The organism is Pseudomonas trivialis (assembly GCF_036864995.1).
GTDB lineage: Bacteria > Pseudomonadota > Gammaproteobacteria > Pseudomonadales > Pseudomonadaceae > Aquipseudomonas > Aquipseudomonas trivialis.
Window position 1 is genome coordinate 574036 of record NZ_CP142151.1, and the last position, 57671, is coordinate 631706.

Here is a 57671-nt window from a genome sequence, read left to right on the forward strand (position 1 = left end):
GCTGAACGTTGAATGCACCGGCAAGGCCCTGGCCGAGTTGGAAGACAACTTCCGCTACAACGATGCAGTGATCCGTAACCTGGTCATCCGTCGCGAAGAAGCCGTTACCGGCCAATCCGAGATGCTCAAGGCTGAAGAAAACCGCAGTGAGCGCCGTGAGCGTCGCGACCGTCCTGAGCACGAAGGCGCTGATAGCGCTGACAGTGATGACAGCGACAACAGCGATAACGCTGACGAGTAATCCACGGACCTTTTAAGGAGCCTATCAAATGGCACGTTTCTTCCGTCGTCGTAAATTCTGCCGCTTCACCGCTGAAGACGTGAAAGAGATCGATTACAAAGATCTCAACACTCTGAAAGCCTACGTATCCGAGACCGGCAAAATCGTTCCAAGCCGTATCACCGGTACAAAAGCACGTTATCAGCGTCAGCTGGCCACCGCTATCAAGCGCGCCCGCTTCCTGGCCCTGCTGGCCTACACCGACAGCCACGGCCGCTGAGACCGGGCAGTCGACAAGTAGTAAGGGATTGAATGCATGCGCGCCTTAGCTGAGTTCATCATGCGCGGTCGTATGCAGGCCACTCTGGTAGTGGCCGGCTGTGCGGCATTGCCGTTGTTGTATTGGTTGGGTGCTGCCGCCGGATGCCTTGTGCTCCTGCGGCGCGGTTTGCAGGATGCCATTGGCGTCCTGGCCCTGGGATTGTTGGCCGGCCTTGTCTGGTGGCTGCAATTGGGCGAACCCAAGGTGCTTATGGTGCTGTTGGGTTCGTCAAGCCTTGCGCTGGTTTTGCGCGCAAGTGAGTCCTGGGTCCGCACGCTGCTGGTCAGCGTGGCAGTGGGGTTGGTGTATTCAGTGTTGCTCGGCGCGGCTTTCCACCCGCAAATCGAGGCGCTGGCGCAAGAGATCGTCAAGGTCCTGCCGTCGGCTCTCGGGGAGCTCTACCAGCAATTGTCGGTAGACGAGCGAGCGCGTCTCGCAGCATTGATAGCACCGGCCCTGATCGGCCTGATGGCGGTGGTGTTGCAGGTCGTCAGCCTGCTGAGCCTGATGCTTGGGCGTTATTGGCAGGCGTTGTTGTACAACCCGGGTGGTTTTGGTCGCGAGTTTCGCAGCATCAGAATCCCTGCGGGCCCGGCGATGTTGCTGCTGGCATGCATGGTGGTCGGACCGAACTTCGGTCCACAGGCAGCCCTGTTATTGCTGTTTTGCAGCGTACCGCTGGTGTTTTCCGGGCTGGCCCTGATTCATGGGCTAGTGGCGCAGAAGCGCCTGGCCAGGTTCTGGCTGGTGGGGTTGTACGTGACGCTGGTGCTGTTCATGCAGCTGATTTATCCGTTACTCGTGGTTTTGGCCATTGTCGACGGCCTGATTGATTTTCGCGGTCGTCTGGCGCCGAAAGACGCCGATAACGCGAACGGTGAAGGTTAAAAGTTAGAGGATTTTCACATGCAACTGATCCTTCTGGAAAAAGTCGCCAACCTGGGCAACCTGGGCGACAAAGTAAATGTTAAGGCCGGTTACGGTCGTAACTACCTGCTGCCATACGGCAAAGCCACCGCTGCAACCGCTGCCAACCTGGCTGCGTTTGAAGAGCGTCGTGCCGAGCTGGAAAAAGCCGCAGCAGACAAAAAAGCGTCGGCCGAAACTCGCGCTGCCCAACTGGCTGAGCTGGAAGTGACTATCACTGCCACTGCCGGTGACGAAGGCAAGCTGTTCGGTTCGATCGGCACCCACGACATCGCTGATGCACTGACCGCCTCCGGCGTTGAAGTGCAGAAGAGCGAAGTTCGTCTGCCGAACGGCACCATCCGCAACGTAGGCGAATTCGACGTAGCCGTGCACCTGCACGCCGAAGTTGAAGCCACCGTACGCGTTGTCGTGGTAGCAGCTTAAGCAGCACCTAACTGGGTGGCACCTCGCGTGCCAGCCGGTTAACATCGGGCACGATCCTGTTTACAGGTCGTGCCTTTTGTTTTTCTACACTCCCCAAATTCCAAGTGGCCATGAACGATATTTCAGCTCCCGAGCAATACGATCTGCAAACCGCTGCCCTTAAGGTGCCGCCGCATTCCATCGAGGCCGAACAGGCCGTGCTCGGTGGCCTGATGCTGGACAACAACGCCTGGGAACGCGTGCTGGATCAAGTCTCGGACGGTGATTTCTATCGGCATGACCACCGCCTGATCTTCCGCGCCATCGCCAAACTGGCCGACCTGAACTCACCGATTGATGTGGTGACCCTGGCCGAGCAACTGGACAAGGAAGGCCAGACCTCCCAGGTTGGCGGCCTGGGTTACCTCGGTGAACTGGCGAAAAACACGCCGTCCGTCGCCAACATCAAGGCCTATGCGCAGATCGTTCGCGCCCGGGCCACCTTGCGCCAGTTGATCGGCATCGCCACCGAAATCGCCGACAGCGCCTTCAACCCCGAAGGCCGCACCGCCGAAGAAATCCTCGACGAGGCCGAACGGCAGATTTTCCAGATCGCCGAAGCGCGCCCCAAGACCGGCGGCCCGGTGGGCGTCAACGAGTTGTTGACCAAGGCCATCGACCGTATCGACACCCTGTTCAACACCGACAACGCCATCACCGGCCTGTCCACCGGCTATACCGACCTTGACGGCATGACCAGCGGCTTGCAGCCGGCGGACTTGATCATCGTGGCCGGCCGTCCGTCCATGGGCAAAACCACCTTCGCCATGAACCTGGTGGAAAACGCCGTGTTGCGCAGCGACAAGAGCGTGCTGGTGTACTCCCTGGAGATGCCAGGCGAATCGCTGATCATGCGGATGCTCTCGTCCCTGGGCCGTATCGACCAGACCAAAGTGCGTGCCGGCCGCCTGGAAGACGACGACTGGCCGCGCCTGACCTCGGCGGTCAACCTGCTCAACGACCGCAAACTGTTCATCGATGACACCGCCGGCATCAGTCCCTCGGAAATGCGCGCGCGCACCCGACGCCTGGTGCGTGAGCACGGCGACGTGGCGCTGATCATGATCGACTACCTGCAGCTCATGCAGATTCCGGGCTCCGGCGGCGACAACCGTACCAACGAGATCTCCGAGATTTCCCGCTCCCTGAAAGCCCTGGCCAAGGAATTCAACTGCCCGGTGGTGGCGCTGTCCCAGCTCAACCGTTCCCTGGAACAACGCCCGAACAAACGCCCGATCAACTCCGACCTGCGTGAATCCGGAGCGATCGAGCAGGATGCCGACGTGATCATGTTCGTCTACCGCGATGAGGTGTATCACCCTGAAACCGAACACAAGGGCATCGCCGAAATCATCATCGGCAAGCAGCGTAACGGCCCTATCGGTACGACGCGGCTGGCCTTTATCGGTAAATACACGCGCTTCGAAAACCTTGCGCCGGGCAGTTACAACTTCGACGACGAGTAATCACCCCGGCGGCAATGGGAACAGTTGCCTGACGGCGGCTTCACTGTATTGATAGTTCCAGCGCAGTTCGGCGCCTGCGGGGACATTCTCGCTGGCAAACATGGCGGTCAGAATAATTTGTTCCTGTGGCGCATCGCCGACCTGGGTATTCACCCGAAAGTGCGCGGCTTCAACGTTGTAGCCCGTACTGGCCTGCCGCACCGGATGACCTGCCTCGTATTCGAAAATCGTGTTTATCCTCGACAGCATGTTGTCGCCCGACAGGATCGGTTGAGTGTTGACGGCGTAAGGGGAGGCGGGCCGGACTTCTTTGATGGCCATCAGATACGGGTCATGCCGAGCGTGCGCAACGTACAAAGGCAGCAATTCCCCACCATACACGCCCAGGGCTTCGCCTTTCTTGATCGGTTTGCGGGTAATGACGGTGGCCTGCCCAGTCAGCGCAGATTCCTGCGCAAACTTCTGATGCGCCGCTGTGAAAGGCGTCACCTCGAGCTTGTCCTCATACAGGCGCGCGACGTTTTCATAACCTTCCCACTGGATATAAGGCCGGATCGACGCGCTGGCGAATACCACGTCGGACGTCAGCGACTTCCCCTGGATTTGCAGATGCCGGATCCGCATGGGCTGACCTGTCTGGTCACGTAACGGATACCGACCGTTGTTGGCTCGGTCGTAGATGCACCGGTAGTTCCAGCTGTGCTGATAGCCTCGCTCGCTGCGCATGCTGTTCAGTTCGTGGGCTGTGTAAGCCGGCTGCACGCTGTCCCCTTCGGCTGATCCGTAATCGCTGGAAGACGGCATCGACTCAAACTCGTCGCTGGACTCCATGCCTTGAAGTGACGGTGCAGGTGACCCTCCGCCGCCGAGCAGTGACCCAGTGGCTTGATCAGTTTCCCAGCCCCCTCCGGTTTTTTGACGAACGTAGGGCTGATAGGCGCGGAAACGATTGCGGGCATCGATCAGTCGCCACCCCTGAGGGTCGGCTTTGACTTCGTAATACTTTTGCTGGTCCTGAAGGTAGTAGCGATAACTGCCGTCTGAAGCGGGACGGCTGTGATGAATGCCGTCCGCGCGCGATGTCAGTCCGGTCGGAGGGCTTATTTGTGCAAATGATGGATCAAGTGGCAAGCCTGGCTCCGTAGGTGCTGGCCTCGAAAGCATGTGACCCCGATAAGGCGGGGCAGGCCCGGCGATCAGCGACGCGCCGGTCTTGTGCAGCGCGGCTTCGAGGGAAGTGGCGTTCGCCCGGGTCAAGAGCGCAGTGCGTTCGGAGTCGGTGAGCGTGCCCTCGATAGCGCCAAGCAGGTCGGTCGGTGCAGCGGGTTGTTCTGCGTACAGCTCACCTTCACGAACCAGTACGTGGCTGGTGGTGCTGTCCGCCTCACCGATGCTGCCCAGCAACGGGCCGTCGGGACTGGCGTCGTGTACGCTGATTTTTCGTGACGTTGGCCAGCCGGGCATTTGCTCCAGTGCATAGAGAACCAATGGCACGCTCTCGGGGCTGCGCCTGGCGTCGAGAAAAAAGCCTGCCTGCAAGCGGGCTGCCCGAGCCGCGTCGCTATAGACCTTCGCCTCCATTTCCAGGGGCGGCGGCAAGCTTTTTTCCATCATCGTGATCGCTGTCTCACCGGGCTCGTCGAGCAAGGAAAGCAGCCGCTGTTTTTTACGCGGAACCTCATCCGCCAAGCGTGCTGCCAGATTTTCGACTTTGGTTAAATAGTCGACATAGAACCTTGGCAGCAGTTTGTTGAATTCGAGCTGTGGCATCTGCTCTTCCAGCGCATGCAGCAGTTCTCCCTTTCTGAAGCGCGCTTCGCTGATTTTTATTTCGACTGGTCCGGTGCCGTGGCTCATCACGACCTGTTGTTGTTCGCCGACAACTTTCAACACATGGTTGGCCGGCCATTCAGGCAGCGAGGTAAGCAGGTGGAATTGAATCTGTGGTGAACAGGGCGTCACCGATGTGCCCTCGGCGCGCTCCAGGTTGAAGTCGGTCAGCTCCTGGTCCAGGTTGAAGTCCCTGACCGTATCGAGCAGCAGGGACGGCGGGCGCTGCATATCCCGGTGGACTTCACGCAGTTGGGTCTTGTCCAGGCCGCTGAGCAGGAGGATGGGCTCAACCTTGGGCAGGGTGATAGTCGCGGCGTCAGGCCCAAGGCGCTTGATCAGTTTGAGGTCGTCCCAGTCCTCCGGTGTTTCATGGGCGTGGCGCCAACCGCCTGCGCCATTGCTCAGGAGGGTGGGTTGGTAGGCGTGCGGGTCGGTGGGGTGTGACAGCTCCCATTGCTGGCCATCGGCGGCGCGCTGTATGGCGTGGGCGTGGTTGTCCAGTTTCAGGTAGTGCTGCTGCCCATCCTTGTAAATGCCCTGTTTATCGGCCACTAGATGATTGGGCAAGGCTTCGTGATGGCGGTAGGGTTTGAGGTCGCTGTTCCAAAAGCGCCAGCCTTTGTTGCGCACCTTGACCTTGACCAGCCGGGCGCCGAAGCCGACGGTGCGCACCGCGCCCGCCGTGGCCACCGCCAGAGCGGCGGTGTCCACCAGGTCGAGCAAGTCATTCAAGGCTTCATCGCTGTCGCCACGGCTCCAGGCCGCGAACCCTTCATACACGGTGCCGATCACCTGTGCAGCGGTGACGACCAGCAACACTTCGCCCACCACGGGAATGAAAGACGCTGCAAAAAACAGCGCGGACTTGCCCAGGTCGATCCAGCCCTGCAGGCGTTTTTGCCGGCTGATCAGATCGACGTCGGCGGTGGGCACGGCCACGATGCGTGCATCGCTTTTGATCTGGTCGATTCGCTGCCGGGCAATGGCGTTGAAAAGGTCGCCTTCAACCGCTGTGAGGCTGATGGCCGCCTTGAGTTTGGCTGGCAGCTTTTTCTGCAGGGCGGGCACTTCGGAATGGCGAAGGCGGGCCGCAGTAACTTCCAGCAGATTGCCTTGATGCTGCAACGGCACCAAGTGTTTGAAGAAGGCCTGGTAATCCGGTTTCAGCAGGCGCGTCGCCAGCTGTGCCACAAGCTCATCCAGGGAGGCGTGTTGACGCAGCGCTGCGTGCGGGTCCTCGGGTGTGTAGAGCAGGAACGGGATACCGATGCTCTGGGCCTTGATCACCAAAACACTGGGCAGTACCACCTCATTGAGGGTCAGGTGATTGCAGGTTATCTCCAGGTGTTTTCCCGCTTCCTGAAGGACCTGCAATTGCAAATGCTGGCGAGCCATTATCTCCTGGCGCATGTTGCTGCTGTGCAGTGCAACGCCGAAGGCATGCTGCGTCTGGGCCCTGAATATCCCCCGGACCTTGTCGGCAGACGCAGGCTCAAGGGCATCGCTGATGTGTTTTAGATACTGGCCGCCGATATCCAGCTCGCGACAAAAGCGTGCGAACGTGGTCGCGCAAACCGCACTCGGCACCTCTCCCGAGTCAGTCGGATTGAAAATCGCCGTACCGATCTCCATGCCTCCCGCCTCTGCCTCCGAGGCTTCGAAGTTCTGCAACGCAGCCTCCAGGAGCGTCTGCCGGGTGGTTTTTGCGTGGTTCTTGATCAGGCCCAGCAGGTGATGATTCTTCCACTCGCGGGACAGGATGGCGTCTTCGTTCGTAACGAGGCCAAAGAACCAGGACCGAATTTTCTCGCGCAACAGCTTGCGTGCAAACGCTTCCGGGCTTTGTATTGCATCGAGCAGGGCGTCAAGGTCGTGCCTGGCCTGGTTGCTGCTGATCAGGCTGCTGCGAAAACTCTGGCGCAACTGCTCGGGGGCTTCGCTCAGCCAGGAGGGCAACTGATTCTTGATGAAGTCCAGGTGGGGCGTCAGGGGCGAGGCGGGTGTGTGGATTGCCGAAACGTGTTGGGTCATGGAGCGAGCCCTCATGGGCTGTGGTTGATCGCTCTCAGGCTATCTATGATTTTTTTGACGCGGGCCTAGCCCTGTAGCCCCAGTTGGGGTGTTCATGGAAAAGCCGACCACTGTCGTCGGAATTGGTCAAAATTTGTGCTATATTCCGCGCCCGCGATTTTTCATCTCAACACCGGTTATCGTCATGCAAACAGCCAAGCCGTTATTTGACTATCCCAAGTACTGGGCCGAATGTTTCGGTCCTGCGCCATTCCTGCCGATGAGCAGGGAGGAGATGGATCAGCTTGGCTGGGATTCGTGCGACATCATCATCGTCACCGGTGATGCGTACGTGGACCACCCGTCCTTCGGCATGGCGATCATTGGCCGGCTGCTGGAGTCCCAGGGCTTTCGCGTGGGGATCATTGCCCAGCCCAACTGGCAGTCCAAAGACGACTTCATGAAGCTCGGCGAGCCGAACCTGTTCTTCGGCGTCGCGGCCGGCAACATGGACTCCATGATCAACCGCTACACCGCCGACAAGAAAATCCGCTCCGACGACGCCTACACCCCCGGCGGCATGGCCGGCAAACGCCCGGACCGCGCGAGCCTGGTGTACAGCCAGCGCTGCAAGGAAGCCTACAAGCATGTGCCGATCGTGCTCGGCGGCATCGAAGCCTCCCTGCGCCGCATCGCCCACTACGACTACTGGCAGGACCGCGTGCGCAACTCGATCCTGATCGACGCCGCCGCCGATATCCTGCTGTACGGCAACGCCGAGCGGGCCATCGTCGAAGTGGCTCAGCGCCTGTCGTGGGGCCACAAGATCGAAGACATCACCGACGTGCGCGGCACCGCGTTCATTCGCCGCGACACCCCGGCCGGCTGGTACGAGGTGGATTCCACGCGCATTGACCGGCCGGGCAAGGTCGACAAGATCATCAACCCGTACGTCAACACCCAGGACACCCAGGCCTGCGCCATCGAGCAGGAAAAGGGGCCGTTTGAAGACCCGGAAGAGGCCAAGGTCGTACAGATCCTGGCCAGCCCGCGCATGACCCGCGACAAGACCGTGATCCGCCTGCCCTCGGTGGAAAAAGTCCGTGGCGACGCGGTGCTCTACGCTCACGCCAACCGGGTGCTGCACCTGGAAACCAACCCAGGCAACGCCCGCGCCCTGGTGCAAAAGCACGGTGAAGTGGACGTGTGGTTCAACCCACCGCCCATCCCGATGACCACCGAAGAAATGGACTACGTGTTCGGCATGCCTTACGCACGTGTGCCGCACCCGGCGTACGGCAAGGAAAAGATCCCGGCCTACGACATGATCCGCTTCTCGGTGAACATCATGCGCGGCTGCTTCGGCGGCTGTACTTTCTGCTCGATCACCGAGCACGAAGGCCGCATCATCCAGAACCGCTCCGAAGAGTCGATCATTCGCGAGATCGAAGAGATCCGCGACAAAGTGCCGGGCTTTACCGGTGTGATCTCCGACCTCGGTGGCCCCACCGCGAACATGTACCGCATCGCCTGCAAGAGCCCGGAGATCGAATCCGCGTGCCGCAAGCCGTCCTGCGTGTTCCCCGGTATCTGCCCGAACCTGAACACCGACCACTCCTCCTTGATCCAGCTGTACCGCAGCGCCCGTGCGTTGCCGGGTGTGAAGAAGATCCTGATCGCTTCCGGCCTGCGCTACGACCTGGCCGTGGAATCGCCGGAATACGTGAAAGAGCTGGTCACCCACCACGTCGGTGGCTACCTCAAGATCGCCCCGGAACACACCGAGGAAGGTCCGCTCAACCAGATGATGAAACCGGGCATCGGCAGCTATGACAAGTTCAAGCGCATGTTCGAGAAGTACACCAAGGAAGCGGGCAAGGAGCAGTACCTGATCCCGTACTTCATCGCCGCCCACCCCGGCACCACCGATGAAGACATGATGAACCTGGCCCTGTGGCTCAAGGGCAATGGCTTCCGCGCCGACCAGGTGCAGGCGTTCTACCCCTCGCCGATGGCCACCGCCACCGCGATGTACCACTCGGGCAAGAACCCGCTGCGCAAGGTCACCTACAAGAGTGACGCGGTGACCATCGTCAAGAGCGAAGAACAGCGCCGTCTGCACAAGGCTTTCCTGCGCTACCACGACCCGAAGGGCTGGCCGATGCTGCGTGAAGCCTTGACCCGCATGGGCCGCGCCGACCTGATCGGGCCGGGCAAGGAACAATTGATTCCGTTGCACCAGCCGAGCACCGACAGCTACCAGAGCGCCCGGCGCAAGAACTCGACGCCGGCCGGTAGCCACAAGGTCGCCAAGGAAACCACGACCAAAATCCTCACCCAGCACACCGGCCTGCCGCCCCGTGGCAGCGACGGCAGCAACCCGTGGGACAAGCGCGAACAGGCCAAGGCTGCCGCGCAAGCGCGCAACAAACAGGCGGCCAAGGAGCGCACGGATGCCGCGAAGGGCAAAGGCGGCAAGCCAATGCGCAAGCCGGTAGTGCCGCGTTGATCGCAGCCTGAAATACCCAAAACGAGCCGCCGCTACCTCACGCGCCATGCTCATGAAGCCGCTTTTAAGTAGCGGCAGACTGCGTTTTCACACAGTCTGCTTAAGGGCTAGCGTTTTGCTTTCTAGGCGCTGGGTAGTCTGTTTGGTAAGGTGGCGGGCATTGGATCGCTATCGGGAGCAAGCCCCTCCCACCGTTTGAATGTATTCACCGTTCAGACTGTGGGAGGGGGCTTGCTCCCGATAGCGTCAGTTCAGTCACCCCCTTCAAGGAAGAGCACCCCCCATGGGCAACCCCCTGGCCGGCATCGGCATGGACTCCAACCGCTCCCAGTTCCTGGCCCGCCAGCGCATCGAAAGCCAACTCAATCTGCCCCGCCTGTTTGCGGCCATCGATGGCGACCCCGGCATCGTCGGCGCGGGTGTCGTGTACATCGACGCTGATTTTAATGTCGTGACGCTGCGCGAATTCAAGCCCATCTGCAGCATCAAGCCCAAGCGCATCATTTTGCGTGAGGCGCAGAAGTACATAGCCCCCGCGCAGTTTGCCGATCAGGTAACCAACAATCCGCGTGAGTCTCGACTCGTGGGGGAGGCCGTCAATACGACATTGTCTTGTGCCGGCGCGATTCTGGGTTGGATTGTAGTGTTCAGCGGCACTGTCGCCGTACCGTTCACGGGTGGCGCGAGCTTGGTGGTGGCGGGCCTGGGCGCCACCGCTGCGGCGGCCAGTACCGCGCAGTGCGTGGTTGGAGGCATGAGAACGTTCAACGAACTCAACGACCCGACCGCCAACGACGATATGGACAACGAGGAATGGTATCGCTATGCGATGCCGGTATTGGACGCGGCCTCGCTGTTGGGCGCCGGCGCCTCTACCCTGACGACTGTTCGACTGTTGCAGGCTCGAAAAGCAACGACCGGTAGAAGCTGGTATGAGCTGTCCAAGGGTTTGACCCGCCAGCAACGTAAGGCGCTCACCAAAGAGTTGCTAAGCCTGAAAGACCCAAGCCTGAGCAATAAGCTGCTGAAGTTGCGCCAGCGCTCCGGTGAGTTGGTGAAGCGCTATTCGGCGACCGAGATCAATCACGCGACTATTACGCAGATCAGGGACTCCCTCGGTGCCGCCATTGGTTTCACCGGCAGTGCAGTGTCCGGCAACATTCGAACCATCGCAGTAGGGTTGTACGAGGAGCTTGAGTGATGGTGCGCCAAGTCTCGTTAAAAGCTTTTTTGGCTGACTACTTCCCTGCGTTTATTTGTGCATTTTTCCTTGCCTGTTTTTCCCTGTCCGCTGCCATTTCATTGGCATCCAGTACCTTTTTCCGCGGTGAACCAGAGCGAGCGCGTTACTCCTTTGTGGCGGCGGTAGTCTTGGGGCTGCTATTGGCGGTCAGTCACTTCTTCATGATTCGGGGGAGAGCCTGGGGCGTTTGGGCCATCGTCGCCTTCTACGCGGTGTGTTTTTTGATCGTATTACCAACCTATGGCTATCGGCCCCATATGGCTGCCTATGTCATTGGGTTGCTGTTTCCAATGCTGGGACTGCTGTTGCTCAACAGTAAGCGTCATCGGGAAATGCGCCGTCAGCTACGGGAAATCCGTCACTTGCGTGAAGCCAAGAGCGCCAAGCACAAAGCTCGCTGAATGGGTAGATTCACCCCCCCCAGCCTCGCAAGCGCGCCATAAGTATGTGCAGCGCGTGCAACGAATCGCCTTCGCGAGTGAGCCCGCTCCCATATTCGACCGCATTCTCGTGCTGGAACTCGGGCAACTGTGGGGGCGGCCGCTGGCAACGCTGCTTGTACTCTGCATCCTTGCGGTGCTGCCCACTATCGCCTCCGGGCCGCATTGGCTGTCGTTTGGCTTGAGCCTGCTGTTTCCCCTGCTGGGATTGCTGCTGCTCAACCGCAAGCGTCACCGTGAAATGCGCCGCAAACTGGTCGAAGTGCGGCGGCTGCGGCAAGCCATCATCGCCACCCGCAAAGCCCGCTAGTTGGGTAGATTCGCCACTCATCGCCACACGGGCGCCACAAATACGTGCAACGCTCGCACCACTACCCACCCATTGGCGCCGTTTTGGTGCTGTACTGCACCGGGTCCATTGAGAAAGCGCAATGACCGCCGCGCTGGCATAAGTCTTGCGCGCGTTGTTCCCATGCTCTGGCTCGCAGGAGGCCGCCGTGTCGATTCATGTCGCGTTGCACCACGTTACGCATTACCGCTACGACCGCGCTGTCGAACTCGGCCCGCAGATCGTGCGTTTGCGCCCCACGCCCCACAGCCGCACGCGGATTTTGTCCTACGCGCTCAACGTGCAGCCCGAGCAGCACTTCATCAATTGGCAGCAGGACCCCCAGGGCAATTACCTGGCGCGCCTGGTGTTCCCGGAAAAGACCGCCGAGCTGCGCATCGAGGTCGACCTGGTCGCCGAGATCGCGGTGTTCAATCCGTTCGACTTTTTCCTTGAGCCCTACGCCGAGAATATCCCCTTCAGCTACGCCGCCGATGAGCAGCGCGAGCTGGCGCCGTACCTGGAAACCCTGCCACTGACGCCAACGTTTGCCGCCTACCTGGCCGGCATCGACCGCACGCCCTTGCCGGCGGTGGATTTTCTGGTGGGCCTCAACCAGCGCCTGGCCGCCGATATCGGTTACCTGATCCGCATGGAGCCGGGCGTGCAGACCCCGGAATTCACCCTGCAGAACGCCTCCGGCTCCTGCCGCGATTCGGCCTGGCTGCTGGTGCAGTTGCTGCGCAACCTCGGGCTGGCCGCGCGCTTCGTGTCCGGCTACCTGATCCAGCTTACTGCGGACGTCAAGGCCCTCGACGGCCCGTCCGGCACCGAGGTGGATTTCACCGACCTGCACGCCTGGTGCGAGGTGTATCTGCCCGGCGCCGGCTGGATCGGCCTGGATGCGACGTCCGGCCTGTTCGCCGGTGAAGGCCACATCCCCTTGGCCTGCAGTCCCGATCCATCGTCTGCCGCGCCGATCAGTGGTCTGGTAGAACCGTGCGGCTGCGAATTCACCCACGAGATGTCGGTAGAGCGGATCTGGGAAGCCCCGCGGGTGACCAAACCCTACACCGAAGCACAGTGGCAGGAGATCCAGGCCCTGGGCCAACAGATCGATAGCGACCTGCTCAAGCACGACGTGCGCCTGACCATGGGCGGTGAGCCGACCTTCGTGTCCATTGACGACCCCGACGGCGCCGAGTGGAACACCGCCGCCCTGGGGCCGGACAAACGGCGCCTGTCCGCCGAGCTGTTCCAGCGCATGCGCCAGCACTATGCGCCCCAGGGTCTGGTGCACTTCGGTCAGGGCAAGTGGTACCCCGGCGAGCAATTGCCGCGCTGGTCGCTCAATTGCTACTGGCGCCGCGATGGCGTGCCGATCTGGCACAACAGCGCGCTGATCGCCGATGAGCAGCAGGACTATGGCGCCGACGGCGAGCTGGCCGGGCGCTTTCTGGCCAGTGTGGCCGAACGCCTGAAATTGCCGGCGTGCTTCGTGTTCCCGGCCTTCGAAGACAACTTCTACTACCTGTGGCGTGAAGGGGCTTTGCCGCAGAACGTCACTGCCCAGGATCCGCGCTTGAGCGATGAACTGGAACGCGAACGCCTGCGCAAAGTGTTCGCCCAGGGCCTGGATAAAGTCATCGGCCAGGTGCTGCCGCTGGCGCGCACCGCCGCCAATGATCGCTGGCAGAGCGGGCGCTGGTACCTGCGCGACAACCACTGCCGTCTGGTGCCGGGTGATTCGCCATTGGGTTACCGCCTGCCGCTGGCCTCGCAACCCTGGGTGACGGCAGCCGAGTACCCGTTTGTGCACCCCACAGACCCCAATCAGGATCTGCCGGAGTTACCCACCACCGCCCAACTGCACCATCACGGCGAACCCGCGCCAAGCGATGAGCGCGCGCCCGAGGTGGACGAGTCCGCCGACTGGCTGACCCGCACCGCGCTGTGCGCCGAAGCCCGGGAAGGGCGGCTGTACCTGTTCATGCCGCCGCTGGAACGGGTCGAGGATTACCTTGAACTGGTGGCCGCCATCGAAGCCACCGCCGAGGAGTTGCAGTGCCCGGTGCTGCTCGAAGGTTACGAGCCGCCGGCCGATACGCGCCTGAGCAACTTCCGCGTCACACCCGATCCAGGGGTGATCGAGGTCAACGTACAGCCGTCATCCACCTGGAACGAGTTGGTGGAGCGCACCGAATTCCTCTACGAAGAGGCACGGCAAACTCGCCTGACCACGGAAAAGTTCATGATCGACGGGCGCCACACCGGCACCGGTGGCGGCAACCACTTCGTGCTCGGCGGCGCGACCCCCAAGGACTCGCCGTTCCTGCGCCGGCCCGACCTGCTGCGCAGCCTGATCAGCTATTGGCACAATCACCCGTCGTTGTCGTACCTGTTTTCCGGGCTGTTCATCGGCCCGACCTCTCAGGCGCCACGGGTGGACGAAGCACGCAACGACGCGCTGTATGAGCTGGAAATCGCCTTTGCGCAAATGCCCGAACCGGGCGAAGAATGCCCGCCGTGGCTGGTCGACCGTCTGCTGCGCAACCTGCTGATCGACGTGACGGGCAACACCCACCGCGCGGAATTCTGCATCGACAAACTTTACTCACCGGACGGCGCCACCGGACGCCTGGGCCTGCTGGAACTGCGCGCGTTCGAGATGCCGCCCCATGCGCGCATGAGCCTGACCCAGCAATTGCTGCTGCGCGCCCTGGTCGCGCGTTTCTGGCGTGAGCCTTACGCGCCGGCGAAACTGGCGCGCTGGGGCACCGAGCTGCATGACCGCTTCCTGTTGCCGCATGTTATCGAGCAGGATTTTGCCGACGTGATCGACGAGCTCAACACGGCCGGTTACCCGCTGCGCGCCGAGTGGTTTGCCGCGCACCTGGAGTTCCGTTTCCCCAAAGTGGGTGACTACGCCGTCAGCGGCATTGAGCTGGAACTGCGCCAGGCACTGGAGCCCTGGCATGTGCTGGGCGAGGAGGGCGCGGTAGGCGGCACGGTGCGCTATGTGGATTCATCGCTGGAACGCCTGCAAGTGAAGTTGACCGGCCTGGCGCCGCAGCGCTATCTGCTGACCTGCAACGGCATTCCCGTGCCGCTGCAGCCCACCGGCCGCGTCGGCGAGTTCGTCGCTGGCGTGCGTTACCGCGCGTGGCAACCGGCCAACTGCCTGCAACCGACTATCGCGGTGCACGCGCCGCTGGTGTTCGACCTGCTCGACACCTGGATGCAACGCTCACTGGGCGGTTGCCAGTACCACGTCGCCCATCCGGGCGGGCGCAACTACGACAGCCTGCCGGTGAATGCCAATGAGGCCGAGAGCCGGCGCATGGCGCGGTTTTTCCGCCTGGGGCACAGCCCTGGAAAGCTCACCGTGCCCACTGTGGTGCTCAACGATGAACTGCCGATGACTCTGGATCTGCGCCGCTTCCCCAATAAAAATGACTGAATGCAATTCAACATGTGGGAGGGGGCTTGCTCCCGATCGCGGTACATCAGCCGATACATAAGTGACTGATCCGCCGCCATCGGGAGCAAGCCCCCTCCCACATTGGATTGCGGCAAGTTTGAATTACACTGACCCCCCTTTGCCCTGCCGAGCGTTCCATGTCCGATTTGCTCGACCGTTACCCGCTGACCGCGGGCACTTACCACGAACTGCTGGATGACAGCGGTGCCGTGCGTGCCCATTGGCAGCGCCTGCTCGACCACCTGCAACGCAGCACGCCCAACCAGTTGGCCCAGCGTCAGGCGCTGCTGACCCGGCAGATCCAGGAAAACGGCGTGACCTACAACGTCTACGCCGACCCCAAGGGCGCCGACCGCCCGTGGGAGCTGGACCTGCTGCCCCATGTGCTGGCTGCCGATGAATGGCAGCACCTGGCGACCGGTATCGCCCAGCGTGCGCGCCTGCTCAACGCCGTGCTCGCCGACCTGTATGGCCCGCAGCGCCTGATTGCCGAAGGCCTGCTGCCGGCCGAGCTGGTGTTCGGGCATAACAACTTCCTGTGGCCGTGCCAGGGCATCCAGCCGCCGGACGGCGCGTTTCTGCACCTGTACGCCGTGGACCTGGCGCGTACGCCGGATGGTCGCTGGTGGGTGACGGCCGACCGCACCCAGGCCCCCTCGGGCGCCGGCTACGCCCTGGAAAACCGCACCATCGTGTCCCGCGCCTTCCCGGACCTGTACCGCGACCTGCAAGTGCAGCACCTCACCGGTTTTTTTCGCACGCTCCAGGAAACCCTGGCGCGCCAGGCGCCGGGCGACAACCAGCCGCCACTGATCGTGCTGCTCACCCCGGGGCGCTTCAACGAAAGCTATTTCGAGCACCTGTACCTGGCCCGCCAGCTCGGCTATCCGCTGGTGGAAGGCGGCGACCTGACCGTGCGCGACAGCACCGTGTTTCTCAAAACCCTCAGCGGCCTGCGTCGGGTGCACGCGATCATGCGCCGGCTGGACGATGACTTCTGCGACCCGCTGGAGCTGCGCACCGACTCGGCCCTCGGCGTGCCCGGCCTGCTCGACGCCGTGCGTCAGGGCAATGTGCTGGTGGCCAATGCCCTGGGCAGTGGCGTGCTGGAGTCCCCTGGGCTGCTGGGCTTTTTGCCGAAGATCAACGAGTTCCTGTTCGGCGAAACACTGATCCTGCCGTCGATTGCCACCTGGTGGTGCGGCGAAGCGCCGGTGCTGGCCGAAGCCCTGGAGAAACTGCCCGAGCTGCTGATCAAGCCGGCGTTTCCCTCGCAGAGTTTCGCCCCGGTATTCGGCCGCGACCTCAACCCCGAACAACGCCAGGCCCTGGCCGAGCGCATGCGCGCGCGGCCCTACGCCTACGTCGCCCAAGAGTTGGCGCAATTGTCCCAGGCGCCGGTATGGCACACCGTCGACGACCACCTGCAACACCGCGCCATCGGCATGCGCGTGTACGCTGTGGCCAGCGAAGACGGTTATCGCGTGCTGCCCGGCGGCCTTACCCGCGTGGCCGCCGATGCCGACGCCGAAGTGGTGTCGATGCAACGCGGCGGCGCGAGCAAGGACACCTGGGTGCTCGGCGAGCGCGCCGCCGGTGGCGAGCTGTGGCGCGCACAACGCACGATTGGCGCACATGACCTGGTGCGCCGGGACCCTTATCTGCCTTCGCGTGTGGTGGAGAACCTGTTCTGGTTCGGCCGCTATTGCGAGCGCTGCGACAACAGCGCGCGCTGGTTGCGTATTGTGCTCGCGCGCTATGTCGACGGCGACGACCCGCTGGCCTTGCAGGCGGCGGTGGAGCTGGGAGAAAACCTGCGCCTGCTGCCGGAGGAGGACGAGTTGCCGGAGCGCCTGCTCGCGGCCTTGCTGGGGGATGACTGGCCGTCGAGCCTGCGCGCCAATCTGCAACGCTTGCAGTGGGCGGCGTCCCAGGTGCGCGGCAAGTTGTCCCGCGAAAACTGGCAGGCGCTGGTGGAGTTGCAGCGCGAAGCCATGGAGCTGGAACGCGACGCTGCGGATGTTGGCGAGTTGCTGGACTTCCTCAACCGTCTGGTGATGTCCCTGGCGGCACTGTCCGGCTTTGCCCTGGACGACATGACCCGCGACGAAGGCTGGCGCTTTCTGATGATGGGGCGGCGCATCGAGCGTCTGCAGTTTCTGAGCAGCAGCCTGGCAGCGTTTCTGCGCGGCGTGGCGGTGTTCGATCAGGCCGGGCTTGAGTGGTTGCTGGAGCTGGGCAACAGCAGCATCACCTACCGCTCGCGCTACCTGGCGGTGCCGCAATTGATCCCGGTGCTCGACCTGTTGCTGCTCGATGAGCAGAACCCCCATGCGGTACTGTTCCAGCTCAAACTGGTGAGCCGTACCTTGCGCCGCTTGAACGACGACTTCGGCGTGCCGCGCGAAACCGGCCTCGCGCCGTTGGTGGAGCGTCTGGCACGTTTCGACCTGGCGTGCCTGGAGAACCCGCTGTTCGGTGAACCCGGCGTACGCGCCGCACTGAACGGTCTGGCCGACCTGTTGCAGGCGGTCGCCGATGAGAGCGGGCAAGTCTCGGATCGCCTGGCCCTGCGCCATTTTGCCCATGTAGATGATGTCAGCCAGCAAACGGTGTCGGTGTAATGAGCGCGCGCTATCAGATTTTTCACGATACCCATTACCACTACGACAGCCCGGTGTCCCTGGCCCAGCAGTTGGCCCACCTATGGCCTCGGCCCTGCGCCTGGCAGCGTTGCAGCTCGCAGCAACTGGACATCAGCCCCGAACCGTCCTCGCGGCGCGATGAACTGGATGTATTCGGCAACCCGATCACCCGCCTGGCGTTCGAGCGGCCTCACGATGAACTGCTGGTCAATGCCAGCCTGAGCGTGGAAGTGCTGGCGCGGCCGGCGCTGGATTTTCGGCAGTCGCCAGCCTGGGACCTCACCCGTGACAGCCTGGCCTACAGCAGTCAGCCGTTGTCGCCAGAGCGGATCGAAGCCTGTCGCTACCGGTTCGAGTCGCCTTACGTGCACCTCAAACAAACCTTCGTCGAGTTCTCCGCCAGCTGTTTCCCGCCCGGCGCGCCGTTGCTGGTGGGCACGCAGGCGTTGATGGAAAAGATCTTCAGCGAGTTCACCTTCGATGCCGAGGCCACCCAGGTCGCCACGCCGCTGGTGGAAGTGCTGGAGCGTCGACGCGGCGTGTGCCAGGACTTCGCCCACCTGATGCTCGCCTGCCTGCGCTCGCGCGGTCTGCCGGCGCGCTATATCAGCGGCTACCTGCTCACCCAGCCGCCGCCCGGCCAGCCACGGCTGATCGGCGCCGACGCGTCGCACGCGTGGGTGTCGGTGTTTTGCCCGGTATCGGGGTGGGTCGATTTTGATCCGACGAATAACGTGCAGCCGGCACTGGAGCACATCACCCTGGCCTGGGGCCGGGATTTCTCCGATGTGTCGCCGTTGCGGGGGGTGATTCTGGGAGGGGGAAGCCATGACCCGGAGGTGCGGGTGACGGTGATGCCGCTGGAATAACTGTGGCAAGCGCGCTTGCCACAGTGTGGGGAATACTTATTCAGCCGGATCTTTTGGTGTTTCGCTCTCGTCGCTCGTTACTTCAGCATCTGCATCCGGGTTCACGCCACCGGCTTCTTCGTCTGCAGCGGCTTTCTTGCGTTGCAGTTTTTCCTCTTTCTTCTGTTCCTTGGCCAAGTCTCTCTGACGTTTGGCGAAGGAGTAATTAGGTTTGGCCATGGGCGATCCTCTAGGGTCGAAGGTGAGGGGGCGGCGCGCAGCTGCCTTTGGGTCGCTATGGTAGCAGCTTAGCGGCGCGGTTGGCGGCTGGCAGATTGTGCTGATCAGTCTGATAGCCTAAGGTTGTATACAATCTGCCGGTGCAGATCATAAGAATTCAAGCCTGTCTGAGGCACCCTTTGCCGTATTAAGCGTTTTAAACCTTGCCATGGAGATTCACATGTTTGCCAAAATCGTTGCTGTTTCCCTGCTCACTCTGGCCAGCGGCCAATTGCTTGCAGCAGAGTGCGCCGTCACTGTTGATTCCACCGATCAGATGTCCTTCAACACCAAGGAAATCACCATCGACAAAAGCTGCAAGACCTTCACGGTGAACCTGGAGCATTCGGGCAGCTTGCCAAAGCAAGTGATGGGTCATAACTGGGTGCTCACCACCAAAGCCGATATGCCGGCCGTTGCCAGCGACGGCATGGCCGCCGGTATCGACAAGGGCTACCTGAAAGAAGGTGACACACGCATCATCGCGCACACCAAGCTCATCGGCGCGGGTGAAAAAGACTCGGTGACCTTCGATGTGTCCAAGCTGGCGGCGGGTACCGAGTACGAGTTCTTCTGCTCGTTCCCGGGGCATAACTCGATGATGAAGGGGGCGGTGGTGCTCAAGTAGGACCGCGTAATCGTTTATCGGGAGCAAGCCCCCTCCCACACTTGGCCGGGTTCCAACATGGGAATGCGGTCAAATGTGGGAGGGGGCTTGCTCCCGATAGCTGTTCAGCAATCAACACAACACTTTCTGACCTGCCTCACGGCGCAAACGGCATCACTCGCTTGTGCTCGGTCTTGCGATACGTCTCGCAGATAATCCGGAACGCCTCTTCGCGCACCGGCTCACCGTGCAGGAACGCATCGATCTCGGCATAGGTCACGCCATGTGACGCTTCATCCGGCTTGCCCGGCGACAAGTCTTCCAGGTCCGCCGTTGGCACTTTCTCCACCAGCGACTCCGGCGCGCCAAAGTAACGCGCAATCGCGCGCACCTGGTTTTTTACCAGCCCGCTCAAGGGAGCCAGGTCGCAGGCGCCATCGCCGAACTTGGTGAAGAAACCCATCACCGCTTCCGCCGCATGGTCAGTGCCGATCACCAGGCCACCGGCCGCGCCGGCGATGGTGTACTGCGCCACCATACGCATGCGCGCCTTGGTGTTGCCCAGCACAAAGTCGCGGGACGCGGCGGGCTTGTCTTCAAATGCCGACACTTCAGTGGCCAGGGCTTTCACCGCCGGGCCGATGTTCACAGTGTGGCGCTCGTGCGGGTTGATGAAGTCGACCGAAGCCTGGGCATCGAGTTCGTCGAACTGGGTTTCGTAGGGCAGGCGCACCGCGATAAAGCGATAGACCTCGTCGCCGCTGCTGGCGCGCAGTTCCTGCATCGCGCGCTGGGCCAAAAGGCCTGCGGTAAGGGAGTCGACGCCGCCGCTGATGCCCAGCACCAGGGCCTTGAGTCCGGAATTGCGCAGGCAGTCCTGGATAAACGTTATGCGCCTGACCACCTCGGCCTCAAGGGCTGCCTGGTCGTTGAACGGCGCCTGGACCTTGAGCTGCTGCGCAATTTCACGCTGTACGGCTTGCATGGTTCACTCCTTGCTGGATAGGGCAGGTACTTTGAAAACGTGACGCAAATAGGCGACGAAATTGGGGTCGGTGCAGTGGGTCTTGCCCGCTTCATCGGAAATCTTCGCGACCGGCTGGCCATTGCAGGCGGTCATTTTAAGCACGATGCTCATCGGCTCCACCCCTGGAATGTCGCAGGTCAGGTTGGTGCCGATACCAAAGCTCACATTGATGCGACCGCGCAGCGCACGGAATATCTCCAGCGCCTTGGGCAACGTCAGGCTGTCGGAGAATACCAGCGTCTTGCTCATCGGCTCGATGCCCAGTTTGTGATAGTGGGCGATAGCTTTTTCGGCCCATTGCACCGGGTCGCCGGAGTCGTGGCGCAGGCCGTCGAACAGCTTGGCGAAGTACAGATCGAAGTCGCCGAGGAACGCGTCGGTGGTGATGCAGTCGGTCAGGGCGATGCCGAGCAGGCCACGGTATTCGCGCACCCAGCAGTCGAGCGCGGCGATCTGGCTGTCGATCAGGCGCGGGCCAAGTTGCTGGTGGGCCATGATCCACTCGTGGGCCATGGTGCCCAGCGGCTTCATGTCGAATTCGCGGGCCAGGTGCACGTTGCTGGTGCCCACGAAGCGCCCGGGGAAATCGTGCTTGAGCACGCTCACCACTTCTTCCTGCACGCGGTAGGAAAAGCGTCGGCGCGTGCCGAAATCCGCCACTTGCAGCTCCGCCAGTTCCTCGCTGCTCGCATGGCCAGTCAGCCAGTCGAACTTGCGATACAGCTGCTCGCGCGCCTGTTCGAGGATCACGCTCTGGTAGCGGTAGCGGTTACGCACTTCGCTGACAATCGCCAGCATCGGCACTTCAAACAGGATCACATGCAGCCACGGCCCGCGCAGGCGGATAAACAGCTCGCCGTTTTCGATACCGGTCTGTACGTAGCGCAGGTTGAAGCGGAACAGTCCGAGAAAGCGCAAAAAGTCCGGCTTCATGAAGCTGATGCGTTCCAGGAAGCCCAGTTGGTCGGGGCTCAGGCTCAGCTCGGCGAGGCGTTCGATCTGGTAGCGGATTTCTGCCAGGTACGGACGCAGGTCCTCGCTGTTGCGGCAACGAAACTCCCATTCAACTTCCACGTTCGGGTAGTTGTGCAGCACCGCCTGCATCATGGTCAGCTTGTAGAAGTCGGTGTCGAGCAGGTTCTGCACGATGCGATCGGCAAACACACTCTCGCTCATAACGGGAATCTCCAGACGGGTCGGCGATGGGCGCCGGCCTTTACGCATAATTGAGGAAAGGGCTAGTGGCGCATAGACCTGTAGGGTTTTGCCAGTGATTTTTTTTGGTGAGGCCACTGGCGCTATCGGGAGCAAGCCCCCTCCCACAGTTGAACGCGTACTCATGTGCCAACTCGGTCAAGTGTGGGAGGGGTCTTGCTCCCGATAGCGGTATTCCAGGCACTAAATGACTTGTTCCATCATCCACTTCACAAATTCCCGCACCTTGGGTACCTCGGCCGAATGCTCTGGATATGCCAGGTAATACGCATCCTGACTCGGCATCGCATGCTGCCAGGGAATTACCAGCTTGCCGTCGGCCAGTTCCTCCTCCACCAGAAAGCGCGGTAACAGCGCCACACCACACCCCACCTGCGCGGCGCGAATGCACATGTAGAAGGTGTCAAAACGTGGCCCGTGGTAGCTGTGCTCGGTATGAAACCCCTGATCGGCGAACCAGTCATGCCAGCCCTGCGGGCGTGAGGCATTTTGCAGCAGCACCAGGTCGCTCAATTGCGTGGGGTCGGTGAACGGCGTCGCGGGCAGGCTCTCTGGAGCGCACACAGGCACCAGTTCCTCGCTGAACAGCTTCAGGCTCTCGGTGCCGGGCCGCGAGCCCTGGCCGAAGTAGAAGGCCATGTCGGCCTTGCCTTGCAGCAACTCGTCCGGTTCCTGTTCGTTGCACAGGTCCAGATGGATCTGTGGGTGGCGCAGGCGCCAGCCCTTGAGGCGCGGCACCAGCCAGCGCGCGCCGAACGTGTAGGGCGTGGACACCCGCAGCACTTCGGTCTCGCCGCCGTAGGAGCGCAGGTAGTGCGTGGACATCTCCACCTGCGTGAGGATCTTGCGCACTTCCACCAGGTAAAGATCCCCCGCCGGGGTCATTTGCAGGCGGCGGCGCACGCGGCGAAACAGCAGGTGTTGCAGCAACTCTTCCAGCTGCGCCACCTGCTTGCTCACCGCGCTTTGCGTGAGGTTGAGTTCCTCGGCGGCGCGGGTGAAGCTCAGGTGGCGGGTGGCCGCTTCGAAGCACTGCAGGGCGGTGATCGAGGGCAAATAGCGTTTGTTCAGCACGGCACGCCTCTTTTTATTCTTTGCATGAATAAACGGAATGATATCTCGCCTAATCGTCGTTTGTTGGCAAGTCTTGGGCCAGCTACAAATAGGGCCTGAATTGCCGTGCGTGTGGCGGCGCGATTTTTTGTGTGCAGATTGAAGGAGTGACCCATGGTTGCCGCATTGCTTGATCGTCTGGGGGTGAACCCGGCGCTGTACCAGGCGGGTAAACAGCCCGTGCATTCGCCGATTGATGGCAGCCTGATCGGCAGCGTGTACTGGGAAGGTGCCGCCGAGGTGGAGCAACAGGTCAGTCGCGCCGAGCATGCATTCGACGCCTGGCGCAACGTGCCGGCACCGCGTCGCGGCGAACTGGTGCGCCAGTTTGGTGATGTGCTGCGCCAATACAAGGCCGACCTGGGCGAACTCGTGTCCTGGGAGGCCGGCAAGATCACCCAGGAAGGCCTGGGCGAAGTGCAGGAGATGATCGACATCTGCGACTTCGCCGTCGGCCTTTCGCGTCAGCTCTACGGCCTGACCATCGCCTCCGAGCGTCCCGGCCACCACATGCGTGAAACCTGGCACCCGCTGGGCGTGGTCGGCGTGATCAGTGCGTTCAACTTTCCGGTGGCCGTGTGGGCGTGGAACACCGCCCTGGCGCTGGTGTGCGGCAATGCGGTGATCTGGAAACCGTCGGAAAAGACGCCGCTCACCGCCCTGGCCTGCCAGTCATTGTTCGAGCGCGTGCTGAAGACCTTCGACGGCGCTCCAGAGTACCTCTGCCAGGTGATCATCGGTGGTCGCGATGCGGGCGCCGCGCTGGTGGATGACCCGCGCGTGGCGCTGATCAGCGCCACCGGCAGCACGCGCATGGGCCGCGAAGTGGCGCCCAAAGTCGCCGCGCGCTTTGCCCGCAGCATCCTGGAACTGGGCGGCAACAACGCGATGATCCTCGGCCCGAGCGCCGACCTGGACATGGCGGTGCGTGCCATCCTGTTCAGCGCCGTCGGCACCGCTGGCCAACGCTGCACCACCCTGCGCCGCCTGATCGCCCATGAGTCGGTCAAGGAAGAAATTGTCACCCGCCTCAAGGCCGCCTATTCCAAAGTGCGCATCGGCCATCCGCTGGAAGGCAACCTGATCGGCCCGCTGATCGACAAACACGGTTTCGACGCCATGCAGGACGCCCTGGAACAGGCGTTGAGCGAAGGCGGCAAGGTGTTCGGCGGCCAGCGTCAGTTGGAGGATAAATTCCCCAATGCGTACTACGTGTCGCCGGCCATTGTGGAAATGCCTGAGCAGAGCGATGTGGTGTGCAGCGAAACCTTCGCGCCGATCCTTTATGTGGTCGGCTACAGCGACTTTGCCGAAGCCCTGCGCCTGAACAACGCCGTGCCCCAGGGCCTGTCGTCGTGCATCTTCACCCTTGATGTGCGCGAAGCCGAGCAATTCATGTCGGCGGTGGGCAGTGACTGCGGCATCGCCAATGTCAACATCGGCCCGAGCGGCGCGGAGATCGGCGGCGCCTTCGGCGGTGAGAAAGAAACCGGCGGCGGGCGTGAATCGGGTTCGGATGCCTGGCGCGGGTACATGCGTCGCCAGACCAACACCGTGAACTACTCGCTGGAGCTGCCGCTGGCGCAGGGCATTACCTTCGACTGACTCCTCCAGGCGGAGCGCGGTCAATGTGGGAGGGGGCTTGCTCCCGATGGCGGTAGGTCAGGTTTGAATGAATTGCCTGATACACCGCCATCGGGAGCAAGCCCCCTCCCACAGTTGATCGCATTTGCACATCAAGAATGGTTGTTTGTTGGGTCTCATCGGAGTCTGGCAATGGCACTGCGCGAAGCATGTTTGTGGGAACACCTCACCCCCGGCCGGCCCGATCGCGCCGCGCTCAAGGGCGAGGTCAAGGTGGATGTGTGCGTGATCGGCGCCGGCATCACCGGGTTGTCGGCAGCCATTCACCTGCTGGAGCAGGGCAAAAGCGTCGCCGTGCTCGAGGCCCATCGCACCGGCCACGGCGGGTCGGGGCGTAACGTCGGGCTGGTGAATGCGGGCCTGTGGATCCCGCCGGACGAGATCGAAGCCGGTTTCGGCGAAGCGGTGGGCAGCCAGCTCAACCGTATGCTGGGTGCGGCGCCGTCGCTGGTGTTCAGCCTGGTCGACAAATACAACATCGATTGCCAACTGCGCCGCGAGGGCACCTTGCACATGGCGCACAACGCCCGGGGCGAGGCGGATTTGCGCAGTCGTGAGGAACAATGGAAGCGCCGTGACGCGCCGGTCGAGCTGCTGACCGGTCAGGCCTGCGAACAGGCCACCGGCACCCGCAAAATTTCCGCCGCCCTGCTCGACAAGCGCGCGGGCACGTTGAACCCGATGGCGTACACCACGGGGCTGGCGAATGCCGCGGCCGGCCTGGGCGGGCAGATGTTCGACCATTCCCCGGTGACACAATTGGAACGCCAGGGCGCGAACTGGTCGGTGCAGACCGCCCAGGGTTCGGTGCAGGCGGCCCAGGTGGTGATCGCCTCCAATGCCTACACCGAAGGCGAATGGACCGAGTTGCGGCGCAATTTTTTCCCCGGTTATTACTACCAGGTCGCCTCCGCGCCGCTCACCGATGACGCCGCCCGGCAAATCCTCCCCGGCGGCCAGGGGTCATGGGACACCCGCCAGGTGCTCAGCAGCATACGCCGCGATGCCGATGGCCGCCTGTTGCTCGGCAGCCTGGGCAACGGCAATCAGAAGCCGGGCTGGTTCCTCAAGGCGTGGGCTGATCGGGTGCAACAGCATTACTTCCCATATCTCAAATCGGTGCAGTGGGAATACACCTGGACCGGCTGCATCGCGTTTACCCCGGATCACCTGATGCGCCTGTTCGAACCGGCGCCGGGCCTGGTCGCCGTCACCGGCTATAACGGGCGCGGCGTCACCACCGGCAGTGTGGTCGGCAAGGCGTTTGCCGATTACCTGTGTCACCAGAATCCCCAAGCCTTGCCGATTCCGTTTGCGCCGATGCAGCCCCTGACCGGCGTGGGCGTGCGCAGCTGTCTGTATGAGGCGGGATTCTCGCTGTATCACGCGGGGCAATGCCTGCGAATTGTGATCTGAACAGCGACTTGGCATGTAAAAGCCTGCCTCTTCCTGGCAGGCTTCCCATCTGTATTGGTGCAAGTCGTAGCAATCGCGCACTGTAAATGTGCAGTTCCGTTACGCCTGTTGTTACAGGTGCAGGAGCTGTCGTTTGCGCGTCCGGTTGCAGGTGCCACCGGGTCAGGTTGTACTTTTTTTGCCTGCTGGTTGCACCTACTTCTGCCAGAGGGTTGCACGTACTGGCAGGTGGCGCCGAAACGCCTGCAATAACAATGACACGGTGTCTTTTTGAAGAATAAAAAAGTAATGGCACGCGGCTTGCTCTGAGCTTTCCGTGAAAGGATTGAATGCAAGTCGTCGTGCCTAAAATCAAAAATACGGAGCACCACTCATGTCCCAGACGTTTTACAAGAAAGGTTTTCTGGCCCTCGCCGTTGCAGCGGCGCTGGGTGTTTCTACGTTTGTTCAAGCTGATGTGAAAATCGGCGTGGCGGGCCCGATGACGGGTGCCAACGCCGCTTTCGGTGAGCAGTACATGAAGGGTGCCCAGGCGGCGGCCGATGTGATCAACAAGGCCGGCGGCATCAATGGCGAAAAAATCGTGCTGGTGGCCGGCGATGACGCGTGCGAGCCCAAACAGGCCGTGGCCGTGGCCAACCGTCTGGCCGACCAGGACAAAGTGATCGGCGTGGTCGGGCACTTCTGCTCCTCCAACACCATCCCGGCGTCCGAGGTGTACGACGAGGCAGGCATCATTGCGATCACGCCGGGCTCCACCAACCCGCAAGTCACCGAACGTGGCCTGGGCGCGATGTTCCGCATGTGCGGGCGTGACGATCAGCAAGGCGTCGTCGCCGGCGACTACATCGTCGATGTGCTCAAGGGCAAGAAAGTCGCGGTCATCAACGACAAGGACACCTACGGCAAAGGCCTGACCGACGCCACCGCTGCCCAGTTGACCAAGCGCGGCGTCAAGCCGGTGCTGGAAGAAGGCCTCACCCGTGGCGAGAAAGACTTCAGCGCCCTGGTTACCAAGATTCGTTCCACCGGCGCCGACGTCGTGTACTTCGGCGGCCTGCACCCGGAAGCCGGCCCTCTGGTGCGCCAGATCCGTGAAGCGGGCCTCAAGGACGTCAAGTTCATGTCCGATGACGGCATCGTCACCGACGAACTGGTCGCCACCGCCGGCGGCAAGCAGTACGTGGATGGCGTGTACATGACCTTCGGCGCCGACCCGCGCAAACTGCCGGACAGCAAGACCGTCGTGGAAGAGTTCCAGAAGAGCGGCTACGAGCCGGAAGGCTACACCCTGTATGCCTACGCGTCGGTCCAGGCGCTGGCGGCCGGCTTCAATGGCGCCAAGTCCAACAAGGGCGAAGACGCTGCCAAGTGGCTCAAGGCTCACCCGGTAAAAACCGTCATGGGCGAAAAAGCCTGGGATTCCAAGGGCGACCTGAAAATCTCCGACTACGTGGTTTACCAGTGGGATAAAGACGGCAAATACCACCAGCTGGAAAAACAGAAGTAAGCCTGAGCACCACTGTTCCAATGTGGGAGGGGGCTTGCTCCCGATAGCGGTATGTCAGGCAACACATGCATGACTGACCCACCGTCATCGGGAGCAAGCCCCCTCCCACAGGAGACGGGGTTGTTATCGAGATCTGTTTTTTCCTCCAGAAGCGCCGCACACCCACCCGGTGTGCAGGTGCTCACCGCGTGAGATTTGCGTTATGGATGGTATTTTCCTGCAGCAACTGGTCAACGGCCTGACCCTCGGGTCGGTCTACGGCCTGATCGCCATCGGCTACACAATGGTCTACGGCATCATTGGCATGATCAACTTCGCCCACGGCGAGGTTTATATGATCTCCGCGTACCTCGCGGCGATCAGTCTGGCACTGCTGGCTTACTTCGGCATCGAATCCTTCCCGCTGCTCATTCTCGGCACCCTGATCTTCACCGTGGTCGTCACCGGCGTGTACGGCTGGGTGATCGAACGGGTCGCCTACAAACCGCTGCGCAACTCCACCCGACTGGCCCCGCTGATCAGCGCCATCGGGATTTCGTTGATCCTGCAGAACTACGCACAGATCGCCCAGGGCGCCAAGCAACAAGGCATCCCGACTCTGCTGGCCGGCGCCTGGCGCGTCGATATCGGCAGCGGGTTCGTGCAACTCACCTACACCAAAGTGTTCATTCTCGTGGCGGCGTTTGCCGGCATGGCCCTGCTCACCTACATCATCAAGTACACCAAGCTGGGCCGCATGTGCCGCGCTACGCAGCAAGACCGCAAGATGGCCTCCATCCTCGGTATCAACACCGACCGCGTGATCTCCTATGTCTTCGTCATCGGTGCCGCCATGGCTGCGTTGGCCGGCGTGCTGATCACCCTCAACTACGGCACCTTCGACTTTTATGCCGGCTTCATCATCGGCATCAAGGCATTTACCGCAGCGGTACTCGGCGGCATCGGCTCCCTGCCTGGGGCGATGCTTGGCGGGATCATCCTCGGGATTTCCGAGTCGCTGTTCTCCGGGTTGATCAACTCTGACTACAAAGACGTGTTCAGTTTCTCCCTGCTGGTGGTGATTCTGATTTTCCGTCCCCAGGGCCTGCTGGGTCGCCCACTCGTGGCTAAGGTGTAAACATGTCTGCTGCCAAACCTATCGATATCAAGAAAAGTGTGGTCGATACGATCCTTGCCGGGCTGATTTCGTTGATCGTGTTCGGTCCGATCGTCGGCGTGGTCCTCGACGGCTACAGCTTCAACCTGGAACCGGCCCGCGTGGGCCTGCTGGTCGCCATCGTGATGGTCGGCCGCTTTGCCATGAGCCTGTTCCTGCAAACCCCCAGGGGCCTGAAGATTCTGCAGGGCTTCGAAAGCAGCGGCTCCGGCGTGCACGTGCGGGCGCCGGACTATAAATCCCGGCTGCGCTGGATCATCCCTGCGCTGATCGTGATCGCCATCGTGTTTCCTATTTTCGCCAACAAGTACCTGCTCACCGTGGTGATCCTCGGGCTGATCTACGTGCTGCTCGGCCTGGGCCTGAACATTGTGGTCGGCCTGGCCGGTCTGCTCGACCTCGGTTACGTGGCGTTCTACGCCATCGGTGCCTATGGCCTGGCATTGGGTTATCAATACCTCGGCCTGGGCTTCTGGACGGTGCTGCCATTGGCAGCCATCGCGGCGGCTTTGGCGGGGTGCATACTCGGCTTCCCGGTGCTGCGAATGCACGGTGACTACCTGGCCATCGTGACTCTTGGCTTCGGTGAAATCATCCGTCTGGTGCTCAACAACTGGCTGTCGTTTACCGGCGGGCCGAACGGCATGCCCGTGCCGTCGCCGACCTTTCTGGGCCTGGAGTTCGGCCGGCGCGCGAAGGATGGCGGGATACCCTTCCACGAATTTTTCGGCATCGACTACAACCCCAATATCAAATTCCTGTTCATTTACATCGTGCTGTTCCTGGTGGTGCTGGCCGTGCTCTACATCAAGCACCGCCTGACCCGCATGCCGGTCGGCCGCGCCTGGGAGGCCCTGCGTGAAGATGAGATCGCCTGCCGCTCCATGGGCCTGAACCATGTGCTGGTCAAGCTTTCGGCGTTCACCATTGGTGCATCGACTGCCGGTCTGGCCGGGGTGTTCTTTGCCAGCTATCAGGGCTTTGTGAATCCGTCGTCGTTCACCTTCTTCGAGTCGGCGCTGATCCTCGCCATCGTGGTACTGGGCGGCATGGGCTCGACGGTGGGCGTGGTGATTGCGGCGTTCGTATTGACCGTGGCGCCTGAGCTGCTGCGCAGCTTCTCGGAATACCGCGTGCTGCTGTTTGGCGTGCTGATGGTGGTGATGATGATCTGGCGGCCGCGCGGCTTGATCCGCATCAGCCGAACCGGTGTGACCCCACGTAAAGGAGTGGCGCCATGAGCAAGGAAGTCGTCCTCAGCGTGGAACATTTGATGATGCACTTCGGTGGCATCAAGGCCTTGAGCGATGTGAGCCTCAAGGTCGAACGCAACTCGATCTTCGCCCTGATCGGCCCCAACGGCGCCGGCAAGACCACCGTGTTCAACTGCCTCACCGGCTTCTACAAGGCCAGCGGCGGCAAGATCCAGCTCAACGTGCGCGGCAAGCAGACCAACGTGATCCAACTGCTCGGCGAGCGCTTCAAGGTCACCGACTTCGTCTCGCCCAAAAGCTTCTTCAGTCGCGTGTACTACAAGATGTTCGGCGGCACCCACCTGGTCAACCGCGCAGGCCTGGCCCGTACGTTTCAGAACATTCGCCTGTTCAAGGAAATGTCGGTGCTGGAAAACCTGCTGGTGGCCCAGCACATGTGGGTCAACCGCAACATGCTCGCGGGCATCCTCAACACCAGGGGCTACCGCAAGGCCGAAAGCGATGCACTTGACCACGCCTTCTACTGGCTGGAAGTGGTCGACCTGGTGGACTGCGCCAACCGCCTGGCCGGCGAACTCTCCTATGGCCAGCAGCGCCGCCTGGAGATCGCCCGCGCCATGTGCACGCGGCCGCAGATCATCTGCCTGGACGAACCGGCCGCCGGCCTCAACCCTCAGGAAACCGAAGCCCTCAGCGCGATGATCCGCCTGCTGCGCGACGAACACGACCTCACGGTGGTGCTGATCGAACACGACATGGGCATGGTGATGAGTATTTCCGACCACATCGTGGTGCTCGACCACGGCAACGTGATCGCTGAAGGCGGGCCGGAGGCGATCCGCAACGACCCGAAAGTGATCGCCGCCTACCTGGGCGCCGACGAAGAGGAGCTGGTATGAGCGGGCCTATCCTCGAAATGAAGGACCTGGATGTGTTCTACGGCCCGATCCAGGCCCTGAAAAAAGTCTCGCTGCACATCAACGAAGGCGAAACCGTGAGCCTGATCGGCTCCAACGGCGCGGGCAAGTCCACGCTGCTGATGTCGATCTTCGGCCAGCCACGGGCAGAATCCGGGCAGATTCTGTACAACGGCGTCGACATTACCCACAAGTCGTCCCACTACATCGCCTCCAACGGCATTGCGCAGTCGCCGGAAGGACGGCGGGTGTTCCCCGACATGACCGTCGAGGAAAACCTGTTGATGGGCACCATCCCCATCGGCGACAAGTTCGCGCAGGAAGACATGCAGCGCATGTTCGAGCTGTTCCCACGGCTCAAGGAGCGGCGCAACCAGCGCGCCATGACCATGTCCGGCGGCGAGCAGCAAATGCTCGCCATCGCCCGTGCGCTGATGAGCCGGCCCAAGCTGCTGCTGCTGGACGAACCGAGCCTGGGCCTGGCGCCGATTGTGGTGAAGCAGATCTTCTCCACCCTGCGTGAGCTCGCGGCGACCGGCATGACGATCTTTCTGGTGGAGCAGAACGCCAACCACGCGCTGCGCCTGTCGGACCGCGCGTATGTGATGGTCAACGGCGAGATTCGCCTCACAGGCACCGGCAAGGAATTGCTGGTGAACGAGGATGTGCGCAACGCCTACCTTGGCGGGCACTGATCTATGTGGGAGGGAGCAAGCCCCCTCCCACATTGTTTTTGTGTGGGCCACGAGACCCATTTTGAAATTGTGGAAAACAAATCCAGCCGCCCTCCAAACCGCGACATATAGCCGCCGCAAATCCCTGTTTTGTCACAGTTTTGACTTGTCCCCATCTGCTGTGGAACCGGCTGTGGGTAACGTGGGTGTAGCTGGCTGAAAGCCTTTAAAAACAAGGCTTTCAGCGCGGTGGTTGTTTATTGATCAGCGGTTTTTTTGCGGCCTGTCGAGGGGTTTGTCAACCTGTTTAAAGACACAGGTATATGACCGGTTCATGTCCGGTCAGCCTGTGGATAAGTCTGTGACTAAACTCTGGAAAGACCTCCGTAGGGGCCGGATTAACTGGCCTGGAGCCATCGTTCGGCTTTTGCCTTTTCACCCAGGCCTACATATGGCCCGGTCCAGGTCAAGCAAAAAACTTTCCAAAACCGCCTGCGGGCCTTGTGTACAGCGGCTTGAAGCCTTTTCGACTTGCCCCCAAAGACTGTGGGCGCAGTTGTGGATAACCTGCGTGCATATGGCTGCAAGCCACGGTTCATAAGGTGTTGGATTGATCGATCAAAAAATGATCAGCTGGTGTGCCTGGCGGTTGCCGCAAGCGCCGCGTACGGGCATTCTGCTGGCAACTTTTTCCCGATGCCCGCAAGGAGACCACCATGTCCGACACGTTGTTTATTACTGGCGCCACCTCAGGTTTCGGCGAAGCCTGTGCCCGTCGTTTTGCCGAGGCCGGCTGGAAGCTGGTGCTCACCGGTCGCCGTGCCGAACGCTTGAATGCGCTGGTCGAAGAGCTTTCCAAACAGACCGAAGTACACGGCCTGGTGGTGGACGTGCGTGACCGCAAGGGCATGGAAGAGGCCATCGCCAACCTGCCGCCGTCGTTCGCGACCCTGCGCGGGCTGATCAACAACGCCGGCCTGGCTGTGGGCACCGACCCTGCGCCCAAGTGCAGCCTCGACGATTGGGAGACCATGGTCGACACCAACATCAAGGGCCTGCTGACCACTACCAACCTGCTGCTGTCGCGCCTGATCGCTCATGGACGGGGCGCGGGCATCATCAACCTGGGCTCCATCGCCGGCAACTACCCTTACCCGGGCAGCCACGTATACGGCGCCTCCAAGGCGTTCGTGAAGCAGTTCTCGCTGAACCTGCGTTGCGACCTGCAGGGCACCGGCGTGCGCGTGACCAACATCGAGCCGGGCCTGTGTGAGAGCGAGTTTTCGCTGGTGCGCTTCGGTGGTGACCAGGCGCGCTATGACGCCACCTATGCCGGCGCCGAGCCGATCCAGCCCCAGGACATCGCCGACACGATCTTCTGGGTGATGAACACCCCGGCGCACGTCAACATCAACCGCCTGGAGCTGATGCCGGTGAGCCAGACCTGGGCTGGGTTTGCGATTGAGCGGGGCGGCAAGTAAGGCTTTAAACCGGGTCGCTGCCATCGGGAGCAAGCCCCCTCCCACATGGGACGGGGTTCTCACATTCAGACGTGTGAACACCGTCAAGTGTGGGAGGGGGCTTGCTCTCGATGGCGTCAAATCGGCCAAAACAGGCCATAAGGTACACTCCCACCCTGAAAGCCCCACCGCACCCGGCGGTTCAAAGGTTTTGACGGGAGGAAATGTGAGTAACCGAGGTGAGCAGGCACTGCTCAAACAATCGACGATTCTGATGTTCGCGGTCGCGATCGCCGGGATTGTCACGGGTGTGATATCCGGCGCCCAGTCCATTCTGTTCGACGGCTTCTTTTCGCTGATCGCCACCGCCATCAAGGTGTTGATGCTGATCACGGCCAAGCTGATCGCCAGGAAAAGTAACGAGCGCTTCCAGTTCGGCTACTGGCACCTGGAGCCGATGGTGTTATTGATCGAAGGCAGTTTCCTGCTGCTGATCGCCCTCTATGCATTCCTCAACGGGGTGTTCGGCATTATCAACGGCGGACGCGAGATCGAGTTGGGGCTGGTGATCATCTATGCGGCGGTGTTTACCGTCGTCGAGTTCGCTTACTTCTTCTATGTGCGCTACCGCAATCGCACGCTCAAATCATCGCTGATCCAGTTCGACAACATCAGCTGGCTGGTGGACGCGATGCTGTCGATAGGCTTGCTGATCAGCTTCCTCGCCGCGCTGTTGCTCAAGTCCCAGGGCTATGGCGAGTGGGCCATATATGTAGACCCGGCGATCCTGATCCTGCTGGCCTTGAGCATGCTGGCGCCGGCCTTCAAGATCCTGCGTCCGGCGTTGCGCGAGGTGCTGGGGATCGCCCCCGATCAGCTGGACGACAAGGTGCGTGAAGTGATGGACGCGGCCAAGGCCCGGCATGGTTTCGACGACTACGTGTCCTACGTGCAAAAGCACGGGCGGGCACGGTTTATCGAAATTCATGTGGTGTTGCCGGCGGATTACCCGGTGGATAACGTGGACACTTTCGACAGGCTGCGCGAAGAGATATCCACAGGCCTCGGCACGCCGGATGCGGCGCGCTGGCTGACGATCAGCTTTACCGGGGATCGCAAGTGGATTGCATGAGTCCAGTCAGATCGCGGTGAGGCAATCGCAGGCAAGCCAGCTCCCACATTCAGCACAGTCAAGTGTGAGAGGGGGCTTGCCCCCGATGGGGTCCGAAAGGTCAGCCGAGATGCTTGATCAGCCCCTGATAGCAAGTCGCCAAATGATAAGGGGTGGTCGACGGCATATCCCGTCGGCTCACGACACCCTTGGCATCCAGGCATTCATGCCAGCCTTTTGCATGCAGGAAATGGTCTTGCAACGCCAGCAATTGGCGCTGCAACACCGCTTCGCTGCCCGGCCGCAACGTCAGCGCGCGCAGGTATTCGGCCTGGGCCCAGATACGCTGAGTGCCGTCACGCACATTGCCGTCAAGGTCGAGCATGCCACTCACGGCGCCGCTCAGCTCATCCACACCCTTTTGCTCGGCGTAGACAAACGCCCGGCTGAGCGATGCATGCAGCGGCGTGCCGCGCAGCACCTCGGATGAGTCGAGCAGGAAGAACCATTCGAACTGATGGCCCGGCTCGAACCAGTTATCCACAGCGCCCAGCGGTTTTTCCAGCATCACGCCGTGCCCAGGCTCGATGAAGCGCTGCTGCATGGCCGTCGCCAGGTTCAGCAGGGCGGTTTGCACGTCGGCGTCTTCACGCACGGCCAGCGTGGCAAGAAACGCTTCGGCCAGATGCATCAGCGGGTTTTGCAGCGGGCCGGACGAGAGTGACGACCAGTCACGCTCCAGCACCGCGTCGTACAGGCCGTCACCGCTGGCGAACCGCTGGGCGACCACTTCGAGCGCGGCATTGAGCACCGACGCCACCAGCGGCTCGCGCACCTTGGCCCAGTAATGGGCGCAGGCGAAGATGATGAAGGCGTGTGTGTAGAGGTCTTTGCGCGTATCCAGCGGTTGGCCCGCGGGGTCGATGCTGTAGAACCAGCCGCCGTGTTCGGCGTCATGAAAGTGCTGTTGCAGGGAGCGGAACAGCGCAGCTGCGCGCGCGTGCGCAAAGTCGGCCTCGGGCTCGCCGATCAGGCTGGCAAACAGGTACAACTGACGGGCGCAGGCCATGGCGCGATAGCGCTGGGGCGGCAAGGGCTGGTGGTCGGCGTCCAGTGCCTCGTAGGGCAGCGCCAGCTCGGCATTCCAGCCCGGGCCTTGCCAGAGTGGCACGATCAGGTCGTGGAAATGGGTGAGCACGGTATTCAAAAGCGGTTGGGAAGCGCTGGGCATCGGCTGGCGTCGTCACGGCAGGGGTGTAGGCGCGCATGGTAGCAGGCTTGGGTGCGGTGGTGTCTGCGCCACCGTTATCGCGGGCAAGCCCGCGCCCACATTTTTGAATGGCGAATCCGCTCAAATGTGGGCGCTGGCTTGCCTGCGATGGGCCCGGCACAGGTGCCGAAATCAGCCCGCGAGCAACCACACGCCAGTCGCCGCCGAAGCTGCCCCAGCCACTCGTACCAACGGCGCCGCCGCTGCCGGCAGCACGCGCACCACGGCATAACCGGCCGCATGCAACAGGGCCGTCGCACCGACAAACCCCGCCGCGTACGCCCATGGGCTGGACATCTCCGGCAGTTCCAGACCATGCGCCACGCCATGGAACAGCGCAAACAGCGCCGTCGCGCCCACTGCCACAAACAGCGGCGGACGCACCGCCAGCGCCACCGCCAGGCCCAGTGCCAGCACCGAGGCGGCGATGCCGCTTTCCAGCGCCGGCAATGCCAGGCCTTCAAACCCCAGCACGCCGCCGATTAGCATGGTGCCGACGAAGGTGCACGGCAGCGCCCAGCGTGCCGCGCCTTTTTGCTGGGCGGCCCACAGGCCCACTGCAAGCATGGCCAGCAAGTGGTCGATGCCGCCCAGAGGATGGCTGATGCCGGCCACCAGGCCATTGTCGCCATGGCCCGGATGGGCGAAGGCCAGGGCAGGGGCCAGCAGCAGTGCAGCGGCAGCGAACAGTTTGTTGAGGCTCATAAACAGGCTCCGTAATGGGTTGATCAGGCGGCGGTCAGCAGGCCCTGGCGTTCAATGAAGGCGACGATCTCGTCCAGGCCGACGCCGGTTTTCTGGTTGCTGAACACAAAAGGTTTACCGTTGCGCATGCGCTGGGTGTCGCTGTTCATCAGCTCCAGCGAGGCGCCCACCAGCGGCGCCAGGTCGATCTTGTTGATCACCAGCAGGTCGGATTTGCAAATACCGGGCCCGCCCTTGCGCGGCAGCTTGTCGCCGGCCGACACATCGATCACGTAGATAGTCAGGTCTGACAGTTCCGGGCTGAAGGTGGCCGACAGGTTGTCGCCGCCGGACTCCACCAGGATCAGGTCCAGGCCGGGAAAGCGCCGGTTGAGCTGATCGACCGCTTCGAGGTTGATCGAGGCGTCTTCGCGGATCGCCGTGTGCGGGCAGCCGCCGGTTTCCACGCCGATGATGCGCTCCGGCGCCAGGGCCTGGTTGCGCACCAGAAAGTCGGCGTCTTCACGGGTATAAATATCGTTGGTGACCACGGCCAGGTTGTAGCGATCGCGCAGCGCCAGGCACAGGGCCAGGGTGAGGGCGGTCTTGCCGGAGCCCACCGGGCCGCCGATGCCGACACGCAGGGGTTGTGAGTTCATGTGCTTCTCCACATCAAGGGAATCTAGGAACGGAACAGGCGGCTGTATTGGCGCTCGTGGGCCATGCACGCCAGGGACAGGCCGAACGCGGCGCTGCCTGTTGAGTGGGGGTCGATGCGCGCGGCGTCCTGCTGGGCCTGCTGCAGCAGCGGCAGCAGTTCACTGGTCAGGCGCTGCGCGGCTTGCTGGCCCAGGGGCAGGGTTTTCATCAGCACCGCCAACTGGTTTTCCAGCCAGCTCCACAGCCAGGCGGCGAGGGCGTCGTCGGGGCTGATGTGCCAGGCGCGCGCGGCCAGGGCCCAGCCCAGGGCCAGGTGAGGTTCGGCGCGCAGAACGAGAAAGTTTCGGGCCGCGTCGTCCAGTTCGGGCAAGCCATTGAGCAGTTGCTGCAGCGAGTAGCCCATCTGCCGGCTCTCCTGGTACAGCTCGCGGGTCTCACGGCTGGCGCGGTGCTCTTCGCACAGGTGCGCCAGCTGCGACCAGTCATCCACGGCGGCGGCACGGCAGTGGGCGAGCAGCAGCGGCGCTTCGAAGCGCGCCAGGTTAAGCAGCAACTGGTCGCTGATCCAGCGGCGTGCGCTGGCGGCATCCGGCACGCGGCCGTTGTCCACGGCCATTTCCAGGCCCTGGGAATAGCTGTAGCCGCCAATCGGCAATTGCGGACTGGCCAGGCGCAACAATGCCCAGGCTGGATTCATGTACGCACGCCGAATTGATGCAGCTTGGGCGGGTAGTTGAAGTCTTCATCGCCATGGCGCGAATGATGATGGCCGCCCCCGTAGGCACCGTGTTCCGGCTGGAACGGCGCCTCGATGGTTTCGGCCTTCGCGCCCAACTGCTCGAGCATGGCCTTGAGCACATAGTCATCGAGCAGTCGCAACCAGCCATCGCCGACTTGCAGGGCCACGTGGCGGTTGCCCAGGTGGTAGGCGGCGCGGGTCAGTTCAAACGCGCTGCTGCAGGTGACGTGCAGCAGCTGTTCTGGCCGTGCGCACACGCGTACCACCCGGCCGTCTTCAGCCTGCAGGCATTCGCCGTCATGCAGCGGTGGCTGGCCACGCTCCAGAAACAGGCCGACGTCTTCGCCGTCGGCACTGAAACAGCGCAGGCGGCTTTTGCTGCGGGCTTCGAAGTTGAGCAGCAGCTCGGCGGCCCATTGGGCCTGGGGGGCGATTCGGCGGTGGATCACCAGCATCAGGGGGCTTCCAGCTATGAGCGATAACGGAGCTAGAGCAAGGGGCTTGCCAACCCAGCGCGGGTTGTAGGAATTGCCTGTCGGCGCGCGCCGTTGTGCCTCCGAATAGGGCGGCGGCTTATTCAGGGCGCGACTCAATATGGTGCATTGCGCGCGCTATGGCACTGGATGAGGGCGTTTTTTCCTGGCGGTCTATTCGGTGCTGCCCAGGCCTTGCCAGTGCTTGAGACCAATAAAGATAAAGCGCAACTGCTGGGTGATTTTCGCCTGGGGCGTGAGGTGTTCAGGCAGGGCGTGGGCGGGCGGGTCGATGATATCGGGCAGGGTGGCGAACACGCTCTTGACGATCAGGTCGGCCATCACGTGCAAACCATCGGCCTGCAGGTGCGCCAGCTTGGGCATGCGCGTGAGGTCGGCGGCGAGGTCGCGGGTGATGTCTTCGCGCAGGGCCGCGATGGCCTGACGCACGGCGAGGCAGCCGCCGTATTGCTCGCGGGCCAGGAACAGGAATTGCGAACGGTTGGCCGATACCACGTCGAGAAAGATCCGCACCGAGGCATCGATGATGCCGCCCATCACGAATTCGTTGTGGCGTACCAGGCGAATAGTGGCGCGAAAGGTCTGGCCGACCTCGCTGACCAGCACGAGCCCGAGCTGATCCATATCGGCAAAGTGCCGGTAGAAACCTGTAGGGACGATCCCGGCGGTTTTGGCCACTTCGCGCAGGCTCAGGCTGCCGAACCCACGGCCGCACTCCATCAGATGGCGGGCTGCGTCCATCAGGGCGAGGCGGGTCTGTTGCTTTTGTTCGGCACGGGGCAGCATGGGCGGGTGAGCTTTGTCGGCAAGTACAGCGACGCACTCTAGCAAAAGCGCTTTGCCGGCGTCGAACTTGGCGGTATGAAGCGAGGGCATTGCGTGAAATCAGGGGGGCAGACGTTAGTGACTTTGGCGAGCAGGCTCGCTCCTACGGATGTCGGAGCGAGCTGTCTGGGCCACCACAGGCTCAGCTCTGTGCTTGATGCAGGTCTTGCAGGCGATCAGCACCACCTTCGGCAACGCCTTCGGTGTAGGCACGCTCGTTGGCTTGCTCGGCGCCGCCTTCAACCAGGCCTTTTTCTTCCAGGCGGTGACGACCGTTTTCGCTCAGGCCTTCGGTGTAAGCGCGTTTGTTGGCTTGCTCCGAACCATTTTCGGCAACGCCTTTGGCGTAGTCGCGGTTCTCATCTTCTTGCGAGCCGCTGCGGGCCAGGGTCTGGCTCGACTGAACGGCCTGAGCCTGGTTTTGTGGGATAGTCTGCTCGGCGGCTGGCAGGGCGAAGGCACTGGAAGCCAGGACAGACAGCAGGACGGTAGCGAGTACTTGGCGTTTCATGATGGTTGCTCCTTGGGAGGGCGATAAAGTGGGTACAGGACTCATGCTACTCTCGATATATCGATATAAAAGTTCATAAACGCAATGGTAATAATCAACACAATTGATGGTTCCAGCGGAAGGCTCTAGATCGGGCCTCTCAAGCACGCGGTTTTGCACCCAAGTGGGTATTTTCGACACAATGGCGGGTAGCAATGGTGCAGGCAGGCAAACGGAATCTGTCGATCTGGTCAGAAAAAAGCGTTCTGCGCTTAAATCCATCAATGGGTTAAACCCTGCTGAGGTTTGCCAGTCGTACCTTTATGAGCTGTATTCCAGCTATTCGTGTTCAGGAGTTCTGTGCAATGACGCGCACTCGTAAAATCGTCGCCTGGTGCTGCGCCATCTTGGCTGTGTTAATCGCCGTGTTCGTGGTGTTCCTGGTGTTTTTCGACTGGAACCGCATCAAGCCGCCGCTCAATGCCAAAGTCTCCGAAGAGCTGCATCGTCCGTTCGCCATTAATGGCAACCTCGCGGTGGTGTGGCAGCGCGAACCCGAGGAAGGCGGCTGGCGTGCCTGGGTGCCGTGGCCCCATGTGATCGCCGAAGACCTGACCCTGGGCAACCCGGACTGGTCGAAGCAGCCGCAGATGGCCACTTTGAAAAAGTCGAGCTGCGCATCTCGCCCCTGGCCCTGCTGGCGCAGCGCGTTGCGATCCCGCGTATCGACCTCACCGAACCGAGTGCCCAGTTGCAGCGCCTGGCCGACGGCCGCGCCAACTGGACCTTCACGTTCGACCCCAAGGACCCGGACGCCGAGCCGTCCAGCTGGGTGGTCGACATCGGCGCCATCAAGTTCGACAAAGGCCACGTGACCCTCGACGACCAGACCCTCAAAACCCAGCTCGATGTGATCATTGACCCGCTGGGCCAGCCGATTCCCTTTGCCGAAATCGTCGGCGATGCCGATGCCAAAAAGGCCCTGGAAAAAGGCTCCGCGCCGCAGGATTACGCGTTCGGCCTCAAGGTAAAAGGCCAATACCATGGGCAGAAACTCGACGGCAGCGGCAAGATCGGCGGCCTGCTGGCCCTGCAGGACGCGGCCAAACCGTTTCCCCTGCAAGCTCAGGTCAAGATCGGCGACACCAGCATTGCCGTGGCCGGCACCCTGACCGACCCGCTCAACCTCGGCGCGCTTGACCTGCGCCTCAAACTTGCCGGCGCGAGCCTGGGCAACCTCTACCCCCTCACCGGCGTGACCCTGCCGGATTCGCCGGCCTATTCCACCGACGGTCACCTGATCGCCAAGTTGCATGAAGCCAGTGGTGCCTCGTTTCGCTATGAACACTTCAACGGCAAAATCGGCAACAGCGATATCCACGGCGACCTGGCCTACGTCGCCAGCCAGCCACGGCCCAAGCTCAGCGGCACCCTGGTGTCCAACCAGTTGCTGATGACCGACCTTGCGCCGCTGATCGGTGCCGACTCCAACGCCAAACAAAAGGCCCGTGGCGGTGCGAGCAAGCAGCCGGCCACCAGGGTGCTGCCGGTGGAAGAGTTCCGTACCGAGCGCTGGCGTGAAATGGATGCCGATGTGGAATTCACCGGCAAGCGCATCGTGCACAGCGCCGACCTGCCCTTCACCGACCTTTACACCCATGTGGTGCTCAACGACGGCGAACTGAGCCTGGAGCCGCTGCGTTTCGGCGTGACCGGCGGCAAGCTCGATGCGCAGATTCGCCTCAACGGCCGCATCACGCCGATGGAAGGCCGCGCGAAACTCAGCGCGCGCAACTTCAAGCTCAAGCAGCTGTTCCCGACCTTTGAGCCGATGAAAACCAGCTTTGGCGAACTCAACGGTGATGCCGACATCGCCGGGCGCGGCAACTCCGTCGCGGCCTTGCTGGGCAGTTCCAACGGTGACTTGAAGATGTTGATCAACGACGGCGCCATCAGCCGTGGGCTGATGGAGATCGCCGGGCTCAACGTGGGTAACTACGTGGTTGGCCGCCTGTTCGGCGACAAGGAAGTGAAGATCAATTGCGCGGCGGCAGATTTCGGTATCAAGACGGGCCTGGCGACCACCCGGCTGTTCGTGTTCGATACCGAGAACGCCATCATCTACATCGATGGCACCGCGAACATGGCCACCGAGCAGCTTGACCTCACGATCACCCCCGAATCCAAGGGTTTCCGTCTGTTCTCGCTGCGTTCGCCGCTGTACGTGAACGGGCCGTTCATCAAGCCCAACGCTGGCGTCAAAGCCATCCCGCTGGCCCTGCGTGGCGCGGGGATGGTGGCATTGGGCGTGATCGCAGGTCCGGCCGCCGGCCTGCTCGCGCTGGTGGCGCCGAGCGGCGGAGAGCCCAACGAGTGTGCGCCGTTGCTGCAGCAGATGAAGGAAGGCAAGGCGCCCAAGACCGTTAAATAACTGACAGTGCACCGATGTGGGAGGGGCTTGCTCCCGATAGCGGTGTGTCAGCCAACCTTTCCCTGGCTGATACACCGCTATCGGGAGCAAGCCCCCTCCCACAGTTTATTTTCGGTGTGGCAAAAAAGAGGGGGAGCCGTTTGACCGGCTCCCCCCTCGTTTTTGCGTGACGACTTACAGGCTTTCGAGAATGTCCGCCATGTCGTCCGCATGCTCTTCTTCCTGAGCCAGAATTTCTTCAAACAGACGGCGGGTGGTTGGGTCCTTGTCGCCGATGTACTGGATGATTTCGCGGTAGCTGTCCACGGCGATACGCTCGGCCACCAGGTCTTCGTAGACCATTTCCTTCAGCGAATTACCCGCCACGTACTGCGCGTGGGAGTTTTTCGACAGCAGGTCAGGGTTGAACTCCGGCTCGCCGCCCAGTTGCACGATGCGCTCGGCGAGTTTGTCGGCGTGTTCGGCTTCCTGGGTCGCGTGCTCGAGGAATTCATCGGCGGCGACGGAGGCCTTGATGCCGCTGGCCATGAAGTAGTGACGCTTGTAGCGCAGCACGCACACCAGCTCAGTGGCCAGCGATGCGTTGAGCAGGCGAATGATCTCTTCGCGGTCGGCGTTGTAGCCTTCGGTCACGGCACCGTTTTCGACGTTCTGGCGGGCGCGGCTGCGCAGGGTCGCAACGTCAGTCAAGTTTGCTTCGGTCATCTCAATCTCCTGGTGCTAATCCGGTTGTACGCCACGCTCTGTCGGCGTGATCGCTACAGGTTGTGAGTCGCGGCCAGGGCAAAAAGTTTTATCGGATTTTACCGGATGTGTTACGAGGGCCTTGCTGACGATTCTGGCTTACCGGTGTCGTCCAGCGCTCCGACAGGATCACCCCGCCCAGGGTCAGCAAGCCGCCCAGCAGGTGATACAGCGCCAGTTCTTCTTTCAACACCACCGCTGCAATCAGCGCAGTGATCAACGGCAGCAGGTTGAAAAACAGCGTTGTGCGGCTCGGGCCCAGGGTCTTCACCGAATGCATCCACGCCAGCGGCGCCAGCATCGAGGCCAGCAAACAGGCGTACAGCACCAGTGGAATGTTCGCCCAGCCCAGCCCCGTTTTGGGTGAAAACAGGAACAGCGGAAACAGCACCACCACCGCCACCAGCACCTGCAAGTACAGCAACACCAAGGGTGGCAGGCGCAGTTGCCATTTTTTCAGCAGGGTGCTGTAGACCGCGTAGGCCAGAGTGGCCACCAGCATCATGCCGTCGCCGAGGTTGACCCCGTGTTGCAGCAGCGCGCCCAGGCTGCCGGACGACACCACCACGACCACGCCGGCAAACGACAGCACCGCCCCGGCAAGCGCGCCGTATGTGAGGCGCTGGCCCAGGCTGATAATCGCGGCAGTCAGGGCCATCAACGGCATCAGCGACAGGATGATGCCCATGTTGGTCGCCGAGGTCAGCGTCGCCGCGTAATAGGCCAGGCTCTGATACACCGCCATGCCCAGCAGGCCCAGCACGAAGACCTTGCCCAGGTTCGGGCGGATTAACGGCCAATGGGCAATCACCGGTTTAAGCATGAACGGGGTGAACAGCAGCGCCGCCAGCAACCAGCGGTAAAAGCCGATTTCGGCCGGGAAGATCGAGCCCACCGCCAATTTGTTGATCACGGTGTTGCCGGCCCAGATAAAAATGGCCAGCAGGGGATACGCGTATTGCATGAACATCGCCGTACAGATGGATGGATGAGGATTATCCACCGTCTGCACAGGAAGGTGTAACAGGGTTTGACTACACTCTGCCCAGGCCGTGCCCGTCGGCGCGGTAACCGGGAGAAAACTCCATGAAGATGCTGCGTATTCCTCTGCTGATGATTGGACTGTTGCTGTGTTCCCAAGGCTTTGCCGCCACTGCCCAGCAAAACAAGATGACCACCTGCAACGCCGAAGCCACTACCAAGACCCTCAAAGGCGACGAGCGCAAGGCCTTCATGAAGACCTGCCTGTCGGCCCCGGCCGCCAATGATGCCAAGGCTGTCACGCCTCAGCAGCAAAAGATGAAGGACTGCAACGCGTCGGCAAAAACCAAGGCGCTGGCCGGCGATGCGCGCAAGGCCTACATGAGCACCTGCCTAAAGGGCAACTGACAGCGCACATCCCCTGTGGGAGCGGGCTTGCTCGCGATAGCGGTGGTTCAGTAGGCGATACATTGACTGACACACTGCAATCGGGAGCAAGCCCCCTCCCACACTTGATCGCATTCATAGCGTCACCTCTCGCTTGATTCCTGGAACGCTGGCAGACTGCCCATCCTTTTATCGCCGTTCGTTCTGAGGCTGTATGCCAACGTTTTCTCAGCGTCACGTGATATTGCTGGCCAGCTACATCATTATTCTCGGCGGGTTGTTGCTGGTGCTGCCGTTGAAGTTGCTGCCCAGCCTGCTGGCAGGCCTGCTGGTCTATGAACTGGTCAACATGCTCACCCCCCAGCTGCAGCGGCTGATCGAAGGTCGCCGTGCGCGCTGGCTGGCGGTGGCCCTGCTCGGCACGCTGATCGTCAGCGTGCTGGCGCTGATCTTCGCTGGCGCCATCAGCTTTCTGCTGCACGAAGCGGAAAACCCCGGCGCCTCCCTCGACAAGTTCATGGGCGTGGTCGACCGCGCACGCGGCCAGTTGCCGCCGTTCCTCGACGCCTACCTGCCCGCCAGCGCCGCCGAATTTCGCGTGGCCATCGGCGACTGGCTGAGCAAGCACCTGAGCGAACTGCAACTGGTGGGCAAAGACGCTGCGCACATGTTCGTCACCCTGCTGATCGGCATGGTACTTGGCGCCATCATTGCCCTGCAGCGCGTGCCCGACCTGACCAAACGCAAACCCCTGGCCGCCGCGCTGTTCGACCGCCTGCACCTGCTGGTGCAGGCCTTTCGCAACATCGTCTTCGCGCAGATCAAGATCGCCGCGCTCAACACCGCTTTCACCGCGATCTTCCTGGCCGTGGTGCTGCCGCTGTGCGGTATCCACCTGCCCCTGACCAAAACCCTGATCGTGCTGACCTTCCTGCTCGGCCTGCTGCCGGTGATCGGAAACCTCATGTCCAACACCCTGATCACCATCGTCGCGCTGTCGCTGTCGATCTGGGTGGCATTGGCCGCGCTGGGCTACCTGATCGTGATCCACAAGGTCGAATACTTCCTAAATGCCCGCATCGTCGGCGGGCAGATCAGTGCCAAATCGTGGGAATTGCTGCTGGCGATGCTGGTGTTTGAAGCCGCGTTCGGCTTGCCGGGCGTGGTGGCGGGGCCGATTTACTATGCGTACCTCAAGAGTGAGTTGAAGCTCGGCGGGATGGTCTGAGGCAATAACCCAAGCGCATTTGCTTCTTGGGCTTTGAAGGGAACTAGGGGACGGTCAGCGATGAGCGATCAATTTCGCTGTGGGCGATCCCGACGGGCAGAGCAATGACCGCTTCAATGCGTGGAATTACCTGGTGATCGTGCCGGGTATCGTTGTCTGGTGCCTGACGGTTTTGAGACTCTGGATGTTTTATCCGCGCTGAGCAGTCTCTCGACAGGACCAAAATGTGGGAGGGGGCTTGCCCTCGACGGAGGTGTGTCAGTCAGCGCATCTGGCACTGACCTATCGCCATCGGGAGCAAGCCCCCTCCCACCTGTCTGTTCGCAACGTTTGGGACATCATCTGCCGTAGCGCTTGCTCGCCTCAATCGCCAAACCACTGCCGATACTGCCGAAGATATTCCCTTCCACATGCCGTGCATTCGGCAGCATCGCCGAGATGCTGTGGCGCAGTGCCGGAATGCCGCTGGAGCCGCCGGTGAAGAACACCGTGTCCACCTGCTCGACGCTCACCGAGGCGTCATTGAGCAACTGCGTGACACTGCCGCGCACACGCTCCAGCAAATTGTCGATGGACGACTCGAACAGGGCCCGGCTCAAGTCCACGCTCAGGCCTTTTTCGATGCGATCCAACGCCACATGGCGGCTGTCTTCATGGGTCAGCTGGATCTTGGTTTCTTCCACTTCCATCGCCAGCCAGTGCCCGGCGCGCTGCTCGATCAGCTTGAACAGACGATCAATGCCGCCGGTGTCTTCGATGTCGTAGCGCATGCTGCCCAACGCCAACTGGGATTTTTGCGAGTACACCGAGTTGATGGTGTGCCAGGTGGCCAGGTTCATGTGGTGACTGGTAGGCATGTAGGCGCCGCTTTTCATGCGGCTGCCGTAGCCGAACAGCGGCATCATCCCTTGCAGGCTGAGCTGTTTGTCGAAGTCGGTCCCGCCGATGTGCACGCCGCCGGTGGCGAGGATGTCGCTCTGGCGGTTGTCGTTGTGGCGGCGGTCCGGCGACAGGCGCACCAGCGAGAAGTCAGACGTACCACCGCCGATGTCGACGATCAGCACCAGCTCTTCCTTCTGGATGGTCGACTCGTAGTCGAACGCCGCCGCAATCGGCTCGTACTGGAACGAAATATCCTTGAAGCCGATGGCACGCGCCACGTCCACCAGGGTGTTTTCCGCTTCCTGGTCGGCCATCGGGTCGTCGTCGACGAAGAACACCGGGCGGCCCAGCACCACTTCCTCGAACTCGCGGCCGGCGGTGGCTTCGGCGCGGCTCTTGAGCTGGCCGATAAACAGCGCCAACAGGTCGGTGAACGGCATCGCGGTGCCGAGCACGCTGGTGTCGTGCTTGATCAGCTTGGAACCCAGCAGGCTCTTGAGCGAGCGCATCAGCCGGCCTTCGTAGTTTTCCAGGTATTCGTGCAGGGCCAGGCGGCCGTAAACCGGGCGACGCTCCTCGAAGTTGAAGAACACCACCGACGGCAAGGTGATCTTGTCGTCCTCCAGCGCAATGAGCGTCTCCTCGCCGGGGCGGATCCAGCCGACGGTGGAGTTGGACGTGCCGAAGTCGATGCCGCAGGCACGGGCTGGGGATGGGTTTTTCATGTCTATCGGGTTCCGGTTGCAAAACGGCCGCGCAGTGTATGCCAGTCGACGGCGGATGCGTAGGCCGACCATCCGTTAAATCACGCTTGAAACGGCGCGATTCGCCCCCACATCTTGTGCATACGGCAAGTGCCGATAAAACTCCGACGCACCCCAGGCCACATCACTCAACAGGTGCAAAGCAGCGCACGTTGTGCCCCGGGCTGTGCGATCTCGATTAAGGATGGTGAACCGCCAATGGATTTCAAAGACTACTACAAGATATTAGGTGTCGAGCCGAGCGCCGATGACAAGGAAATCAAGGCCGCCTATCGCAAGCTCGCGCGCAAATATCACCCGGATGTGAGCAAGGAAAAAGACGCCGAAGAGAAATTCAAGGACGCGTCCGAAGCCTATGAAGCGCTCAAGAGCGCCGACAAACGCGCCGAATACGACGAGCTGCGCAAATATGGCCAGCACGGCCAGCCGTTCCAGGGCCCGCCGGGCTGGCAGAGCCGTGGCGGCTTTGGCGGCGGCGCGGGCACGGAAGATTTCTCCGACTTCTTCAGCTCGATCTTCGGCAACCGCGGCGACGGCTTTGGCGGCGGTCAGCGTCGTCCTGCCGGGCGCAAGGGCCAGGACGTGGAGATGCAGCTGACGGTCTCGCTGGAGGAGACACTGGCCACCGAGTCCAAGCAGATCAGCTTCCAGGTGCCGCAATACGACGCCTCCGGTCGCCACGTCAGCAACACCACCAAGAGCCTGAACGTGAAGATCCCTGCCGGCGTGGCCGACGGCGAGCGCATCCGCCTCAAGGCCCAGGGCGCGCCGGGCATTGGCGGCGGCGCCAATGGCGACCTGTACCTGATCATCAAGTTTGCAGCGCACGCCAAGTTTGAAGTGGATGGCGAAAACCTGGTCATCAACCTGCCGCTGGCGCCGTGGGAATTGGCGTTGGGCACCGAAGTGGCAGTGCCGACCCTCACCGGCAAGATCAACCTCAAGGTGCCGGCCAACAGCCAGAACGGCCAGCGTATGCGGGCCAAGGGCCATGGCTTGCTGAACAAGGCGGGCGCGCGCGGTTATCTGTTCGTGCAGCTTAAGGCGGTCATGCCCAAAAGCGACGACGAAGAGGTCAAGGCGTTGTGGCAGCAGTTGGCTGAGAAAGCGGCATTCAATCCGCGTGAGCATTTTTGATACAGCGTTAAATACGTAAGGCTTTCCAGGCAGGGCCGTTCGATAGGCTGGTTTTTTAGACCCGTCACGGATGGCCCGTTATGCCCCGACAACCCGATACACCAGCCGTTAACGGCGCATTCAACGCCGACTCGCGCGGCATTCATTACGACTTCCTCAAAAGCGGTGTGCCCGCTTGGTTTACCCAGGCCATCACCCAGCGCCAGGAAGAGCTCGCCCGCCACGAAATGCAGATGCCCAGTTGGTACTTGAGTGCCACGGCTCAAAAAAGTCCGACCTGGCCGTCAGCCATACCCGTTATCGTGAAACCCTCAACCAGGTCGAGAACACCTTGGGTGATATCCAGGATGTCTTGGTGTTTGCCGAAGCGCCGCTTAAACAGGCGATCAAAAAAACCTTCGGCCTGGACCTGGACGTTCACGCGGTGTTTTTCGTCCGCAAATATGCGCTTAAAGGCCGGGACGGCTGGGGCAGTGCATTGGCCTTCGAACAGCCAAGCGGCTTGGCGACACGACACGAATACCGTGGAACCTCTCTGCTGGAAGCGGCCCTGGCCAATTTCACCGCCGAAGAGGAAGAAATCAACGCGTGCGCGGACTGCGAGATTATTACGACGTGGAACCCGAATATCGGCTCCATCATTGCGGACTACGACGCGGTCAGCGCTCAGGCCGTCGCCATTGCCCCCCATGAATTTGCCAGGATGTGCCGCACCCTGGACCTGGGACGTTTGTATCAGGAGCACATCCAGGCCGTCGTTCAACCCACAAACGTCGCCGTACGCACCGCGTTGCACACGCAACTGCAAGAGCATCAGCGCCAACTGTTGGCGCTGAGCGCCGAGTTCGCCAGCCTCAAGCCCGCATGGGGCGGGATAAGCGCCCCTGCCTTCAGGATGATCAAACAGGTCATCAGCACCCCAGCCACTGCCACCCTAGAAGGCAAGCCGATCACGTATGCCGCACTCTCGATCTTTGGCTGTGAGTTGGTGGGGCCGTTGCTGATCGGCCCTGATCGTATAGACAGTCGCACACCTGAGCGCCTGGTGGTGTACATCCCCCATGATCCGCAGCAGGCCCTCAAGGAATACACCAATGGCGCTGAGTTCATGATTGACCTCAGGGCGCGCCTGCACAGTGCCTCGTACCGACGGTTTTTCAGCCGTTTCGTCCCGCAACGCGAGCAGGGACGCTTTTTCCAGCAGTTCAATAAGCGCTACAAACCCTCCAATGGCAATGGCGCGGCCGGTGATTACCCGCTTGCGTCAGACGCAGCAAAGTTATCTTTGGAGGCGCGGACGATCAGCGCCAGCACGCTGTGGGTGTCATTGCGTGAGACGCAGGTGCGCAAAATTCTTTTCGACGCCCGTGCCGTTGCGGTGCCCACCGCCGACGAAGACCGCCAGGCGCGCATGGACCGACTGGAGAGCTACCTGGATGCAGTGGTGAGTGTGTTCAACCTCGCCGCTTTCGTGGTGCCTGGGTTGGGGCCGGTCATGCTGGCGGTGGGCGCGGTACAAATGTGCAATGAAGTGTTCGATGGCCTGGAGGCCTACGAGCAAGGCGATGTGAGGACGATGTGGGCGCACTTTTCCAGCGTGGCGCTCAATGTTGCGTTTGCCGCCGCCGGGGCCTCCGTGTTGCCTGAAATCAAGCTGGGGAGTGCGCTCGATGAACTACAGCCCGTCACCTTGACCAGCGGCAAGCAGCGGCTGTGGAAGCCCGACCTGTCGACCTACGAACACACCCAGCCGATACCTCCAGGGGTGGCGGCGGACGAGTTAGGCCTGCATGTGTTTGACGATAAAACCATCTTGCGTTTGAACGGTAAGCGCTACAGGGTGCAAAAGGACCCGGTGAGCGGTGAGTACCGAATCGTCCATCCCTCGCGTGCCGATGCTTATCAACCCCGGCTGACACAGAATGGCAGCGGTCTCTGGAACCATGAACTGGAGCGACCACTGACCTGGGAAGGCGCTCCGCTGATGCGGCGTCTGGGCCCGATGACTGAGGGCTTCAGCGATGCCGAACTGGAGCAGGTGCGCCAGGTTGCGGATGTGAGTGAGGACGTGTTGCGCCGAGTGCATGTGGAGGGTAAGCAAGCCCCGGGAATTTTGCTCGATACCCTGCGCCAGTTCAGGGCCTATCGTGATGCGGTGAAAGTCGCCGAGGGCATACGTCAGGGAGCGCTCGACAGCGAACTGTGCGGCTATGCCGCGTCCTTGGCGGTGAAGTTGCCAGGGTGGCCGGCGAGCAAGGCGATAGAAGCGTTTTCGGGCAACGACTTGAGTGGGCCGTCGATCAAGTATGGCAATAGCCGGGCATTGCCCTCGGACACCCTGCGTATCCACCGCGCCGACTTGATGAACGGCCAGTTACCCAAGCGTGTGGCCGAGACATTGAGTGAGCGCCAGCTGCGTGATTTGGTCGGGGGCTATCCGCGCACCCTGCAGGAGCAATCCGAGGCCGTGCAAGTGCAGCTTGAGCAGGCCGCCGTTCGTGCCAGGCGGCAGTTGAGCGACAGCTTGTATATGCAACAGCAGCCTGCATCGACCCCGGCCATCGCGCTGTTGCAGCGCGACTTCAGTCGCTTGTCCACCCGCATGGCGCAAGAGCTGCTGGCAGACGCCACGCCGGCCGAGCTGGAGGTAATGAACACTGGCAGGCGCATCCCCTTGCGCCTTGCCGAAAAGGCACGGTTGGCGCAACAACAGCTCCGCCTCACCCAGGCTTATGAGGGACTGTACCTCGACGCCCTGGCGGGGCCGGACACCGAGGCTTTGGTGCTCAACACCTTGCCTCGCTTGCCGGGCTGGACCGACAACCTGCGCCTGGAAGTGCGCGAGTACACATTGACCGGTAAGTTGCGTGCCAGTTACGGCGCCGAAGAGGCTGCCGAGCGCAAGGTTCTGGTGTGGTCCGACGACGGGCGCTACCAAGCGACCAACCTCAGAGGCGAGGCGCTGGGCAGCCTCGATGACCTCTATGGGGCGATCCAGCACGCGTTGACCGACAGCCACCGCGAGGCGTTGGGGTTGCCACACGCCGAGCAGGGTGCCGAGCTGAAGGCTACGCTGATTGCGCACGCCTTGCCCCGTGAGCAACTGGTCAAGGTCCTCAAGATGCAACCGCGCACGCGGCCAGTGTTCACGGGGCCGAGGCGCACGTCAGGTGGACGGCTGGGTTATCCCTTGAGTGGCGGAGGCGGACGAGCGCTCGGGCGGCGAGCGCTGGAAGAGCGGATTCGTACGTTGTACCCGGAGTCTACCCAGGAACAGGTTGAGGCGTTCATCAGCCAGCATGGCCCTGAGGCGAGCAATGCCCTGCGCGCCCTTGAACGGGAGTACAAACAGTTGAGTGACACCTTGCAGGATTGGCAACAGATACCTGAACAGGTTACCGACGCGGAACAAGCATCGGCCGGGTTCGTTGCGCGTATCGCCGCCAGGCGGAATATCACCCGGGCGCTTACGCAAGCCTGGCGGCATGTGGGTGCGTCGGACCTTGCGGTTGACGGGGCATACCAAGGGCAAGTGCTGGATTTGGCCAACGTGAACTTGCGTGATCAGTTGGCGCAGCTCCCGGAGCTGACGGCCAACTTTGGCCATGTATCCAGTGTCGATTTGTCCTCGGCGGGCCTTGAAGGAGGCATTGATAGATTTCTGAGCTACTTCAAACGACTGCAGCGACTGAACCTGAGCGATAACGAGTTGATCGCGCTACCTGGAACGATCGGGCAACTGACGCGCCTCACGGAGCTGGACCTGTCCGATAACCTGGTCAAGCTTGACGCGCCGGCGGTACAAAACCTGCGTGGGTTGACCCGTTTGAACTTCCTGGCACTGGAGAGTAACCACTTGGGTTTGTCTCCGGATATCAGTCAAATGCCGCACCTCAATATTCTGTTGCTGGGCGATACCGAACTCACGGCGTGGCCGACGGGGGTCTTTGATTTGCCACGCGCGTCCACGTTTCATCTGAACCTGAGCGCCAATGCGCTGGAGCAGATTCCCGTTGTTGCACCGGGGTCGGCTGAAGCGCTGATTGTGGCGCGCACGGAGATCAGCCAAGGGCCCGAGTACATCTCCCCGCAGAACCTGCAAATTTTCAGAGATTATCGAATTTCGGTGGGTATGGACCCGTACCGGCTCGCCCCTCCGCGAGGTGTACAGGAGAGTATTTATTGGCGTGAAGGCTTGAGTCAGGAGCAGTGGTTTGCCAAGCAGGGCGTGTGGGATAGCCTGGAAAACGAACACGGCGCGGAGCCGTTTTTTGTTGAATTACGCAAGCTGTCCGAGTCGGCCGATGCCATTGACGCATCGGCGGCGGTGAAGGCCGAACTCACGGGCAAAGTCTGGCAGATGATCGAGGCGGCGGTAGCGGACAGCAAACTGCGTGACAGGCTGTTCAAAATGGCCACGGCGCCCACCACCTGTGTGGACGCCGGTGCGCAGTTATTCAATGCCATGGGCCTGGAAGTATTGATTTTCCAGGCCTATCAGCTGGGCGCGGAGGACTTGGTCGAGCGCGAGCTGTTGATGTTGGCGCGAGGCAAGTCACGGTTGGACGAGCTGGGTCGCATCGCCCGGGGCAGGATCAGCGAGCTGCAGGCCGAGGGCCGTACGTTCCCGGAATACGATGAGTACGGTGCCCTGATCACTCGGTACGACGCCGAGGGGCATCCCATCAAGTACATCGATGAGGTGGAGATCCATCTGATCTACCCCACCAACTTGGCTGAGCGCCTGGATTTGCCTTGGCAGTCCCGCAAGATGAAGTTCAGCGAGCCCGATGTGACACCGGCAATGATCGACGATGCGTATGCACGGGTGCTGGCATTGGAAGACGGGTCGCTGCTGGACCAGCGAATTAGCGAACAGCCTTTTTGGGATATCTACGTCCGTCACTCCAACCCGAAAGCGTTCGACGGCTTGCGTGTGCGGGTCGAGTCCCTGCTGGACTCGCTTGAGGCACTGGAACCGATCAGCCAGGCCGAATACGACAGCGACATGGCGTTGATCGCAGGGGAAGAAAAAACCCTGCTCCTCAACCTGACTCAACAAGCACTGAAGCGCGCGTGTCTGGAGCGCATTGAAACGGCACAGGTCCCGTGAGTATTTCTGATAACGCACTAAATACCTAAGGCTTGCCAGGCTGGGCTGTCCGATAGGCTGGTTGTTTATAACCGTCACGGATGGCCCTACATGTCAGAGCAACTCACCCCACCCGTCGCAGAAGGCGTATTCAACGCTGATACGCGTGGTGTTCATTACGACTTCCTGAAAGACCGCGTGCCCACCTGGTTTGTCCAGGCCAGCACACAACGCCAGGAAGAACTCGCCAATCACGAACTGCATCAACTGCCCAGTTGGTACCTGGCGGCATCGTCCGACGCCAAAGGCGTGCTGGCGGCGAGCCAAACGATCTTTCGCGAGACGCTGAACACGCTCGAGAATGTCCTGGGCAGCATTACCGATATCGTGGCGTTTGCCGAAGAACGACTGAAAAAGACGATCAAGCACACCTTCAACCTGGACCTGGATGTCAGGAGCGTGTACTTCGCCAGGAAGTACAGTTACCCACAAGGTCGCTCGGACCTGTATGGCGCCTTTGCATTCGAGCGCGAGACCGATCCCTCGCTGAATTATTTCTATCGCGGCATCTCCCTGTTGGAGGCCGCACTGGCCAACTTCGAACCCGACGAAGAACAGCCACCGCCCTGTAATGACTGTCAAATCATTACCACCTTTGGCGCCTATGACGGGGAAGTGCTGCCGACATTCGAGGCGCTTGAAGACCAGGCGCTGAACATCGCTCCTCATGCCTTTGCCAAGCTGTGCCGCACGCTGGACCTGGGCGGGCTTTACCAGCAGCACCTCAAGACGGTGTTGCGCTCCGACGTCGCCGTAGAGCGCTTCGTGGTGGAGCAGCAGATGCAAGCCCATTACCGCGATCAGTTGGCACTGAGCGTCGAGATGGCGCATATGCAGTTCGCCACAGTCCCAGACGATAACCAGGTCCAGTCGGGCATCAGTGATACGGCCTACCAGATGCTCAAGCAGGTCCTGACCGACACCCCTGGCGTCACGCTGGACGGGCGCGCAGTTACCTTCTCGGTCTTGAAGGTGTTTGATATTCGACTGGTCGGGCCATTGTTGATCAGCCCGGACCGTGAAGACAGTGACCGGGTCGAGCGGGTGCTGGTGTATCTGCCCAACGACCCGCAACAACCGCTCACTGAATATGCCTCCAGTGCCGACTTCATGGTCGACCTCAGGACGCGCCTGCACAGCGCCTCCTACCGGCGCTTTTTCAGTCGTTTTATTCCCCAGCGCGAACAAGGCGAGTTCTTCAAGCAGTTCAACCGCTTGTACCAGCCTTCCGACAACGGCGACGCGACGCAGGATTTTCCGCTCCAGCCTCGCCCCGCCAGACTGCGCCTGAACGATGCCTCCCTGCGCGGCAATGTGTGGGAGCAGGTGTCTCGCGCCGCGATCAACAAGATCTTCATTGATGCGAGAGCGGTCGCCGTACCAACCGGGGACGAAGACATCAAGGCGCGCGAGGAGCGCTTGGCGAGCTACTTCGACGCGGTCGTCAGCTTTTTGAACGTGGCGGCGTTCTGGGTGCCGGGGCTGGGGCCGGTCATGCTGGCCGTGGGGGCTGCGCAGATGATGAGCGAGGTGGTCGAAGGGATTGAAGCGCTCGCCCAAGGCGAAATCCGCGAAGGCTGGGCGCACCTGTCTTCGGTGGCGCTCAACGTGGCGCTGTTGGCTGGTGGCGCCAAGGTCGTGCCTCATATCAAAGGGTTTAGCGCGCTTGATCCGTTCAAGCCGGTCACGATGCCGACGGGCAAGCAACTGCTATGGAAGGCAGACCTTGGCCCCTACGAGGCCCCTGTCAAACTGGCGCCCGAGTCGAAGCCTGATGGGCTTGGCCTGCATCAGCAGGGTGGTCGGACCATGGTCGCGATCGAGGGCAAGCTTTACCACGTGCAACAGGACCCGATTACCGCGCAATACCGCATCCAGCATCCGACGCGCCCGCACGCCTACACCCCGAAACTGGAGCATGACTACCGCGGTACCTGGAGCCATGAGCTAGAAGAGCCCTTGACCTGGGATGAGCCGACGCTGCACCGGCGCCTGGGGCTTGCCGAGTACCAAGACCAGGTGCGCATCAGTGGGGTCGAGCCGAATGTCCTGCGCGAAACCTTTGTCGATCATGACGTCCTTCCCCATGTGCTGGATGAGACGATCACGCGTTTCCAGATCCATCAGCAACTCACCACCTTTGTCGAACAGATGAACAGCGCCGACCCCCAGGTGTATGCGCAGGCCGACCCTGGGCTGCAGCTGGACATCATGCAGCGGCGCGACCTGCTGCCCGAGACCCCGCCGTTACGCGTGCTGGACAACGACGCCAGGGTTCTGTGGGAGACGCCTGGGCCAGCCTCCACTGAAACACGAGTGGTGGCGCTCAGCCAGGAAAACATGAGCGGGGGCGAACTGCTCAAAGAGGTGCTGTACACCTTGCAGGGTGTAGACCCGACCCTCGCGGAAATCCCCGGCAACCCCAAGGACTCGCTGTATCGGCGTGCCGACCAGTTACGCACATACGTTGCGCGCACGGTAGATGCTCTCAAGCGACCGTTGATGGACGAGCGTTACCGGGCGGTGACCCGCACGAGCAACCCGGATGTGCAACGCGTATTGGAAGGGTATCCCGACCTGTCGACACCGATGGCGGCGCACATGCTTGAGAGCCTGGATACAGGCCCACTGCAGGTCTTTCGCCGCACGGGCCGGCTGCCGGAAACCCTCGCCGAGCAGCTGCGCTGGTGTGAGCAGGAAACCCGCGTGTCCCGTGCATACGAGGGGCTGCACCTGGACAGCCTGACGGACATCGACAGCCAGCGCCTGGCCTTGCGTACGCTCGAAACGCTGCCGGGGTGGCGCCGCGGAACCCGCTTGGAATTGCGCCTGTATTCGGCCCAGGGGGCGATACTCGATGCCATCGGTTCTGTGGACGCATCGCTCACTCGCGCATTGGTCCTGCAAGAGAGCGGGGTGTTTGCCACGCAGGGCCAAGGGGACTTTTACACGGCGGTCTGGGAGGCACTGTCGCCCGCAGAACGTCAGGCCATGGAGTGGAGCGATGCCGCGCAGCTCAAACAGGCCATTCAGCAATCCCCTCTGGCGCGCGCTGACTTGCGCACGGTGTTGCTGGAGCATCCCGTGCGCAAGCCAGCCTATGATTCCTCCATGCGCTTGTTCGGCGGCGGCCCGGGTTTCCGGCAACTGCTGAGCAGAACCACCCAAGTGTTTCGTGCGCCCGAAGCGCGGGTGCGCAAATTGTTTCCGGCGTTGAGTGATGCACAAGTTGCCGAATTCATTCGGTCATTGGGCGACGATGTGTCGGGTGGGCTGGCGCGACGCGAGGCTGAATTTGAAAGCCTGGACCGGACGTTGAAGGGCTGGGTCAAAGCCAATGCACCGCGCGTGACAACCACTCAGTTTGATCGGGCCGGCGGGATAGCCGGCCACGCCGCCAATGAAATAAGGCGTTGCTGGCGTCGGGAGACAGGGGCGAAGTTGCGCCTGCCGAATGGGCGGGGCATGACCCTGCCCGTTGTGGTCGGCGACTTCAGCCATGTCGAGGTGCTCGAAATCTCCGGATTCAAGAGCGCGGGGCATACCGATGCGCTTCTGCAGAATTTCAGCCAGCTTAAAGTATTGGCACTGCGCAACTGCGAACTGACCGAACTGCCCCAGGCCCTCACTGCCATCAAGGGCTTGACCTCGCTGGATCTGGAGTCAAACCCACTGCGGCTGACGCCGCAAAGTGTCGCAACGCTCAACACGCTCGGCACCCTTGAAGTACTCAGCCTGTTGGGCTGCCCACTCGGCACGCCGCTGGACTTCAGTGGCCTGCCCAGGCTCAAGCGCTTGAATCTCAGCTCGACGAAAATCGAGCAGTGGCCCACCGGCTTGCAACAGCTGCCCGTGTTGGAAGTCCTTGACCTGAGGAACAACCGGCTGCGCGTGGTACCGCAGGAGATCCTGAACCCGCCGCCGGAGCAGTTTGAGCAGATCGCTCGCATCAACCGCGTCACGTTATTGGAAGGCAATACGTTTGCCGACGACGACTGGCAGCTATTCGATGGCTACTGGAAGCGCCTGGGCGAGACCTGGCCCGATTTGCTCCTCGGCGCACTGGATGGCGCATTTGACAGTGGCAACCCCAGGGTCAGGGCCGTGCGCAAGATGTACCCGGCCTATGATGCGCAAAAGGCCAGGGAGTTTGTCTGGCGGCTCGGAGACGGTGCAGAGGTTGAAATCGCCAGGCTCGAACGCGAGTTTGATGGACTCGATGCGCAACTGAGTGCCTGGACATTCTCCGGCGGCGGCGCCCACCAGCGGTATGTCCGGCCGAATCAGCGGCAGGTCAGTGCGGCGACGCACCTCGGGCGCTACGAGGCGCAGCAGCGCATCATGCGTTGCTGGCGGCGCGAAACGCCGCAGAAGCTGGCCAACGACGGCACGCCGATTGGCCTGGAGCTGGACCTCAGCCGCCTGGACCTGCCGAGCCTGCCGGACCTGGATGCCGACTTCAGTCATGTGGGTTCACTCAAGTTGAATAACATGAACCTGGCCAGTTCCCCTGAAGGGTTTCTCGCGCAATTCCGGGGTGTGCGCTGGCTCGATCTGTCGGGTAACCAGCTGCGAGTCTTACCGCCGGCCCTGGGCGAGATGCCGGGGTTGACCCGCTTGTTTCTGCAAAACAACCGGATCCGGCTGACCGCCGAGACGGCCAGGATATTGTCCGGGCGCGTGACGTTGCGGGCGCTGATGCTCAGCGGCAATGACCTGGGTA

Annotated in this window: 42 protein-coding genes and 1 pseudogene (2 of these 43 only partly in view); 28 read left to right on the plus strand and 15 right to left on the minus strand. The window is 61.6% G+C overall.

The genetic code is table 11. The features are described 5' to 3' along the window. The 5 genes from rpsF to dnaB all read left to right on the plus strand — a co-directional run. Window positions 1-241: the 3' portion of a 30S ribosomal protein S6 gene (gene rpsF / locus VRB54_RS02415; RefSeq protein ID WP_003236224.1), read on the plus strand. 182 nt of this gene lie to the left of the window's left edge; 241 of the gene's 423 nt are visible here — the last part of the coding sequence; its start codon lies off the left edge, out of view; its stop codon occupies window positions 239-241. Window positions 242-269: 28 nt separating this feature from the next. Continuing rightward, window positions 270-500 (plus strand): 30S ribosomal protein S18, encoded by a 231-nt coding sequence (gene rpsR / locus VRB54_RS02420; protein ID WP_002551829.1) that lies wholly within the window; start codon window positions 270-272, stop codon window positions 498-500. A 36-nt stretch (window positions 501-536) separates the two neighbouring features. Next, entirely contained in the window at window positions 537-1430 is an 894-nt protein-coding gene (locus tag VRB54_RS02425) for a hypothetical protein (protein WP_231422392.1), read from the plus strand. A gap of 18 nt (window positions 1431-1448) precedes the next feature. Next, entirely contained in the window at window positions 1449-1895 is a 447-nt protein-coding gene (gene rplI / locus VRB54_RS02430; protein WP_003171376.1) for a 50S ribosomal protein L9, read from the plus strand. A 110-nt stretch (window positions 1896-2005) separates the two neighbouring features. Next, window positions 2006-3400, plus strand: a complete 1395-nt coding sequence (dnaB, locus tag VRB54_RS02435; RefSeq protein ID WP_003236220.1) for a replicative DNA helicase — start codon at window positions 2006-2008, stop codon at window positions 3398-3400. On the opposite strand, the gene VRB54_RS02440 is transcribed toward dnaB, so the two are convergent. Beyond that, window positions 3401-7279, minus strand: coding sequence for a dermonecrotic toxin domain-containing protein (locus VRB54_RS02440; protein ID WP_338479389.1), 3879 nt, complete (start codon window positions 7277-7279; stop codon window positions 3401-3403). A gap of 169 nt (window positions 7280-7448) precedes the next feature. Here VRB54_RS02440 and VRB54_RS02445 point away from each other — a divergent pair, with 169 nt between their 5' ends. The 7 genes from VRB54_RS02445 (at window position 7449) to VRB54_RS02475 (ending at window position 18758) form a co-directional block, all read left to right on the plus strand. Continuing rightward, window positions 7449-9752 carry a YgiQ family radical SAM protein gene (locus VRB54_RS02445; protein WP_338479390.1) on the plus strand — a complete coding sequence of 768 codons (2304 nt, stop codon included), beginning with the start codon at window positions 7449-7451 and terminating at the stop codon, window positions 9750-9752. 283 nt (window positions 9753-10035) lie between these two features. Further along, complete coding sequence (locus VRB54_RS02450) at window positions 10036-10953, plus strand: NAD synthetase (protein WP_338479391.1); 918 nt, start codon at window positions 10036-10038, stop codon at window positions 10951-10953. Continuing rightward, window positions 10953-11396, plus strand: coding sequence for a hypothetical protein (locus tag VRB54_RS02455; protein ID WP_338479392.1), 444 nt, complete (start codon window positions 10953-10955; stop codon window positions 11394-11396). The genes VRB54_RS02450 and VRB54_RS02455 overlap by 1 nt, the downstream gene beginning before the upstream one ends. 55 nt (window positions 11397-11451) lie before the next feature. After that, window positions 11452-11745: a hypothetical protein gene (locus VRB54_RS02460; protein WP_422396072.1), complete on the plus strand. Its 294-nt coding sequence runs from the start codon at window positions 11452-11454 to the stop codon at window positions 11743-11745. 187 nt (window positions 11746-11932) lie between these two features. Then, window positions 11933-15223 carry a transglutaminase family protein gene (locus VRB54_RS02465; RefSeq protein ID WP_338479393.1) on the plus strand — a complete coding sequence of 1097 codons (3291 nt, stop codon included), beginning with the start codon at window positions 11933-11935 and terminating at the stop codon, window positions 15221-15223. Between the two features lie 158 nt (window positions 15224-15381). Continuing rightward, entirely contained in the window at window positions 15382-17868 is a 2487-nt protein-coding gene (locus VRB54_RS02470) for a circularly permuted type 2 ATP-grasp protein (RefSeq protein ID WP_338479394.1), read from the plus strand. Then, window positions 17868-18758 (plus strand): transglutaminase family protein, encoded by an 891-nt coding sequence (locus VRB54_RS02475; protein WP_338479395.1) that lies wholly within the window; start codon window positions 17868-17870, stop codon window positions 18756-18758. The genes VRB54_RS02470 and VRB54_RS02475 overlap by 1 nt, the downstream gene beginning before the upstream one ends. Before the next feature lie 36 nt (window positions 18759-18794). On the opposite strand, the gene VRB54_RS02480 is transcribed toward VRB54_RS02475, so the two are convergent. Beyond that, the gene (locus tag VRB54_RS02480) at window positions 18795-18977 is read right to left on the minus strand and encodes a hypothetical protein (RefSeq protein ID WP_003236202.1); all 183 of its coding nucleotides are present in this window, start codon (window positions 18975-18977) and stop codon (window positions 18795-18797) included. A 220-nt stretch (window positions 18978-19197) separates the two neighbouring features. Between VRB54_RS02480 and azu the strand changes: the two genes are divergently transcribed. Beyond that, entirely contained in the window at window positions 19198-19644 is a 447-nt protein-coding gene (gene azu, locus VRB54_RS02485) for an azurin (protein ID WP_015373641.1), read from the plus strand. A gap of 136 nt (window positions 19645-19780) precedes the next feature. Here azu and nadE read toward each other — a convergent pair whose 3' ends face one another. From nadE to VRB54_RS02500, 3 genes are all read right to left on the minus strand, one after another. Beyond that, window positions 19781-20608: an ammonia-dependent NAD(+) synthetase gene (gene nadE, locus VRB54_RS02490; RefSeq protein ID WP_338479396.1), complete on the minus strand. Its 828-nt coding sequence runs from the start codon at window positions 20606-20608 to the stop codon at window positions 19781-19783. Between the two features lie 3 nt (window positions 20609-20611). Then, complete coding sequence (pncB, locus tag VRB54_RS02495; RefSeq protein ID WP_338479397.1) at window positions 20612-21826, minus strand: nicotinate phosphoribosyltransferase; 1215 nt, start codon at window positions 21824-21826, stop codon at window positions 20612-20614. Window positions 21827-22048: 222 nt separating this feature from the next. Continuing rightward, a complete protein-coding gene (locus VRB54_RS02500; RefSeq protein ID WP_338479398.1) occupies window positions 22049-22939 on the minus strand; it encodes a LysR family transcriptional regulator in 891 nt (296 codons plus the stop codon). Window positions 22940-23092: 153 nt separating this feature from the next. Here VRB54_RS02500 and VRB54_RS02505 point away from each other — a divergent pair, with 153 nt between their 5' ends. The 9 genes from VRB54_RS02505 (at window position 23093) to VRB54_RS02545 (ending at window position 34101) form a co-directional block, all read left to right on the plus strand. Next, window positions 23093-24583, plus strand: a complete 1491-nt coding sequence (locus VRB54_RS02505) for an aldehyde dehydrogenase family protein (RefSeq protein ID WP_338479399.1) — start codon at window positions 23093-23095, stop codon at window positions 24581-24583. A gap of 171 nt (window positions 24584-24754) precedes the next feature. After that, the gene (locus VRB54_RS02510) at window positions 24755-26038 is read left to right on the plus strand and encodes an FAD-binding oxidoreductase (RefSeq protein WP_338479400.1); all 1284 of its coding nucleotides are present in this window, start codon (window positions 24755-24757) and stop codon (window positions 26036-26038) included. A 373-nt stretch (window positions 26039-26411) separates the two neighbouring features. Further along, entirely contained in the window at window positions 26412-27548 is a 1137-nt protein-coding gene (locus VRB54_RS02515; RefSeq protein ID WP_338479401.1) for a branched-chain amino acid ABC transporter substrate-binding protein, read from the plus strand. A 202-nt stretch (window positions 27549-27750) separates the two neighbouring features. Beyond that, window positions 27751-28665: an ABC transporter permease subunit gene (locus VRB54_RS02520; RefSeq protein ID WP_003236186.1), complete on the plus strand. Its 915-nt coding sequence runs from the start codon at window positions 27751-27753 to the stop codon at window positions 28663-28665. A 2-nt stretch (window positions 28666-28667) separates the two neighbouring features. Continuing rightward, window positions 28668-29945, plus strand: coding sequence for a high-affinity branched-chain amino acid ABC transporter permease LivM (gene livM / locus VRB54_RS02525; RefSeq protein WP_231422401.1), 1278 nt, complete (start codon window positions 28668-28670; stop codon window positions 29943-29945). After that, window positions 29942-30817 carry an ABC transporter ATP-binding protein gene (locus VRB54_RS02530; protein ID WP_338479403.1) on the plus strand — a complete coding sequence of 292 codons (876 nt, stop codon included), beginning with the start codon at window positions 29942-29944 and terminating at the stop codon, window positions 30815-30817. The genes livM and VRB54_RS02530 overlap by 4 nt, the downstream gene beginning before the upstream one ends. Next, the gene (locus VRB54_RS02535) at window positions 30814-31530 is read left to right on the plus strand and encodes an ABC transporter ATP-binding protein (RefSeq protein ID WP_003236180.1); all 717 of its coding nucleotides are present in this window, start codon (window positions 30814-30816) and stop codon (window positions 31528-31530) included. The genes VRB54_RS02530 and VRB54_RS02535 overlap by 4 nt, the downstream gene beginning before the upstream one ends. 695 nt (window positions 31531-32225) lie before the next feature. After that, complete coding sequence (locus tag VRB54_RS02540; protein ID WP_338479404.1) at window positions 32226-32990, plus strand: SDR family oxidoreductase; 765 nt, start codon at window positions 32226-32228, stop codon at window positions 32988-32990. Window positions 32991-33195: 205 nt separating this feature from the next. Further along, window positions 33196-34101, plus strand: coding sequence for a cation diffusion facilitator family transporter (locus VRB54_RS02545; RefSeq protein WP_338479405.1), 906 nt, complete (start codon window positions 33196-33198; stop codon window positions 34099-34101). 100 nt (window positions 34102-34201) lie between these two features. Here VRB54_RS02545 and VRB54_RS02550 read toward each other — a convergent pair whose 3' ends face one another. From VRB54_RS02550 to VRB54_RS02580, 7 genes are all read right to left on the minus strand, one after another. Next, entirely contained in the window at window positions 34202-35311 is a 1110-nt protein-coding gene (locus VRB54_RS02550) for an AGE family epimerase/isomerase (RefSeq protein WP_338479406.1), read from the minus strand. Between the two features lie 171 nt (window positions 35312-35482). Beyond that, entirely contained in the window at window positions 35483-36055 is a 573-nt protein-coding gene (locus VRB54_RS02555; RefSeq protein ID WP_322212514.1) for a HupE/UreJ family protein, read from the minus strand. A 23-nt stretch (window positions 36056-36078) separates the two neighbouring features. Continuing rightward, a complete protein-coding gene (gene ureG / locus VRB54_RS02560) occupies window positions 36079-36693 on the minus strand; it encodes an urease accessory protein UreG (protein WP_003236172.1) in 615 nt (204 codons plus the stop codon). A gap of 23 nt (window positions 36694-36716) precedes the next feature. After that, a complete protein-coding gene (locus VRB54_RS02565; protein WP_338479407.1) occupies window positions 36717-37391 on the minus strand; it encodes an urease accessory protein UreF in 675 nt (224 codons plus the stop codon). Beyond that, window positions 37388-37888 carry an urease accessory protein UreE gene (gene ureE, locus VRB54_RS02570; protein WP_338479408.1) on the minus strand — a complete coding sequence of 167 codons (501 nt, stop codon included), beginning with the start codon at window positions 37886-37888 and terminating at the stop codon, window positions 37388-37390. Before ureE ends, VRB54_RS02565 begins: the two co-directional genes overlap by 4 nt. Window positions 37889-38080: 192 nt before the next feature. Next, a complete protein-coding gene (locus VRB54_RS02575; RefSeq protein WP_209987987.1) occupies window positions 38081-38713 on the minus strand; it encodes a TetR family transcriptional regulator in 633 nt (210 codons plus the stop codon). Window positions 38714-38894: 181 nt separating this feature from the next. Beyond that, entirely contained in the window at window positions 38895-39263 is a 369-nt protein-coding gene (locus VRB54_RS02580) for a hypothetical protein (RefSeq protein WP_057009727.1), read from the minus strand. 344 nt (window positions 39264-39607) lie between these two features. Here VRB54_RS02580 and VRB54_RS02585 point away from each other — a divergent pair. After that, a pseudogene (locus VRB54_RS02585) lies at window positions 39608-41673 on the plus strand (AsmA family protein). A 174-nt stretch (window positions 41674-41847) separates the two neighbouring features. On the opposite strand, the gene VRB54_RS02590 reads toward VRB54_RS02585, so the two are convergent. Then, the gene (locus tag VRB54_RS02590; RefSeq protein WP_338479409.1) at window positions 41848-42378 is read right to left on the minus strand and encodes a ferritin-like domain-containing protein; all 531 of its coding nucleotides are present in this window, start codon (window positions 42376-42378) and stop codon (window positions 41848-41850) included. Between the two features lie 88 nt (window positions 42379-42466). Beyond that, window positions 42467-43381: a DMT family transporter gene (locus tag VRB54_RS02595; RefSeq protein ID WP_338479410.1), complete on the minus strand. Its 915-nt coding sequence runs from the start codon at window positions 43379-43381 to the stop codon at window positions 42467-42469. Between the two features lie 122 nt (window positions 43382-43503). Here VRB54_RS02595 and VRB54_RS02600 point away from each other — a divergent pair, with 122 nt between their 5' ends. Further along, window positions 43504-43806 carry a PsiF family protein gene (locus tag VRB54_RS02600; protein WP_338479411.1) on the plus strand — a complete coding sequence of 101 codons (303 nt, stop codon included), beginning with the start codon at window positions 43504-43506 and terminating at the stop codon, window positions 43804-43806. A gap of 193 nt (window positions 43807-43999) precedes the next feature. Next, window positions 44000-45013, plus strand: coding sequence for an AI-2E family transporter (locus VRB54_RS02605; protein WP_209988006.1), 1014 nt, complete (start codon window positions 44000-44002; stop codon window positions 45011-45013). A gap of 338 nt (window positions 45014-45351) precedes the next feature. Here VRB54_RS02605 and VRB54_RS02610 read toward each other — a convergent pair whose 3' ends face one another. Next, the gene (locus tag VRB54_RS02610) at window positions 45352-46620 is read right to left on the minus strand and encodes an Hsp70 family protein (RefSeq protein ID WP_338479412.1); all 1269 of its coding nucleotides are present in this window, start codon (window positions 46618-46620) and stop codon (window positions 45352-45354) included. Window positions 46621-46857: 237 nt separating this feature from the next. On the opposite strand from VRB54_RS02610, the gene VRB54_RS02615 reads away from it, so the two are divergent. From VRB54_RS02615 to VRB54_RS02625, 3 genes are all read left to right on the plus strand, one after another. Further along, window positions 46858-47796, plus strand: coding sequence for a DnaJ C-terminal domain-containing protein (locus VRB54_RS02615; protein WP_338479413.1), 939 nt, complete (start codon window positions 46858-46860; stop codon window positions 47794-47796). A gap of 241 nt (window positions 47797-48037) precedes the next feature. Next, complete coding sequence (locus VRB54_RS02620; protein WP_338479414.1) at window positions 48038-52909, plus strand: dermonecrotic toxin domain-containing protein; 4872 nt, start codon at window positions 48038-48040, stop codon at window positions 52907-52909. 90 nt (window positions 52910-52999) lie between these two features. Next, window positions 53000-57671, plus strand: partial view of an NEL-type E3 ubiquitin ligase domain-containing protein gene (locus tag VRB54_RS02625; RefSeq protein WP_338479415.1) — the 5' portion only. The gene runs 2327 nt beyond the window's last position; only the first 4672 of its 6999 coding nucleotides appear in the window; its start codon is at window positions 53000-53002; its stop codon lies beyond the right edge, outside the window.

Excerpts from the sequence above, each read along its gene's own strand:
- rpsR (WP_002551829.1), top strand. The coding sequence starts at position 270 with ATGGCACGTTTCTTCCGTCGTCGTAAATTCTGCCGCTTCACCGCTGAA.
- VRB54_RS02425 (WP_231422392.1), top strand. The coding sequence starts at position 537 with ATGCGCGCCTTAGCTGAGTTCATCATGCGCGGTCGTATGCAGGCCACT.
- rplI (WP_003171376.1), top strand. The coding sequence starts at position 1,449 with ATGCAACTGATCCTTCTGGAAAAAGTCGCCAACCTGGGCAACCTGGGC.
- dnaB (WP_003236220.1), top strand. The coding sequence starts at position 2,006 with ATGAACGATATTTCAGCTCCCGAGCAATACGATCTGCAAACCGCTGCC.
- VRB54_RS02440 (WP_338479389.1), bottom strand. The coding sequence starts at position 7,279 with ATGAGGGCTCGCTCCATGACCCAACACGTTTCGGCAATCCACACACCC.
- VRB54_RS02445 (WP_338479390.1), top strand. The coding sequence starts at position 7,449 with ATGCAAACAGCCAAGCCGTTATTTGACTATCCCAAGTACTGGGCCGAA.
- VRB54_RS02450 (WP_338479391.1), top strand. The coding sequence starts at position 10,036 with ATGGGCAACCCCCTGGCCGGCATCGGCATGGACTCCAACCGCTCCCAG.
- VRB54_RS02455 (WP_338479392.1), top strand. The coding sequence starts at position 10,953 with ATGGTGCGCCAAGTCTCGTTAAAAGCTTTTTTGGCTGACTACTTCCCT.
- VRB54_RS02470 (WP_338479394.1), top strand. The coding sequence starts at position 15,382 with ATGTCCGATTTGCTCGACCGTTACCCGCTGACCGCGGGCACTTACCAC.
- VRB54_RS02475 (WP_338479395.1), top strand. The coding sequence starts at position 17,868 with ATGAGCGCGCGCTATCAGATTTTTCACGATACCCATTACCACTACGAC.
- VRB54_RS02480 (WP_003236202.1), bottom strand. The coding sequence starts at position 18,977 with ATGGCCAAACCTAATTACTCCTTCGCCAAACGTCAGAGAGACTTGGCC.
- azu (WP_015373641.1), top strand. The coding sequence starts at position 19,198 with ATGTTTGCCAAAATCGTTGCTGTTTCCCTGCTCACTCTGGCCAGCGGC.
- nadE (WP_338479396.1), bottom strand. The coding sequence starts at position 20,608 with ATGCAAGCCGTACAGCGTGAAATTGCGCAGCAGCTCAAGGTCCAGGCG.
- pncB (WP_338479397.1), bottom strand. The coding sequence starts at position 21,826 with ATGAGCGAGAGTGTGTTTGCCGATCGCATCGTGCAGAACCTGCTCGAC.
- VRB54_RS02505 (WP_338479399.1), top strand. The coding sequence starts at position 23,093 with ATGGTTGCCGCATTGCTTGATCGTCTGGGGGTGAACCCGGCGCTGTAC.
- VRB54_RS02510 (WP_338479400.1), top strand. The coding sequence starts at position 24,755 with ATGGCACTGCGCGAAGCATGTTTGTGGGAACACCTCACCCCCGGCCGG.
- VRB54_RS02515 (WP_338479401.1), top strand. The coding sequence starts at position 26,412 with ATGTCCCAGACGTTTTACAAGAAAGGTTTTCTGGCCCTCGCCGTTGCA.
- VRB54_RS02520 (WP_003236186.1), top strand. The coding sequence starts at position 27,751 with ATGGATGGTATTTTCCTGCAGCAACTGGTCAACGGCCTGACCCTCGGG.
- livM (WP_231422401.1), top strand. The coding sequence starts at position 28,668 with ATGTCTGCTGCCAAACCTATCGATATCAAGAAAAGTGTGGTCGATACG.
- VRB54_RS02530 (WP_338479403.1), top strand. The coding sequence starts at position 29,942 with ATGAGCAAGGAAGTCGTCCTCAGCGTGGAACATTTGATGATGCACTTC.
- VRB54_RS02535 (WP_003236180.1), top strand. The coding sequence starts at position 30,814 with ATGAGCGGGCCTATCCTCGAAATGAAGGACCTGGATGTGTTCTACGGC.
- VRB54_RS02540 (WP_338479404.1), top strand. The coding sequence starts at position 32,226 with ATGTCCGACACGTTGTTTATTACTGGCGCCACCTCAGGTTTCGGCGAA.
- VRB54_RS02550 (WP_338479406.1), bottom strand. The coding sequence starts at position 35,311 with ATGCCCAGCGCTTCCCAACCGCTTTTGAATACCGTGCTCACCCATTTC.
- VRB54_RS02555 (WP_322212514.1), bottom strand. The coding sequence starts at position 36,055 with ATGAGCCTCAACAAACTGTTCGCTGCCGCTGCACTGCTGCTGGCCCCT.
- ureG (WP_003236172.1), bottom strand. The coding sequence starts at position 36,693 with ATGAACTCACAACCCCTGCGTGTCGGCATCGGCGGCCCGGTGGGCTCC.
- VRB54_RS02565 (WP_338479407.1), bottom strand. The coding sequence starts at position 37,391 with ATGAATCCAGCCTGGGCATTGTTGCGCCTGGCCAGTCCGCAATTGCCG.
- ureE (WP_338479408.1), bottom strand. The coding sequence starts at position 37,888 with ATGCTGGTGATCCACCGCCGAATCGCCCCCCAGGCCCAATGGGCCGCC.
- VRB54_RS02575 (WP_209987987.1), bottom strand. The coding sequence starts at position 38,713 with ATGCTGCCCCGTGCCGAACAAAAGCAACAGACCCGCCTCGCCCTGATG.
- VRB54_RS02580 (WP_057009727.1), bottom strand. The coding sequence starts at position 39,263 with ATGAAACGCCAAGTACTCGCTACCGTCCTGCTGTCTGTCCTGGCTTCC.
- VRB54_RS02590 (WP_338479409.1), bottom strand. The coding sequence starts at position 42,378 with ATGACCGAAGCAAACTTGACTGACGTTGCGACCCTGCGCAGCCGCGCC.
- VRB54_RS02595 (WP_338479410.1), bottom strand. The coding sequence starts at position 43,381 with ATGCAATACGCGTATCCCCTGCTGGCCATTTTTATCTGGGCCGGCAAC.
- VRB54_RS02600 (WP_338479411.1), top strand. The coding sequence starts at position 43,504 with ATGAAGATGCTGCGTATTCCTCTGCTGATGATTGGACTGTTGCTGTGT.
- VRB54_RS02605 (WP_209988006.1), top strand. The coding sequence starts at position 44,000 with ATGCCAACGTTTTCTCAGCGTCACGTGATATTGCTGGCCAGCTACATC.
- VRB54_RS02610 (WP_338479412.1), bottom strand. The coding sequence starts at position 46,620 with ATGAAAAACCCATCCCCAGCCCGTGCCTGCGGCATCGACTTCGGCACG.
- VRB54_RS02615 (WP_338479413.1), top strand. The coding sequence starts at position 46,858 with ATGGATTTCAAAGACTACTACAAGATATTAGGTGTCGAGCCGAGCGCC.